This window comes from Methylocystis sp. L43 (assembly GCF_015709525.1).
Taxonomy (GTDB): Bacteria; Pseudomonadota; Alphaproteobacteria; order Rhizobiales; family Beijerinckiaceae; genus Methylocystis.
The window spans coordinates 1-57,671 of sequence record NZ_JADNRA010000012.1 but is presented as its reverse complement, the minus strand read 5'-3'; the positions used below and the strand labels follow the sequence as shown (position 1 = coordinate 57,671).

Annotated in this window: 47 protein-coding genes and 6 pseudogenes (1 of these 53 running past the window's edge); 24 read left to right on the top strand and 29 right to left on the bottom strand. The window is 60.5% G+C overall.

From position 1 onward, the window contains the following. Window positions 1-345, top strand: partial view of an invasion associated locus B family protein gene (locus IYX23_RS01295; protein ID WP_154453904.1) — the 3' portion only. 165 nt of this gene lie to the left of the window's left edge; 345 of the gene's 510 nt are visible here — the last part of the coding sequence; the start codon falls outside the window, past its left edge; the stop codon is at window positions 343-345. A gap of 253 nt (window positions 346-598) precedes the next feature. Here the strand turns inward: IYX23_RS01295 and IYX23_RS01290 are convergent, their stop codons facing one another. Further along, complete coding sequence (locus IYX23_RS01290) at window positions 599-1,024, bottom strand: universal stress protein (RefSeq protein ID WP_154453999.1); 426 nt, start codon at window positions 1,022-1,024, stop codon at window positions 599-601. Window positions 1,025-1,188: 164 nt separating this feature from the next. Here IYX23_RS01290 and smbP point away from each other — a divergent pair, with 164 nt between their 5' ends. Further along, on the top strand, window positions 1,189-1,527 hold the full coding sequence (gene smbP, locus IYX23_RS01285; protein WP_154453903.1) for a small metal-binding protein SmbP: 339 nt from the start codon (window positions 1,189-1,191) through the stop codon (window positions 1,525-1,527). A gap of 853 nt (window positions 1,528-2,380) precedes the next feature. Here the strand turns inward: smbP and IYX23_RS01280 are convergent. The 3 genes from IYX23_RS01280 to IYX23_RS01270 all read right to left on the bottom strand — a co-directional run bounded on the left by IYX23_RS01280 (window position 2,381) and on the right by IYX23_RS01270 (window position 4,012). Beyond that, window positions 2,381-2,989, bottom strand: coding sequence for a hypothetical protein (locus IYX23_RS01280; protein ID WP_154453902.1), 609 nt, complete (start codon window positions 2,987-2,989; stop codon window positions 2,381-2,383). After that, entirely contained in the window at window positions 2,986-3,654 is a 669-nt protein-coding gene (locus tag IYX23_RS01275; RefSeq protein ID WP_154453901.1) for a hypothetical protein, read from the bottom strand. The genes IYX23_RS01280 and IYX23_RS01275 overlap by 4 nt, the downstream gene beginning before the upstream one ends. 85 nt (window positions 3,655-3,739) lie before the next feature. Further along, window positions 3,740-4,012, bottom strand: coding sequence for a hypothetical protein (locus IYX23_RS01270; protein WP_154453900.1), 273 nt, complete (start codon window positions 4,010-4,012; stop codon window positions 3,740-3,742). A 156-nt stretch (window positions 4,013-4,168) separates the two neighbouring features. Here IYX23_RS01270 and IYX23_RS01265 point away from each other — a divergent pair, with 156 nt between their 5' ends. Beyond that, window positions 4,169-4,417, top strand: a complete 249-nt coding sequence (locus IYX23_RS01265; RefSeq protein WP_154453899.1) for a helix-turn-helix domain-containing protein — start codon at window positions 4,169-4,171, stop codon at window positions 4,415-4,417. A gap of 276 nt (window positions 4,418-4,693) precedes the next feature. On the opposite strand, the gene IYX23_RS01260 is transcribed toward IYX23_RS01265, so the two are convergent. After that, window positions 4,694-5,092, bottom strand: coding sequence for a hypothetical protein (locus IYX23_RS01260; protein WP_246695832.1), 399 nt, complete (start codon window positions 5,090-5,092; stop codon window positions 4,694-4,696). Between the two features lie 181 nt (window positions 5,093-5,273). Here IYX23_RS01260 and IYX23_RS01255 point away from each other — a divergent pair, with 181 nt between their 5' ends. The 3 genes from IYX23_RS01255 (at window position 5,274) to IYX23_RS01245 (ending at window position 7,016) form a co-directional block, all read left to right on the top strand. Next, window positions 5,274-5,585 (top strand): thermonuclease family protein, encoded by a 312-nt coding sequence (locus IYX23_RS01255; RefSeq protein ID WP_246695831.1) that lies wholly within the window; start codon window positions 5,274-5,276, stop codon window positions 5,583-5,585. Window positions 5,586-6,161: 576 nt separating this feature from the next. Continuing rightward, window positions 6,162-6,731, top strand: a complete 570-nt coding sequence (locus tag IYX23_RS01250; RefSeq protein ID WP_154453898.1) for a hypothetical protein — start codon at window positions 6,162-6,164, stop codon at window positions 6,729-6,731. A gap of 90 nt (window positions 6,732-6,821) precedes the next feature. Further along, the gene (locus tag IYX23_RS01245; protein ID WP_154453897.1) at window positions 6,822-7,016 is read left to right on the top strand and encodes a hypothetical protein; all 195 of its coding nucleotides are present in this window, start codon (window positions 6,822-6,824) and stop codon (window positions 7,014-7,016) included. A 302-nt stretch (window positions 7,017-7,318) separates the two neighbouring features. On the opposite strand, the gene IYX23_RS01240 is transcribed toward IYX23_RS01245, so the two are convergent. The 5 genes from IYX23_RS01240 to IYX23_RS01220 form a co-directional block, all read right to left on the bottom strand. Next, the gene (locus tag IYX23_RS01240; protein ID WP_154453896.1) at window positions 7,319-7,687 is read right to left on the bottom strand and encodes a CsbD family protein; all 369 of its coding nucleotides are present in this window, start codon (window positions 7,685-7,687) and stop codon (window positions 7,319-7,321) included. A gap of 572 nt (window positions 7,688-8,259) precedes the next feature. Continuing rightward, window positions 8,260-8,730, bottom strand: a complete 471-nt coding sequence (nikR, locus tag IYX23_RS01235) for a nickel-responsive transcriptional regulator NikR (protein WP_154453895.1) — start codon at window positions 8,728-8,730, stop codon at window positions 8,260-8,262. Between the two features lie 360 nt (window positions 8,731-9,090). Next, window positions 9,091-10,497 carry a TolC family outer membrane protein gene (locus IYX23_RS01230; protein WP_246695830.1) on the bottom strand — a complete coding sequence of 469 codons (1,407 nt, stop codon included), beginning with the start codon at window positions 10,495-10,497 and terminating at the stop codon, window positions 9,091-9,093. Beyond that, on the bottom strand, window positions 10,494-13,724 hold the full coding sequence (locus tag IYX23_RS01225; protein ID WP_154453894.1) for a CusA/CzcA family heavy metal efflux RND transporter: 3,231 nt from the start codon (window positions 13,722-13,724) through the stop codon (window positions 10,494-10,496). The genes IYX23_RS01230 and IYX23_RS01225 overlap by 4 nt, the downstream gene beginning before the upstream one ends. 12 nt (window positions 13,725-13,736) lie before the next feature. Then, on the bottom strand, window positions 13,737-15,038 hold the full coding sequence (locus tag IYX23_RS01220) for an efflux RND transporter periplasmic adaptor subunit (protein ID WP_154453893.1): 1,302 nt from the start codon (window positions 15,036-15,038) through the stop codon (window positions 13,737-13,739). A 193-nt stretch (window positions 15,039-15,231) separates the two neighbouring features. Here IYX23_RS01220 and IYX23_RS01215 point away from each other — a divergent pair, with 193 nt between their 5' ends. Genes IYX23_RS01215 through IYX23_RS01205 form a run of 3 tightly spaced genes read left to right on the top strand, consistent with a single transcriptional unit; the run spans window position 15,232 to window position 17,608 of the window. Continuing rightward, window positions 15,232-15,564, top strand: a complete 333-nt coding sequence (locus tag IYX23_RS01215) for a PepSY domain-containing protein (protein ID WP_154453892.1) — start codon at window positions 15,232-15,234, stop codon at window positions 15,562-15,564. Beyond that, entirely contained in the window at window positions 15,564-16,226 is a 663-nt protein-coding gene (locus tag IYX23_RS01210; protein ID WP_154453891.1) for a response regulator transcription factor, read from the top strand. Before IYX23_RS01215 ends, IYX23_RS01210 begins: the two co-directional genes overlap by 1 nt. Further along, the gene (locus IYX23_RS01205) at window positions 16,223-17,608 is read left to right on the top strand and encodes an ATP-binding protein (RefSeq protein ID WP_154453890.1); all 1,386 of its coding nucleotides are present in this window, start codon (window positions 16,223-16,225) and stop codon (window positions 17,606-17,608) included. The genes IYX23_RS01210 and IYX23_RS01205 overlap by 4 nt, the downstream gene beginning before the upstream one ends. Before the next feature lie 56 nt (window positions 17,609-17,664). On the opposite strand, the gene IYX23_RS01200 is transcribed toward IYX23_RS01205, so the two are convergent. After that, window positions 17,665-20,625: a heavy metal translocating P-type ATPase gene (locus tag IYX23_RS01200; protein WP_196391689.1), complete on the bottom strand. Its 2,961-nt coding sequence runs from the start codon at window positions 20,623-20,625 to the stop codon at window positions 17,665-17,667. Between the two features lie 410 nt (window positions 20,626-21,035). Here IYX23_RS01200 and IYX23_RS01195 point away from each other — a divergent pair. The 4 genes and pseudogenes from IYX23_RS01195 (at window position 21,036) to IYX23_RS01180 (ending at window position 25,366) form a co-directional block, all read left to right on the top strand. Next, a pseudogene (locus IYX23_RS01195) lies at window positions 21,036-22,190 on the top strand (IS630 family transposase). Between the two features lie 540 nt (window positions 22,191-22,730). Next, window positions 22,731-23,363 carry a ubiquinol-cytochrome c reductase iron-sulfur subunit gene (petA, locus tag IYX23_RS01190; RefSeq protein ID WP_154453889.1) on the top strand — a complete coding sequence of 211 codons (633 nt, stop codon included), beginning with the start codon at window positions 22,731-22,733 and terminating at the stop codon, window positions 23,361-23,363. Between the two features lie 776 nt (window positions 23,364-24,139). After that, on the top strand, window positions 24,140-24,292 hold the full coding sequence (locus IYX23_RS01185; RefSeq protein ID WP_154453888.1) for a hypothetical protein: 153 nt from the start codon (window positions 24,140-24,142) through the stop codon (window positions 24,290-24,292). 255 nt (window positions 24,293-24,547) lie between these two features. Next, complete coding sequence (locus IYX23_RS01180; protein ID WP_154453887.1) at window positions 24,548-25,366, top strand: ROK family protein; 819 nt, start codon at window positions 24,548-24,550, stop codon at window positions 25,364-25,366. 14 nt (window positions 25,367-25,380) lie between these two features. Here IYX23_RS01180 and IYX23_RS01175 read toward each other — a convergent pair whose 3' ends face one another. The 3 genes from IYX23_RS01175 to IYX23_RS01165 all read right to left on the bottom strand — a co-directional run bounded on the left by IYX23_RS01175 (window position 25,381) and on the right by IYX23_RS01165 (window position 27,577). Continuing rightward, window positions 25,381-26,847, bottom strand: a complete 1,467-nt coding sequence (locus tag IYX23_RS01175) for a glycoside hydrolase family 15 protein (RefSeq protein ID WP_154453886.1) — start codon at window positions 26,845-26,847, stop codon at window positions 25,381-25,383. Window positions 26,848-26,909: 62 nt separating this feature from the next. Continuing rightward, entirely contained in the window at window positions 26,910-27,104 is a 195-nt protein-coding gene (locus tag IYX23_RS01170) for a hypothetical protein (protein ID WP_154453885.1), read from the bottom strand. Then, the gene (locus IYX23_RS01165) at window positions 27,101-27,577 is read right to left on the bottom strand and encodes a hypothetical protein (RefSeq protein ID WP_154453884.1); all 477 of its coding nucleotides are present in this window, start codon (window positions 27,575-27,577) and stop codon (window positions 27,101-27,103) included. The genes IYX23_RS01170 and IYX23_RS01165 overlap by 4 nt, the downstream gene beginning before the upstream one ends. 235 nt (window positions 27,578-27,812) lie before the next feature. Between IYX23_RS01165 and IYX23_RS01160 the strand changes: the two genes are divergently transcribed. The 8 genes and pseudogenes from IYX23_RS01160 to IYX23_RS01130 all read left to right on the top strand — a co-directional run bounded on the left by IYX23_RS01160 (window position 27,813) and on the right by IYX23_RS01130 (window position 40,953). Continuing rightward, complete coding sequence (locus tag IYX23_RS01160; RefSeq protein WP_154453883.1) at window positions 27,813-29,933, top strand: glycoside hydrolase family 3 N-terminal domain-containing protein; 2,121 nt, start codon at window positions 27,813-27,815, stop codon at window positions 29,931-29,933. A 448-nt stretch (window positions 29,934-30,381) separates the two neighbouring features. After that, window positions 30,382-30,642, top strand: coding sequence for a hypothetical protein (locus tag IYX23_RS01155; protein ID WP_195838299.1), 261 nt, complete (start codon window positions 30,382-30,384; stop codon window positions 30,640-30,642). A 721-nt stretch (window positions 30,643-31,363) separates the two neighbouring features. After that, window positions 31,364-31,589 (top strand): annotated as a pseudogene (locus tag IYX23_RS20055) (GDCCVxC domain-containing (seleno)protein). A gap of 213 nt (window positions 31,590-31,802) precedes the next feature. After that, a complete protein-coding gene (gene nikR, locus IYX23_RS01150) occupies window positions 31,803-32,243 on the top strand; it encodes a nickel-responsive transcriptional regulator NikR (protein WP_154453882.1) in 441 nt (146 codons plus the stop codon). 238 nt (window positions 32,244-32,481) lie between these two features. Then, window positions 32,482-34,860 (top strand): TonB-dependent receptor, encoded by a 2,379-nt coding sequence (locus IYX23_RS01145; RefSeq protein WP_246716399.1) that lies wholly within the window; start codon window positions 32,482-32,484, stop codon window positions 34,858-34,860. A 218-nt stretch (window positions 34,861-35,078) separates the two neighbouring features. Further along, a complete protein-coding gene (locus IYX23_RS01140; protein WP_246695827.1) occupies window positions 35,079-36,419 on the top strand; it encodes a TolC family protein in 1,341 nt (446 codons plus the stop codon). Window positions 36,420-36,465: 46 nt separating this feature from the next. Further along, complete coding sequence (locus IYX23_RS01135; RefSeq protein ID WP_246695826.1) at window positions 36,466-37,758, top strand: efflux RND transporter periplasmic adaptor subunit; 1,293 nt, start codon at window positions 36,466-36,468, stop codon at window positions 37,756-37,758. 42 nt (window positions 37,759-37,800) lie between these two features. After that, window positions 37,801-40,953, top strand: a complete 3,153-nt coding sequence (locus tag IYX23_RS01130) for a CusA/CzcA family heavy metal efflux RND transporter (protein ID WP_196391687.1) — start codon at window positions 37,801-37,803, stop codon at window positions 40,951-40,953. A gap of 689 nt (window positions 40,954-41,642) precedes the next feature. Here the strand turns inward: IYX23_RS01130 and IYX23_RS01125 are convergent. The 11 genes from IYX23_RS01125 to IYX23_RS19895 all read right to left on the bottom strand — a co-directional run bounded on the left by IYX23_RS01125 (window position 41,643) and on the right by IYX23_RS19895 (window position 50,894). Beyond that, window positions 41,643-42,488, bottom strand: a complete 846-nt coding sequence (locus tag IYX23_RS01125) for a FoF1 ATP synthase subunit gamma (RefSeq protein ID WP_196391686.1) — start codon at window positions 42,486-42,488, stop codon at window positions 41,643-41,645. After that, entirely contained in the window at window positions 42,485-44,017 is a 1,533-nt protein-coding gene (locus tag IYX23_RS01120; RefSeq protein WP_196391685.1) for a F0F1 ATP synthase subunit alpha, read from the bottom strand. Before IYX23_RS01120 ends, IYX23_RS01125 begins: the two co-directional genes overlap by 4 nt. Next, a complete protein-coding gene (locus IYX23_RS01115; RefSeq protein WP_196391684.1) occupies window positions 44,017-44,757 on the bottom strand; it encodes a F0F1 ATP synthase subunit delta in 741 nt (246 codons plus the stop codon). Before IYX23_RS01115 ends, IYX23_RS01120 begins: the two co-directional genes overlap by 1 nt. A 2-nt stretch (window positions 44,758-44,759) precedes the next feature. Continuing rightward, window positions 44,760-45,002 carry a F0F1 ATP synthase subunit C gene (locus IYX23_RS01110; RefSeq protein ID WP_124740353.1) on the bottom strand — a complete coding sequence of 81 codons (243 nt, stop codon included), beginning with the start codon at window positions 45,000-45,002 and terminating at the stop codon, window positions 44,760-44,762. Between the two features lie 9 nt (window positions 45,003-45,011). Beyond that, window positions 45,012-46,532 (bottom strand): F0F1 ATP synthase subunit A, encoded by a 1,521-nt coding sequence (locus tag IYX23_RS20580; RefSeq protein WP_348643609.1) that lies wholly within the window; start codon window positions 46,530-46,532, stop codon window positions 45,012-45,014. A 153-nt stretch (window positions 46,533-46,685) separates the two neighbouring features. Next, window positions 46,686-46,964, bottom strand: a complete 279-nt coding sequence (locus tag IYX23_RS01095; RefSeq protein WP_124740355.1) for an ATP synthase subunit I — start codon at window positions 46,962-46,964, stop codon at window positions 46,686-46,688. Next, a complete protein-coding gene (locus IYX23_RS01090; RefSeq protein WP_196391683.1) occupies window positions 46,961-47,245 on the bottom strand; it encodes an AtpZ/AtpI family protein in 285 nt (94 codons plus the stop codon). The genes IYX23_RS01095 and IYX23_RS01090 overlap by 4 nt, the downstream gene beginning before the upstream one ends. Beyond that, window positions 47,242-47,694, bottom strand: a complete 453-nt coding sequence (locus tag IYX23_RS01085) for a F0F1 ATP synthase subunit epsilon (protein WP_196391682.1) — start codon at window positions 47,692-47,694, stop codon at window positions 47,242-47,244. Before IYX23_RS01085 ends, IYX23_RS01090 begins: the two co-directional genes overlap by 4 nt. Next, window positions 47,691-49,127 (bottom strand): F0F1 ATP synthase subunit beta, encoded by a 1,437-nt coding sequence (gene atpD / locus IYX23_RS01080; RefSeq protein ID WP_196391681.1) that lies wholly within the window; start codon window positions 49,125-49,127, stop codon window positions 47,691-47,693. The genes IYX23_RS01085 and atpD overlap by 4 nt, the downstream gene beginning before the upstream one ends. Before the next feature lie 922 nt (window positions 49,128-50,049). Beyond that, on the bottom strand, window positions 50,050-50,361 hold the full coding sequence (locus IYX23_RS01075) for a hypothetical protein (RefSeq protein ID WP_124740359.1): 312 nt from the start codon (window positions 50,359-50,361) through the stop codon (window positions 50,050-50,052). Between the two features lie 287 nt (window positions 50,362-50,648). Further along, window positions 50,649-50,894 carry a hypothetical protein gene (locus IYX23_RS19895; RefSeq protein ID WP_210332540.1) on the bottom strand — a complete coding sequence of 82 codons (246 nt, stop codon included), beginning with the start codon at window positions 50,892-50,894 and terminating at the stop codon, window positions 50,649-50,651. A gap of 892 nt (window positions 50,895-51,786) precedes the next feature. Here IYX23_RS19895 and IYX23_RS01070 point away from each other — a divergent pair. Together IYX23_RS01070 and IYX23_RS01065 are read left to right on the top strand one after the other, a co-directional pair. Further along, the gene (locus IYX23_RS01070; protein ID WP_124740360.1) at window positions 51,787-52,074 is read left to right on the top strand and encodes a hypothetical protein; all 288 of its coding nucleotides are present in this window, start codon (window positions 51,787-51,789) and stop codon (window positions 52,072-52,074) included. Further along, window positions 52,074-52,499: a hypothetical protein gene (locus IYX23_RS01065; protein ID WP_154453995.1), complete on the top strand. Its 426-nt coding sequence runs from the start codon at window positions 52,074-52,076 to the stop codon at window positions 52,497-52,499. Before IYX23_RS01070 ends, IYX23_RS01065 begins: the two co-directional genes overlap by 1 nt. 458 nt (window positions 52,500-52,957) lie before the next feature. On the opposite strand, the pseudogene IYX23_RS01060 reads toward IYX23_RS01065, so the two are convergent. The 4 pseudogenes from IYX23_RS01060 to IYX23_RS01045 form a co-directional block, all read right to left on the bottom strand. Beyond that, window positions 52,958-54,021: pseudogene (locus IYX23_RS01060) on the bottom strand (IS110 family transposase). Between the two features lie 138 nt (window positions 54,022-54,159). Next, window positions 54,160-54,294 (bottom strand): annotated as a pseudogene (locus IYX23_RS01055) (IS5/IS1182 family transposase); the annotation flags it as partial. Window positions 54,295-54,808: 514 nt separating this feature from the next. Further along, window positions 54,809-55,954 (bottom strand): annotated as a pseudogene (locus IYX23_RS01050) (recombinase family protein); the annotation flags it as partial. Window positions 55,955-56,343: 389 nt separating this feature from the next. Beyond that, window positions 56,344-57,042, bottom strand: a pseudogene (locus IYX23_RS01045) (IS5 family transposase); the annotation flags it as partial. 174 nt (window positions 57,043-57,216) lie between these two features. Between IYX23_RS01045 and IYX23_RS01040 the strand changes: the two are divergent. Next, the coding region (locus tag IYX23_RS01040; RefSeq protein ID WP_196398814.1) for a winged helix-turn-helix domain-containing protein at window positions 57,217-57,671 on the top strand (455 nt) is incomplete at its 3' end.

The following is a 57,671-nucleotide window of genomic DNA, read 5'->3' as shown; positions in this document are numbered from 1 at the left end:
CAAAAGGCGGCCTCGGAGGAACAGCAGAACGTCGGCATAATGGCGGCTGTCAGAAAAGCGCCAGGCATTGCCAACGGAGTGATCCAATTTTTCGCGCCGCCGAAAACTTTCTTGCTGGAGGGCGTGGGAATCAAAGTCGATGAGCATGAATTCGGAAGGCTGCCATTCTTCAGATGCACCGAAATCACCTGTGCGGCCGAAGGCCCAATAACCAATGATCTCATAAACAAGCTGCTCAACGGCAAAACTATGCTGATAACGATCTATGCTAATCCCGGCGAGGGACTTCGCCACATATTCACTCTTGATGGCTTCAAAGACGGCTACAATGCGCTGCGAGAGTGAAAGTCGAAGGCATGTGCGGCCGCTTCACACAGCATCTCTCCTGGGAAGAGCTCCAGCGCATCGCCGACCTAATCGGCCAGCCGCGCTACAACATCGCCCTACGACGCAGATTGAAGTCATCCGGCCAGCGGCTGGCGGCAATGAGCTTGTCCCGATGCGCTGGGGCCTTGTTGCCTCTTTAAGTGGAAGAGTCCGCTCAACGAGCTGCCGGCGACATTAAAACGCCCGCGCCAAGACGGTTGGGGCGAAGACGCTACTGCCGCACGACGAGCACTGAGCACTTTGCGTGGTGTACGATGGCGCCGGCGTTGGAGCCAATGAGAAACCGATCCATTCCTGGCCGGTGGGAGCCTACGACGATGACTTCGGCGCCCCACTCCTCGGCCTCCGCCAGAACCTTTTGATAGACGGGACCGAACAGCACAACGGTCGAGATTCGGCCGGTCGGATGATCGATGCTAGCCGCTAGGGCCGCGATCTCCTTCTCAAGGCCTTGCCGAATATCCTTGTCGAAATTTCCCTTGACGTAGTCGAGGAAGGCGATGGGAATAAGCGTCTGCACATTGACCAGCCTGAGTTCGCTATTGAAAGCCCTGGCGAGCGCCGCTGCTTTATCGATCGCCTGCTTGGTCATCTCCGATTCGGTGAGATCGATCGCGACAAGAATCTTTTTGAACATCATCGCCTCCCTGGCTGACCCTTTAAGGCAGCTAGATGCCGAGTTCTAATACTCCTTCGCGTATCTTGCCGCCGCGTCCATCGCCAGAATAGACTCCCGCAAATTGGGGATTATGATCCTGCTGACATTCCCTTCCGAGGAATGGCTAGTGGGAGGATATTTCAATGAACCGTAGAATTTTCGCACTCGCGCTGGGTCTTGGCGTCGCGGCCTTCGTAGCGCCCCGCGTCGCGCTTGCCGAGGATCATTTGGCCGAGGCGATCAGCCACACCAAGGAAGCGATCGACCACGGCAAACAAGGTCATGCGGATGTGTTGGTGACGCACGCCGAAGCCGCGCTCAAACACGCTGAAGCGGCGGAAAAAGCAAAGAAGAATGAGCACACCAAGGAAGGAATTACGCATCTGAAGGCGTCAATTGCGGAAGGCAAGAAAAAGGACGCCAAGGCCGCGACCGGACACGCCGAAGAGGCGTTGACACATTTGGAAGCGGCGCAGAAGTAGCCAAGCACGCAGAAAACGCCCCGCCGTTACATCCACGGCGGGGCGGCTTTCTTTAGGGCATTTCCTTCGCCCCCTTTGCGTAAACTACGGCGAAGACAGCGGCCGCCGCATCATTTGCTCAGTGTGTCAGCGACAAACCCACTCCCATCCCTCCGCAGGATTCCACTCCCAACAGACGTTATGCACGTGGCCACGTCCCTGAGTATCGCTCCAATCGCGATGCCCGTGTCGCGCGTGGCCGCCAATATGCTGCATTGCGCTATGTCTCTGGTGCTCTTCGCTTTGCGCGGCTGCAGGCAGTGTTGTGGCAACCAGCGTCGCGGCGATTACGAACAAGATTTTGCTCATTCGATTCTCCCTTAAGGCTTCCAAGCCCCCTTAGATTATCTCGATTGGGACTTTGAAGTGTCGTGAATTAAATTAGCGCCTCACGGAAAGTCGACAATTATCAAAACTAACGCGGGCTAACCCCAACAAAAACACCCCGCCGCCACATATGCGGCCGGGGCGTCTGTGTGCGCCCGGCGTCACGGTGCGCCGCGCTCGGCGGTGCGTCTCGCCGGCGCTTGTGCGGATTCTATCACATGCCGCTCCGCACATCTTCCGGCATTAGCCATTCGGCGATCCTTCGCCGCCGCCACGCCGTCGAGAGGCATTGCCCGAACGTCCAGCCGAGTCCGAGCCGCCGGCCGTCTCGGAATCGCTTATGAGCGTCGCGCATGATCGCGGCGCGGTCGTAAGTCACGGCCTCAGCCTTCTCCACAAATCGTCCGACTTGACGGCGCAGCGCTCGGCGCTCTCGACGATGCGCCGAGACATTCGCATGGCCGCGCCTTGACGTTGCTCAGGTCAGTCATCGGCCTGGTCTCCGCACCGTGCCATTGCCGCCTGGCAGGTGCGGCGAATTGAACCAAGAGTCCATATAGTCGCCGTCCAGCTCTCCTTTGTCGCTGTCGTCCTCTTCTTCGTCGCGCGGCCCTGTAGTCCTCTCCCGATCGTCGTCGTAGCCGCGCAACGCCATCTCGGGATGGCCGCTCCCATGACCCGTCCAGCCGAGCGAAGGCTCCGCCTCGTCGCTGCTATCCCAAAGCGACGCCCGCCAGCCATGAGCCTGGTTCATCGCCGTCGTGGCGCCGAGCGTCGGCTCTTCGTCGCCACCCGGCTCGCACCCGTCGTGCTCGTCTTCGCGATCGTCGCTCGCACCCTGAGCCCAGCCCGCTTGATTGAAATAGCCGCCCAGCGCAGTGCCGCCGAGGCCTCCCAGGCTTGGCTCATCGTCGCCCACGTCCTCGCATGGCGCGTCGTCTTCCGGCGGGTTGTCTTCCTCAAGATCGGCGTCGGCGTCGATCTGGTCCAACAGGTTCAAGAACGCCTCCACGGCGTCGGCGAGCGCCTTGCGCATGCCGGGGCGCAATTCGATAAAGAGCGGCGCCGCGGAGGCGTTGTCATTGGCTATGCTCATGACTGCGCTTCCCGCTCTAACACCGCGACGGCGTTGCGGACGGAGTCGCCGATCATGTCGCCGACAAGCATGTCATTGACCACGTCGTCTTCGTCGAGAAAGTCAGCGAGGTGACGGAGCAGCCGTAAGGCGCCCGCGAGCGTCGTCGGTGTGGATTCGAAGACCACCCGCTGCGCTTCGTTCGCATTATCTTGCGCCTTCTGTGCGGCCAACTCCGCATCTAATACCTCGCTCGTCTCGGTATTCTGCGCATATGCCCCGTGGGCTTCTAAAACGGCGCGCGCGTTCCGGTATTCTGGCTCAAGGCCAGCGGCTTCAGCGCGCATTGTGGCGTTGCCTTTGCGGAGGCGCGCAATCGTGTCGCCTATCTCTTCGTCTGTCATTCCCATGCTGCGTTCGCGCATGGTTTCGAGTTGGAGAATGCTGAAGACGCGATTGCCATTAGAGACAACTTCCGGGAGCCTATTGCTCGTGGGCGCGGCGTCCGCGACGGCTTCCCACGCGGCCCGTTCGATGGCGTGCAGGCGGTCGTATTCTGCGAAGGCCGCGAAGATCGGGTCGGCTTCCGCGACGACACCAGCGACAACGGGAAGCCCGGCGACGGGCGCAGCGGCAAGGCCGGCGAGCATGGCCCGCCGCGATGGTGTATGTGCATTCTCAGCCATGATGCGAACTCCTGTTTCGCGTTGTGGTTAGGCCGGGAGGGGGCGAGATCAACACCTCGCCCGGCCGCTTTTTCGGACGGACTGATCAGGCCGCGAATGATCCGGCGAGTCGGCCGGAATGCGTGGTGTAGAGGCGGCATAAAGGCATGCGAGGCGCGGGACGGTCCGCGAAGCAGGAGCGAACGGGAAGTCCGACGTTGCTTTCCTCGCGCAGACGAGACGCCTTGGCCTTCTTCCATTCCGACGCAAGCGCCTTGGCGAACCATTCCCGATAGGAGCCGCCAACGCTCTGAACCCGCCAGCGGGCCATGAAATGCGCGGCTTTCATGATGGCGGAGCGATCATAAGCAGCGGACATCGGCGCTTCTCCTTTGGACAAGCCGAGGTCGTTCGCCGAAACGGTGGTTTCGGCGTTGAATTCCCAACGGATTAGGTATAGGAACCGTTATGTTGGTTATGAACGCTAACCGCACATTTCTAGCTCTGCCAACCAGAAAAATGGGTATGAGAACCAATGTCGCTGATTACAGGCAATCAACTAAGGGCGGCGCGCGCGCTGGCGGAGGTCGACCAAAAATGGCTGGCGGAACAATCCAGTGTTAGCGTCAACACCATCCGCAATATGGAGGCGCGGGGTAGAGAGGCTATTACAAGCGGGGCAGTGACGGTTAGGAAAGTTCAAGCCGCGCTCGAAAAGGCCGGCGTCGAGTTCACGAATGGCGATGAGCCGGGCGTGAAGCTGAAAAAAGGCCCGCGGCTGTGAACCGCGGGCGAGGTCGCTAACACGTGCCGCTCTATCCCACACAGAGCGACAACGGCCAATTAGCTCTCAAGCCCGCCGCGGCAAGCGTGGCAGTCGGCCGATCGAAAAGGCGCGCGGACGGACTTGCAGCCTTCGGCAAATTTGCCGACCCCACAAATTTCGCAAACCCAAGCCGCTGAGATGACGAATGCGAGGCGCTGCACCCGGAGACGAAGAACGGAGAAAATCAGCACACGAGGGTTCGCCAAGTTGGCGAAGGCTCGCCTGCCGACCGCTTCACTTCCGACACTGCCGCGAAGACAGGACAGTCTGAGCGCGCCATACAACGCGACGCCGAGCGTTGTCGTAGAGCCGCCTTGTGCTCCTCATGAATGAACGCCCGAGAAGGCCAACGAGATAGCCACCGATCGTGATCGCGAAATAGACGACGATCACGAAGGCCCAGCGGTCGCTCGCAGAGGCCACCCTGCGGAATATCTCGGTCAGATAAGTGAGATCAATGAAACTGTTCGCGAAGAATCCGCTAGCGATGGCGAGCGCCGGGACTATCCACCAGGGAGCCCTGAAATAGCCGAGGAGCGCCGCGAGCAGAAAGACGATTAAACCGAAAATGTGCGAGAATTCTAGGAAAATCGCTTGGGAAAGCAAGCCGATGAATCGGATCAGCCAAAGCATCTGACGCCTCTCTGCGCAAGCTCAGACCATTGTCTTATCTGAGTTCGACCGCACCAGCCATATCAGTCTACCGGTTCCAAATCTGAACCGGTAGCTCCCACTCTCGCCGACGCGCTCTGGACTGAGGTGACGAAGCGGAAGCCTGGGAATCCTACGGGCGCAAATCAGCACACTAAGAAGGATGACGCGGCAGGAACCGTGGATAATATACACGATTGCTTACAAGAGCGCCCAACGGGCACATCAGTCGCCCGTGTCGTGCCGAGAGAAGGACGTTGATCGCTACGGCCGGATCGTCGCTACCTGCCAGGTCCGCGGCGAGGACATCGAGCTTTGGTTGGTCAGAAGCGGCAACGCCTTCGCGAACCGCCGCTATTCGTCGGACTACATCGGCGCCGAGCAGGAGGCCAAGAACAATCGTCGCGGCATGTGGGCAGGACATACTCAAGCACCTTGGGAATGGCGCAAAGAGCAACGCCATTTGGCTCGATAGCCTGTGCGAAATGCGCAGTAGCCGTCCGGTCAGTGCCCAAGCAACAGCATCATGCCGCCCAATATCTCGGCGACGACAATGGATGCGATCACGGCGTTCGCAATCGGGGCGCGGATCATGCGCGCAATTGTGGGCCGCAGGGATAGAATTTCAATTAGGCGCGTCGTCGCAGACCGACACTCGACGCTTAGTTAAGGCTTACCTTGTCGGGAAAGCTCTTGTGCGAGAGCCGCAGGAAGTAAGCCCAGGCCGCTTCAGCATCGCGCTGCCGCAGCGGCCCTCTGGATCGCGTCCAGGGGCTCCACAATGGGGTTATCGTGTAGGACGCTTTCGGTAAAGTCGAGCGCCAAACCACGCGATATTGCGCAGAACCCGTTGATACTAGTTACATAAAGATATCGTTATGCGTTGATGCGTGCCTGTCTTGTGGTGGCGCTTGGCCTTGTCGAAAGCTTCAAGCGGGGGCATGCTGATATTTGATACAACGGCCACACGGCGAATGCCCGCTTAGCTGGGGCAAGGGCGCACACAGAGGCCGGCTTCGATTCAAGAGTACTGAGCTTCGGGAGGAACTCCATGGAATCGAATGAAACGGCTGCGCTCGAACAGCACCGCGAATTTACCGAAGTCGTAGGCCTGTTCGACTCGCTTGATAAGCTGCAGTCCGCCATTGACTATTTGATGACTCACGGATTCGACAGATCCGAAATCAGCCTGCTCACCGAAGACGCGAAGACGCGCGAAAAGATTGGATCGAAACGCTCGGTCGAAATCGAGGACAGCGATGAAGCTCCTCGCATTTCCTACATCGAAGCCGAGTCGCTTAATGAAGGCAAAGCTGCGCTAATCGGCCTGCTCTTCTATGTTGGCGCCATTGCTGGCGCGATCGCCGTTTGGACCATCTACGGCAGTTTCGCAGAGGCGATCGTTGCGGGCATTGGCGCTGGTATGGCCGCCAGCCTGGTTGGCGTGGGCGTCGGCGCATTCATTCGACGTCGTCAACGCAATTGGGTGCAGGCGCAATTAGCGCGCGGCGGGCTGTTGCTGTGGGCGCGAACCCGGACCGAAGAACATGAACGCGCCGCCATGTCTGCCATGCAGAACAATGGAGGCCACGACGTGCATGTTCATAGGCTGGCGGCATAGGCCTGACGATCCAGACTGATCGCTGCTGACCCTGTTACACCTATGAAACTCAAATTCTCCGGCGGGTGAGGGGTATTTCTATCGACGCTCATGAACACATTAACGCCGACAAAGCTCGTCGAATGCCCTTTTGAAGTCCGCGTCGACGACGTCTTGCACGACCGGTTCTATGATGTCCGCGACGCTGTTGCGGTCGCCAAGCAGGTCAAAGCGACGAAACGAGCGGCAGACGTCGTGGTGATAGACACACGGACCAAGAAATTGGTGATCAAGGTTGATGGCTGAGCGAATTTTCCCGTTGTGCGGCTGCGATGCGTGAAAAAGCCCGGTCGTCGCCGGCCGGGCTATGAGGAACAAAGGATTTGCCGGCCCATGTGGCGCCAGCGCATGGGCCTCAGATAGGCGCCGATGCCGGGGATGCAAGCTGACCGTCCATGAAATTCGCAGTCAGGATTCGCGCTTAAGCCTCGCCTTGCTCACCTCCTAACGCGCGCTATCATCGCGTCGAAATCTGCGCCGGGCCCGCACCCTGGCGCGGCTAGGGCGGCGAGACTGAACTCAGCCGGTCTCGTCGCCCGACCGATTTGCTATTCTTTTTCATCGGCGTTTTTTGCTTCGCCTATAAACTTCTGCAAATCGCCTATGGCTTGCTGCACGATTCCGGCCACAGCAAGCTCCGGAGAGCGCGTAGAGAGAGCTATGGCCAGCTTCGTCTTGCCCATTGCCTCATTTGCGTAGCCTCGCAGTTGGTCCACTGAGCTGCACTGAGTAAGACAATCGAGGGCAACCGACACAGCGTCCTTCACTTGGTCAATTGCGTGCTGGATATTCTGCTGAACTTCAAGGCTTTCGGCCTCAAGCGGCGCTTTCGTCGAATCGGCCAGCGTGTCGATTCCCCGCTTGATCTCTCCGATCGATTGGCCAACGAGATCTTTCGTTGTCTCTGCATTTGACATCAGACTTATCCTCGTAGGGATGCTACAAGTTTTTTGGGGACGACGACCGCTCATCGCAAGCGGCTCGGCGTTGTGACATACACGTCAATTTACGCCTATCTCAGTGAGATGAAGCGCGAGCGCGAACGCAAAAACGCCCCGCCGTTACATCCACGGTCGGGGCGTCTCGGTGGCATAAGTTGCGAACCAGCCTAAAGGCTGGCTGGCCCAACATCACGCGGGCGGTCAGAGCCCATCCCGCCCGGCCGCGCCAGCCGGATTAATCCATCGTAGAGCTTCCCAGCACCGTGAATCGATCGTCTGCCTCCACTCGTCCCACCTCAATCTGCCCTCGAATGAAGTTGTCCTTGTCTTTGAAGGTGATTTTGCAGGCATAAGGATTATCGCCCCGGATGCCCGTCGCCTGATAGATACACATGCTCTTGGCATGTGACGCTCTCAGACTTTGAAGCGGGAAAAAGATCACCGCACCCGCTTTTTTCAAAATTGTCTTACGCGACGCCGGTGAGTCAATTGCCGGTAAACGATTTGTCGTAAGCGTTGCCATTTTGCAACAGAGGGTTAAGCGGCGGTTAATTCGAGCGATGCGCGTGGCCGCTCTCGTGATGATGGCCGTGCGGGAGCAGCTTTTCGCCTTGCGCGGCGTCGGCCGGAACGAAGACGAGCTGCCCATAGCGCACGCCGCGCTCGCCAATGACATGGCTGGCGAAATGCTCGACTTCCGACTTCAGGCCGCGCAGCAATGACACTTCGAGACAGGTCGCCTCGTCCATATGAATATGCAGCGTCGCGATCGACATGTCGGCATGGCTGTGATGATCGGTCATCAGCCGTTTCGACAATTGCCGCGTCTCGTGGTCATAGACATAGACCAGCGCAGCGACGCAGGAACGCGCGCTGTCGTCGACCTCCAGCTTTTTCATGAGGCCCGCGCGCACGAGATCGCGCACGGCTTCCGAACGGTTCTGATGCCCGCCCGCCTCCATATATTGGTCGAGCGCGCTCATCAGTTCGTCGTCGATCGTCACGGTTACGCGCTGCAATTCAATGCTCCGGCTGGCCGCGCTTCAGTCGGAGCGACTAACAGCGCAGAGCGTTACTTAATAACGCTGATGCGCACAAGTAACCAGTAGGCGCCTAAACCGGCGATCATCGCCGAACACGCATTGACAAGACGCGGACTACGTCTCCCTTGGTGAAGGTCTTGTCGACGACTATGAGCAAGGGCAGCACAACAAGCACGATGCCGATCTGTCCAACTTCGACGCCGATATCGAAGCTTGCCTACGCGGGAACGATCGCGCGCCGTGGCGCTCGAAGTTCAATAAGGCCACGCGCGAAGCCAAACCGCGGATGAAGCGTAAGCGTGGTCAGAAGCGGCGGGATCCGTTGGAGAGATTTGGTTATGGCGTCGCGGTCCCGCCCCAGAGGTCCTTGACCTGTTCAAAGTGTACGGCGGGATCATATCCAAAACCGTCGAGATCAAGCGACGCCGTGGACAGACGTCCGATCGCCGCGAGCACCGCGTATGAGGCGACGACGCGGTCGCGCTGAGCGAAGACGAGCGCGATGCGGGCGTAGAGCAGCTCTTGCTGCGCGATAAGAATTTCGAGCGTCGTCCGCTGACCGGCCTTGGCTTCTTCTCTTATGCCGTAAAGCGCGCGCTCGGCTGCGGCGATTTGCGTTTGCGCGGCTGAAATCTGAGTTTTCGCCGCTTGCAGCGCGCCCCAATAGGCGCGCACCAGCGAGAGAATTTCGGCGCGCGCGACGTCGGCGTCGAACCGTCGCTGCCCGGCGGTCTCCTTCGCCTGCCGCACCCGGGAGGACGTCAGCCCGCCCTCGTAGATCGGCACGTTGAGATGTCCGAGGACTTTTGCGCCGACGTTGCGGTTGCCGATGCCGGAAATATCAGTTTGCGTAAAAATGTCGCCGACGATCGACAGTTTGGGCATGAAGTCGGCTTCGAGCGCCTTGATGTCGAGATCGGCGACGTCGGCGTCGTGAAGGGCGGCGAGGATGAACGGATGTTCGTTTTGCGCGATGCGTTCCGCTTCTTCGCGCGACTTCGGCAGCAATCGGTCGATCGGCGCGCCCGGCGCGAGCTTCGTCGGCTCGACGCCGACCGTCTTGCGATAGACGCCGATGCTGGCGTCGAGCGTGGCGCGCGCGGCGCCGGCGAGAGACTTGCCGCCCGCGAGCCGCGCCTCGACCTGCGCGACATCCGTCAAGGTGATCTGTCCGTACTGATAGCGCTCCCGCGTCTGGCGCAATTGCTCCTTCAGGACCGCGACATTGCTTTCCTGAAGTTTGAGCGCCGCCGTGTCGCGCAAGACATTCATATAGGCGGTGACGGCGTCGAATAATATGCGCTGCTCGGTCAGGCGCAGCCGCTCGCGTCCGGCGAAGACCCCGGATTCCGCCGCGCGCGTTTCGTTCTGCGCTTTGAACCCGTCGAATATCGGCTGCTCGAACGTTAGATGGGCGGAGCGGGGAACGCTGCCGCCGTTCTGGATGTTTTTCGTGATGGCGGTATCGGTCGGGTCATTGATATTGACGTCGCGCTGCTTTGTGACGAGGCGATTGCGCTGCACGCCGAGATAGCCGTCGCCCGTCACGCGCGGCCTCATGCCGGCCTGCGCTTGCGGCACTCCTTCGTCGATCGCGCGAAGCTCGGCTCTGCTGGCGTTGAGCTGCGGATTGGCGTCATAGGCCCGCCGCATTGCGCCCATCAGCGTTTCAGCGCGCGCCGTCTGCGCGGCGACGGCGCCCACCGCGCATGCCGCGATGGCGAGCGCGCGCGCGCGATTCACGCGCCGACATCCTGCTTCGGCGCGCCCGAAACGGAACGCGCGCGATTTCCGTTTTCGCCGAAGTAGGAATAGAGCGCCGGCAGCACGATGAGCGTCAGCAGCGTGGCGCTGATGAGGCCGCCGATGACCACTGTCGCGATCGGCCGTTGCACTTCCGCGCCGGTACTGGTCGCGAGCGCCATGGGCAGGAAGCCGAGCGACGCGACGAGCGCCGTCATGATGACGGGACGCAGACGCGTCACCGCGCCTTCGAAGATCGCTTGACGCTCGGGCACGCCGCTCATGATGAGCTGATGTATATAGGTGCGCATGACGAGGCCGTTGAGCACGGCGACGCCCGACAAGGCGATGAAGCCGACCGCTGCGGAAATAGACATCGGCATGCCGCGCAACCACAGCGCGGCTACGCCACCGGAAAGCGCAAGAGGGACGGCGGTGGAAACGAGCAGCGCATCGCGCGCGGCGCCGAGGGCGGAATAGAGCAGCAGGAAAATCAGGAAGAAACAAACAGGCACGACGATCATCAGGCGTGCCCGCGCGGCTACAAGATTTTCGAACTGGCCGCCCCAGACGATCCAATAGCCCGGCGGAAGCGCGACCTTGGCGTCGATCTTCGCTCGGGCGTCCACGACTACGGAGGCGATGTCGCGGCCGCGCACATTGGCGCTAACCACGACACGACGTTTGCCATTTTCTCGTGAAACTTGGTTCTGCCCATCGACGATCGAGAAACTCGCAACCTGCTTCAACTGGACGGTCGCGACATTGCCGTTGCCGTCCGGCGGCAACGATACCGGAATGGTCTCCAGCGCCTGTTCATCCTCGCGCACGTTGTCACGCAACCGTACGATGATCGGAAAGCGCCGGTCACCCTCGAAAATGACGCCCGCCTGTTGGCCGCCGATCGCCGCCCCTATAACATCCTGAACCGAGACAAGGTTGAGGCCGTAACGGGCGATCGCCGCCTTGTCGACCTTTATGTCGAGGAGCGGCAGGCCAACGACTTGCTCGACCTTCACGTCCTCCGCGCCTGGCGTCGCGCGCAATATCGCGGCGATGTGATTGGCGGCCTTCAGCATGGCGTCGAAATCTTCGCCGAAGACCTTCACGGCGATGTCGCCGCGCACGCCCGCCAGCAATTCGTTAAAGCGCAGCTGGATGGGCTGCGAAAATTCGTAGAGGTTGCCCGGCAGCTGATCGACCAGTTGCTGAATCCGATTGACGAGCTCATCCTTCGGCAAGCTCGAATCAGGCCATTCCTCGTGCGGTTTGAGCATAATGAAGGTGTCGGTGGAATTGGGCGGCATCGGATCGGTCGCCACCTCCGCCGTGCCGGTTTTGGAAAACACATAGGCCACTTCCGGTAACGCGCGAAGGGCGTTTTCGATCTGCAGCTGCATCGCCTGCGACTGCGTGAGAGAAGTGCTTGGAATGCGGTTCGCCTGCATGGCGATGTTCTTCTCGTCGAGAGTCGGGATGAACTCCTGTCCGAGATTCATGTAAAGAACGATCGCGAAGCCCAAGGCGCCGAGCCCGATCGCCATCACTTTCAAGGGCGCCGCCATCGCCCAGGTCAGCAGCGGCCGGTAGACGCGCTTCAGCGCCAGAATGATGGCGTTCTCCGATTCCTCCACATGGCCGGAGACGAAGAGCGCGATCATCGCCGGAAAAAAGGTGAGGGAGAGCAGAAATTCCGAGACGAGCGCGATGATAACGGTCATCGCCATCGGATGAAACATCTTGCCCTCGACACCGGAGAAACTGAGAATCGGTAAATAGACGAGGATGATGATCGCTTGGCCGTAGACTGTCGGCCGCCGCATCTCGACGGCGGAATCGATCACCGTATCAAGCCTTTCGTCGACCATCAGTTGCCGCCCTAGCGAATGTTGGCGCTCTGCAAGGCGGCGCAAGCTGTTTTCCGCCACAATGATCGCGCCGTCGGCGATGAGGCCGAAGTCGAGCGCGCCAAGGCTCATTAGATTGGCGCTGATTTTTCCGACATACATGCCGATCGCCAGACAGAGCATTGTCAACGGGATGACCGTCGCGGTGACCAGCGCCGCGCGGAAGTTACTCAACATCACGAAGAGCACGAGGATAACAAGCGCTGCGCCTTCCGCGAGGTTTTTGGCGACGGTCTTGATCGTGGCGTCGACGAGCAGCGTGCGGTTGAGCACCGTGCGCGCTTCGATCCCCGGCGGCAGCGATTTGGCGATTTCCTTCATCTTATTGTCGACCGCGATCGACACGCTGCGACTGTTGCCGCCGATAAGCATCAGCGCTGTGCCGATGACGACCTCATTGCCGTTCATGCTGGCGCTGCCCATGCGCAATTCGCGCCCCACGGCGACGTTGGCGAGTTCGCCCACACGTACCGGCACGGCGTTTCGTGTCGTCGCGATGACATTTTGGATGTCATCGATCGTCGTGAGACGCCCGCCGCTCCTGACGACAATTCCGTCGCCGTTGCGCTCTACATAGCCGGCGCCGCGGCTCACATTATTGCGCTCGATGACGGTGGCGAGATCGCCGAAGGAAAGGCCCAGCGCCATGAGCTTCGCGGGATCGGGCTGCACATGGTACTGCTTCACATAGCCGCCAAGCGAATCGATGCCCGCGACACCCGGCACTGTGCGCAATTGCGGCCTGATGATCCAATCCTGGACCGTGCGCAGATAGGACGTCTTCTCCAAGTCCGTTTTGAGCAGCGCGCCCTCTGGCGTGAGGTACGAGCCGTCGCGCTGCCAGCCCGGCTTGCCGTCCTGCGGCGCGCCAGGATTCTCCTTGTAGCGCACCGTCCACATGTAGATTTCGGAAAGGCCGGTTGAGATCGGCCCCATCCGCGCCTCAACGTGCGGCGGAAAATCTTCGCGCGCCTGCGTCAGCCGCTCATTGACCTGCTGGCGCGCGAAATAGATGTCGACATGATCGGCAAAAACCGCCGTCACTTGCGCGAAGCCGTTGCGCGACAGCGAGCGGGTGTAATCAAGGCCAGGAATGCCCGCAAGCGCGTTCTCGATCGGATAGGTGACTTGCTTCTCCATCTCGAGAGGGGAGAGCGCCGGCGCGCGGGCGTTGATCTGCACCTGGACGTTGGTGATGTCGGGTACGGCGTCGATCGGCAGAAGCGTCAGCGACCATGCGCCAAACGCTCCCACGAGCGCAACCAGCAGAACGACCAGCCAGCGCTGATGGACGGAAAAGGCGATGATCCGCTTCATCATGGGATGGCGCCCTTATTCCTCTTCAATTCCGCTCTTGCCCGACTCGGCTTTCAGAACGAAAGTATTGGAGACGGCGATCGTCTCGCCCGGCGTTAAACCTGTCGTGACCTCCATCGACTCATCGTCGGACGCGCCGATCTTGATCTGGCGTTTGACGAATCCCTCCGCCGTGCGCACGAAGACAGTTGGCTCGTTGTCGATCATCTGCATCGCCACACGCGGAATCATCGCTTTTACCCGCGTCTGCTCCAATGCTATTTCGGCGTTGAGCAGCACGCCCGGCCGCAACGCGAAATCCGGATTGTCGAATCGGGCGATCACAAGGCCCGAGCGTGTTTCCGGGGTGATAGTGGCGCTGACGACAGCCACCTTCCCCGCGAAGGCACGCCCATCCGGTGTCGTTATCTGAACAGCTTGTCCCTCGCGCACATTGGCGAGATCGGCGATTGGCGCGGAAAGATCCGCCTGTACGACCGATAGATCGGCGAGGACATAAAGCTCCTTGGCCTGTCCCTCGCCGCCCACTGGCTGGCCGAGGCTGACCATGCGCTCGATAACTCGGCCGGCGAGCGGCGCTCTGATCTCCTTGCGGCGCAGGCTGGAGATCGGCTGACTCGACAGTGCGGCGATCTCCTGTTCGGAGAGATCGAGGGCGGCGAGCTTCTGGCGTGCGAGATCGAGGCGCAGCTTGGCTTCGGCGAATGCCGTCTTGGCCTTGAGGAACAGTTGTTCGGCAGTGATCTTCTTTTCGAACAGACCCTTCTCGCGCAGGAAAAGCTGGTTCTGTAAATCATACTGGACGGAGGCGGCGAGATAGTCGCTCTTGGCCTCGGCGACCTCTCGACTGTCGATGATGGCGATCACCTCGTTCAGAGCGACTTGGCCGCCCAGCTTTTTGCGCAACTCGGCGATTGTCCCGGCGACTTTGGCGGCGACCCGCCCGACGCGGTCAGGATCGGGTGTGACGGCGGCGGGAACGACGATGCGTTTCCTGAGCGTTCCGGGACCCACCGCGGCCATCTCGATCTTGGCCGCTTCGATCTGCCCGGGGGTCAGTTTGACGAGACCCTCGGCGGTCTTTTGCTCAACCTGCTCCTCAGCCGCTTGCCGCTCGCTTGTGAAGCGCGAGAACAGGGATCGCAGAGGCGCTGAAATCTGCGGGAACCGCCACGCCGCCAAGGCGCTCGCGGCGATCACGACAATGACGACAGGGAGAAGCCTACGGGAGAGGCGCGACGCTTCGTTTCCGGCCGCCCTGTCGGCTCGCGGTTCGGGCTGTGGCGTAGCGCGATCGCCGTTGTTTTCGTTTCTCATGCGCTGGCCTGAACCTGGTCCACGCCGGAAAGGTGATAAAATGGCTTTGCAGTGGTTGGACTTCTCATCGGAAGGTGCGCGCCTGATGACATCGAAGCTCGATCGAGATGACCGATCCTAACGGCCGGCGGCTGTCAATTTCCTAGCGGAGTTTGTTAGCGATTTGACAGCATTGCTCACGGATATTGCGCTTATGCGGAAACTGCTCTTACAACCCTGTGTCGGCGTCACGCTCGCGCTTTGGCTGGGCCTGAACGCCAGCGCGGCGTTCGGGGACAACGTCGGGAAGAGCCGCAATGACCACGACACCGCGCTCAGGGCGTTCGAGCACGGGGAGGTCCTCCCGCTCGAATCTGTGCTCTCCGAGGTCCGTAAGGCGGTTCGCGGCGAAGTGGTCGGCATTGCGCTGGAGCAAGAGCGCGGGAACTGGGTTTATCAAATCAAGGTCATCGCGCCAGGTAGCTCGATGGTCGAAATGCATGTCGACGCACGAACGGCCAGGATTTTCGAGATCAAAGGCAAATAATGCGCGTTCTGCTTGTCGAAGACGATGATCGGATCGCCCGCAATGTAAAGGCTGCGCTCACCGACGCAGGCTACATCGTCGACCACGAGTGTGACGGCGAGGAAGCTTGGTTCAAGGGCGACACCGAGGATTACGCGGCTGTCATTCTCGATCTCGGCTTACCCCGTATGGACGGGCTCTCGATCTTGAAGAAATGGCGAGCCAACGGTCGCGCGATGCCCATCCTCATCCTCACCTCGCGAGACACCTGGCTCGAGCGGGTCGAAGGCATCAACTCCGGCGCCGATGACTATTTGCCGAAGCCTTTCAAAATGGAGGAACTGCTGGCGCGTCTTCGAGCGATTGTGCGCCGATCGACAGGCCTGTCCACGCCGATTATCACCATCGGACCCTTGAGCCTCGATACTCGCCAAATGAGGGTGACGCGGGACGGCGTCGCCATTAATTTGACGCCGCAGGAATATCGGCTGCTCGGTTACCTGATGCACCACGCGGGCCGCGTGGTGCCCCATTCTGAATTGCTCGACCAGCTCTTTTCCCACGATTACGAAAAGGACAGCAACGCGGTCGAAGTGCTGATTGGGCGCGTGCGCAAGAAAATCGGCCTCGACTGTATCGAAACGCGCCGCGGTTTCGGTTACGTCATCGGCAGAGACGGATGAACGCCAAATCCCTTCGTTTGCGGCTCTCTATCGCAGCGGCCATATCTTTGACCATCGCCCTCGTGGTTGCGGGAGCAGCGCTCGTCCTGCTCTTCGAGCGCCAGGTTGTCCGCCGGATCGGGATCGAACTCGACACCTACATCCGACAGCTTGCCGCGAACGTCTCCGTCAATCCCGACGGATCGCTTCAACTCAATCGACCGCTGGCGGATCCACGCTTCGATCAACCCTTGAGCGGCCTTTATTGGCAGATCGTCGATGACACTACCCGCGTGAAGCTGCGGTCGCGATCGTTGTGGGACCATGTCATCGATCTCGCCGATCATCCCTTGGAGCCCGGCGTCGTGCACCATCACGACGTGACCGGACCGAGCGGCGAGACTCTATTCACGAGCGAGCGTCGGATAATCTACACCGTCGGCGATGGAACGCGGCGGTTGCGGATCACGGCAGGGCTCGATCGCAAGGAGATCGTCGAAGCTCGAAGCGAGTTCGCCGGCGACGTCGCTCTGTCCCTTGCAATACTGGCTGTGGCTCTACTGTTTGCGTCCTGGGGGCAGATTGCGATCGGGCTCAGGCCACTCGAAGGCCTCCGTCGGAGCGTCAACGCCGTGCGCGCCGGCGAACAAAAGACCGTCGCGGTCGACGAACCGGAAGAGATCATGCCGCTCGTCGCCGAGGTCAACTCGCTGCTCGACGCAAAAGCAAAGGCCATCGAAAGCGCAAAGGCGCGCGCCGCCAATCTGGCGCATGGTCTCAAGACGCCGCTCACAGTTTTAGCGACAGACGCAGAACGGTTGCGGCAAAAAGGCGAGACAGAGATCGCCGACGAACTGCAAGACTTGGCGTTCGGGATGCGTCGCCTCATCAACCATGAGCTTTCCAAGGCCCGCCTGCAATCTGCCCCACGCATAACCACGGAAGGAATTGTAATCCGGGATGTCATCGAGGGTTTGATCAGGACGCTCTCGCGCAGCCCCAAGGGATCGAGAGTCTCTTGGCGCAACGAGGTCTCAACTGAGACAATCGCTAACATTTCCTCAGAGGATGCGACCGAGCTGTTTGGCGTTCTCCTGGAGAACGCCATCAAATGGGCGGAAACAGAAGTGCGCATCGCTGCACAAGGCGAAACGGGCTTGCGTATTGTCATCGAAGACGATGGTCCCGGAGTTTCGGCGGACAAGATCGCCAAACTCGGCCAGCGCGGGGTCAGGCTCGATGAGACAACCGAAGGTTCGGGGCTCGGTCTCTCGATCGCCGCTGATATCGTCGAAGCCTATGGAGGCCGCATGAGTTTTGGAACTCGCGCTCCGCATGGCTTTCAAGTGACGGTCACTCTATCCGGAAACACAGGAGAATCCCGGAACGCCCCGAAGCATTGAGGCGACAGTCAGCGCCACCGTCGCGATTTTCTCGCGAGCAGTCCTTTCCTGAGCCGTCATTTTCGGACAACGCCCAAAGAAATGCGGTTGTTTTTCGCCCGCCCTTCTTCGGTAGCGTTGGTTGCGACAGGCTGGCTTCCGCCATAGCCCTTCGCCTGAAGTCGCGAAGCGCCGACGCCCACTTGGCTCAGTTCGCGCCGGACGAACATGGCGCGCGCATGTGACAGTCTGCGTTTCACGCCCACATTGCCGAGATTATCGGTGTGGCCGCCGATGATCGCTTTTACCTTCGGATAGGCGACGAGTATTTTGGCGACGTTCCGCAGCTGCTCTTTCGAAGAGGGCAGCGGTTTTGTCTTGCCCTTCTCGAACTTCAGGCGATCGAGATCGAACCAGACGATCTTTGTGGGCTTCGCTTTATGCTCGATGAATTCAAGCAGTCTGGCTTCGACGCCGGACTTCGGAATCTTCAGCTCCAGACCATTCGGTAGATTTTTTATGACGTAGTCGTCAAGAGTCGCCGCCCGACGTTCCGTCGTCTCCTTCTGTGGGGCGGGAACGACAGACGGCGCCGGCGCAACTTGTTGCGGCGGCGCTGGTTCGATTTTAGCTGATGGCCTTGGCTCCGGTGTAAGGAAATCCGGCGCGTAACTGACGAGGATCGCGCCGATCGAGATCGCCGCCAAAGCCACTGACACGGTCCAGGCAGCGCTTTTTCGACTTTGAACGATCGGATAGGGCCGCTCGGCGACCGTTTTTGCTTTTGTCTTCACATCGCGCGGCCGCAGGAGGCGCAGCGCGTTTGTGACCACCACGAGTGAGGCACCGGCGTCGGCGGCGATCGCGCCCCATAAGGTGGCGAAGCCGGCAAAGGTGAGCGCCATGAAGATCGCCTTGACCCCGAGCGCGAACACGATGTTCTGCCGGATGATCGCGAGCGTTCGTTTGGAGTGGCGCACCAGCCAAGGCAATTTCGAAATGTCGTCGGTCATCAGCGCGACATCGGCCGTTTCGATCGCGGCGTCAGAGCCGATTGCGCCCATGGCGATTCCCAGGTTTGCGCGAGCCAAGGCCGGCGCGTCGTTCACGCCATCGCCCACCATGGCGACCGCGCCGTAACGAGCGACGAGCTCTTCGACTTTCGCGACCTTGTCCTCGGGCGACAGTTCGGCGTACACCTCGTCCATGCCAACCGCGCGCGCGATAGCTTCGGCGGTGATCCGATTGTCGCCCGTCAGCATGACCATGTGCGCAATCCCGACGGCGCGCAGCTGTTGCACAATATCGCGCGCTTCGGGCCGTATCGTGTCGGCGACGGCGATGAGGCCGCAGACATGCCGAGGGTTGCCGACGACGATGACCGTCTTGCCATCCGCCTCCAATGCTTGTGCCTGTTCCGCGGACTGAGCGGTGTTCTGGCCGCGCTCGACGACGTAGCGATGAGAGCCGAGCCAGAATTGTTCGCCGTTGAAGGTTCCGGTAAGCCCCTTTCCTTTGAGAACTTGCACATCCGTAGCTGGCGCCGGGGCGATTCCCTGCGCTTCGGCATGGCGCAGAATGGCGCGCGCGAGGGGGTGTGTGGACCTCGCTTCGAGCGCCGCGGCGCGCGCCAGGAGTTCGGCCTCCGTGTGAGCGCCGAATGGCAGGACGCGCACAACCTCTGGTTCGCCGCGCGTGACGGTGCCCGTCTTGTCCATGGCGATTGCTTTGAGACGGCCCGGAAGTTCGATATAAGCGCCGCCCTTGACCAGCACGCCTTCACGGGCGGCGGACGCCAGCGCCGCGACGATCGAGACAGGTGTCGAAATGACCAGCGCGCAGGGACAGGCGATCACCAGGAGCACGAGCGCGCGATAGAACCAGTCATGCCATGCTCCGCCGAGCGCCAGCGGCGGTCCCAGGAAAACGAGGATGGCGAGACCCATTACGGCAGGCGTATAGACGCGCGCGAAACGCTCCACCCATTGCTCCGAAGGTGCGCGCCCCGCATGCGCTTCTTCCACGAGGCGAATGATGCGGGCGAGCATCGTGTTCTCGGCCGTCTTGACGGCCTCCACAGTCAGCGCGCCATCGCCGTTGACTGTGCCCGCGAAGACCTCGGCGCCGGGCGCCTTTTCGACCGGGACGCTCTCGCCGGTGATCGGCGCCTGGTTGACGGAGCTGCTGCCTGCCATAACGACTCCGTCCAGCGCGATGCGCTCGCCGGCGCGAACGATGTAGCGCTCGCCGGGTTTGACTTCCGCCGCCGCAACGTCCGCCTCCGATCCGTCTGCGCGGATAAGCCTGACGGTCGGCGGCGCGAGATCGAGAAGGGCGGCGATTGCGCGGCGCGCTCGCGCCACGCTCCAACTTTCCAGCGTCAGCGAGAGTGCGAAGAGGAAAGTTACGGTTGCGGCCTCGAACCACTGGCCGATCGCGATGGCGCCAGCGACGGCGACCACCATCAGGAGGTTCATGTCGGCCCGCAGCCCGCGCACCGCGGACCAAGCCTTGACGATGACGAAGCGGATGCCGAAGGCGACCGCGAGAGCGTAGGCGACCGCCTCTGGCGGCGGAGTCGCCTCTCCTTCGTGACCTGCGAGAAGCCGCAGGCCTTCGCCGAGACCGCCGGCGAGCCAGACATGAATGGCGAATCCCGCTGCCACTGACAGACCACTGAGGCTCGTGAACAAAACTTGCTGTCGACGCCGCCGATCGCTGGCTTCGGACGACTCCTTCTCCTCGCGACGCCACTCGACGGCAGTCATGCCGGTACGGCGGACGGCGTCGATAATTTCGTCTGCCGAGACGGACGGGGCGCTGTCGAGCACCGTCATGCGGCCGCTCAAGACGTCGAAGGCGAGATTGTCCTCGCCGCCGACGAGCGGGCCGACCTCGCCGCGCAAGACCGCCACTTCCTCGGCGCAATCCAGGCCTTGGACTTCGAAGCTGTAGCGCCCGCCGCCTCTAGCGGACGGCCGCTTGCCTGTCAGCGCCGTCAGCGTCGCTCGGTGGTTAGAGGCATTCTCTTGATTCATAATCCTCCCCCGCGAAACTGTTCTTGGATCGGCGCTTCTTGCCGAATGGCTACAACTACTGTCGCAGTTTTCCTGGTCAATTTTCTTGCAAAGATTCGCTTTCCGACGTGAAAAGTCGGTGCCCCTGCGGTCAGCCAGGCGCCGCCACGATCCGTTCCCGGCTGGCTGTTTCTGAGGTTCTTCGCCCAAGGCGGAACGAAAAACCGTGAAATGCGTTGTCTTGACTGCGATGCGGCGAAGGCTTGGGTTCGATGTGAAAGCCCTGTGGGCGGGCCGCCCAGTTTAGTCCCGAAGCCTAGTGGGTCGCTTCAGCGAATTTGAATAGGACGCTTCCCCCGGCTGAAGATTCCTGATTCGCTCCGCCATTGATTCGACCTCGGGAGGCGAAGATGGCGCGGGAAGCGATCGGCGTGAAGCGGTATGCGGTGCGCTTGAGCGGCGAGGAGCGGGCGCATCTGGAAGCCATGCTGCGCAAGGGCAAGCATGGGGCGAAGACGCTGGTAAAGGCTCATATTTTGCTGAAGGCGGACGTTTCCGAGGCGGGCGAAGGCTTGAGCGACGGCGAGATCATCGAACAATTGGAGACGAGCGCGTCGATGGTCTATCGGGTGCGCAAGCAGCTCGTAGAGGAAGGCTTCGCCGCGGTCTTGACGCGCAAGCCGCACACGCGTCCCTCCGTGCCGCGGATTTTTGACGCGAGAAGGAAGCCAGGCTGATAGCCTTGTCCTGCTCGACGCCGCCGAAAGGCTATGCGCGCTGGACGTTGCGGCTGCTGGAAAAGAAAGTCGTCGAGCTCGAAATCGTCGAGACGGCGAGCGACAGCACGATCGGTCGTGTCTTAAAAAAACATTCTCAAACCCCATCGCAAGCAGCAGTGGGTGATTCCCCCGCAGGCCGACGCCAGCTTCGTCGCGGCGATGGAGGACGTGCTCGACGTTTATCAGCGTCCGCATGATCCCGCGCGGCCGGTGGTCTGTCTCGACGAAACCTCGAAGCAGCTGTTGAAGGAGACACGCGCGCCCATTGCAATGCGGAAAGGCCAGCCGCGGCGTGTCGATTATGAATATGAGCGCAACGGAACCGCCAGCATCTTCATGATCTTCGCGCCGCTCGAGGGACGGCGGGATGCCATCGTAACCGAGCGTCACACGGCGATTGATTACGCCCATGCGCTCAAGCATGTGGCGGACGAGATGTTTCCACGCGCCGAAAAGATCGTACTCGTCCAGGACAATCTGAACACGCACAAGCCTGCGTCGCTTTACCAGGCATTTGCGCCGCAGGAAGCGCGCCGCCTGACCGAGCGCTTCGAATGGCATTACACGCCGAAGCACGGAAGCTGGCTCGACATGGCAGAGAGCGAGCTCAGCGTTCTCTCCTCGCAATGTCTCGACCGGCGTATCGGCGATTTGGCCACCCTGCGCGACGAGGTCGCGGCCTGGGTCGCCGCCCGCAACAAGCATCAAGCCAAGGCCGACTGGCAGTTCACAGCCGACGACGCCCGCGTCAAACTCAAATCCCTCTACCCAATCTTCCCGTTCAAAATCGTTGAATCGGCCCACTAGCCCGCCCGGCGGCCATCTTGCCGGCGATCATGGCCCGCGCCGACGAGAAACGGCTGGCAGAATACGGGAAGGAGCAGATTTATGTTTCGGAAACTTTCAATGGTTGCCGCCTTTGCGGCAACTTTGGCCTTTCCGACGGTCGCGCTCGCCCAGCATCATGACGATCACTGGGATGAGCATGATTTTGTGTCCTGCCGACAGATCTTGAGGCCTGCTCGTATGACCATGACGACCACCACACGGGAGTATTTTGCTGATATTGCTTTAAAGCATACTGATCGAAGTGCCCCCCGAACGAGATTTCATCAGCATCGCAAGAGTCCGTGTGAGCGCGAACCACCGAGGCATTGGACGAGACTGCCAGAACGAGGCTGAGATGACAAGATAGGGCGGACGCGGAAAGCTGCCACCTCGCCGTTTTCCCGAGCGGGTCGCCCCTATTTCGAAGACAATCTGAATTTGCGGGACCCTGCACTTGAACATTGGGCCACGCGCAACATTCTTCCCTGACGCGAGCGTACTTTTTGACCGGAGCGCCGGATGACGACTCTCGATTTAGCCGACCCTCTCCGCCGGGACGTTCTTTACGTCGCGACCGGCGCATGCGCCGTCGTGGCGACGGCGGCCGCGATCTGGCCTTTGATCGATGCGTTGAACCCTGACGCCTCCAGCGTTGCCGCGGGCGCGCCGATCGACGTCGATCTTGGCGGGCTCGAGCCGGGCGGGAAAGTGGTCGTGCGCTGGCGCGGGCTGCCGGTGGTGATCTTCAGCAGGCCAGATGCGGCGCTGGAGAAATTGAAGGACCCCGCGTTGCTCTCCGAGCTTGCCGATCCCGACTCGGAAGTCTTGCAACAGCCGCGCTACGCTCGGAACTGGCATCGCTCGATCGACCCCGCCTACGCCGTTCTCGTCGGCGTCTGCACGCATCTCGGCGGCATTCCGCTCTATTATCCGACCCCGAGCGATGCCGAGCCGACCGCGGACTGGCCCGGAGGGTTTTTCTGCCCTTGCCACGGCTCGAAATTCGATTTGGCCGGCCGCGTCTACAAGGGCGTGCCGGCGCCATATAATCTCCCCACGCCACCGTATCGGATGATCAGCGACAGAATCCTGAGGATTGGTGAGAATCCTTCAGGCGAGAAATTCGAGATCACGTCCGTCGTCCAAATATGAGCCGATGCTCCAGCGCAGGTGAAAAGAGGCCTCGATCTTTTGCAGAGCGCAAGGCGATCGCGGCGAAGCGCGAAATTCCGCATTATTTCCTTACCGAAACAGCTGATCTCCACGATTCGTTATTGCGGCGCCGCGTGAAAGCCCGCGCTAAAGGCCATGCCTCCGATAAACCTCAACTACTCTAGTGGTGAAAAAACCCGCGGCCGTGAGGCTGCGGGCAAGGACAGAGTGTGCCTGTCGCTAGAGGTTAAGCGCCGACGACAAGCCCGGACAAGAATATGGATGGCGCCCTAAAGAGCAAGCGTGGCAGGCTCGTGAAGCGAAGCTTGGCCGATGCTTCCCGCCGCCTCCTTCAGGGGTCACTGCTTGCGCCGCAAATCCTCGGCAGGACTCCATTCGGCGAGATCGTCGAACACGCGCCCCGCATCCCCAGCGCGCTAGTCGGATCCGCTGGATGCGGACGAAGAGCGCGGATGGTGGAGTCGGTGGGAGCGATCATTCGGCCTATTGCACGCCGAAGCCATACTGCTCCGTCGCTCCATAAAGCCGCGCTGCTCGCAGCCTTCTCAATTGGCCGCACGTCAAGCTTGCCAAGCTCTCAGACCGTGGCGAAAGCACGATAAAGAACTTCGAGCCAGGTCGATCTGTCCCAACGATAAACGCATCATGATCGACTCGACGCATCTGAAGCGCGTCGCACGGCGGTAAGCCTTCTAAAAAAGGGGTTCTTTCCCGCTGTATTGGGCGCGCGATAGGCGGGCTGAACCGAAGGCCAGATGAGCGACCACAAGGGCGCCGGCCTTATGTTCCGCGCCCTGCCCAAGGCCAAAACGCTGATCGCCGACAAGGGCTATGACAGCGACGCCTTCCGCGCCGCGCTTAAAGCGCGCGAAACAGCGGCGTCCCGTCGCGCACAGTATCCGCCATGAAAATAGGGCGCGTCAGAATAGGTCAAAAAGCTCGTCGCTGCTTTATGCTTATTGGCGCACGTTCTTGCCAATCAAATTGAAGTCGCGATAATCTATTTTCCATACGGCGGGGCGCGCCAGCGGCATTTTCAACGGATCAACTCTCCGAAAAAACGCCACGCTATATTCATCCGCCGTGGGCGCTGCAACGCCTTACGCGACCTCGAAGGCCTGCGTGGAGGTTAGGCGGTAGCGGTTCTGGACTTGGACGGTGACATGTTCATCGTGGTGGATATTGGCGGCACCAAGACGCGGGTTGCGCGATCCCGCGACCTTGAAACCTTGGACCAAACCGTCATCGTCGCTACGCCCAACGATTATCGATCCGGACGCGACCGACTCATCGCCCTTGCACAGGAACTCAGCGGCGGCGAGCGCGTGGAAGCGCTCGCGGTCGGGGCGCCGGGGGTCATTTCACGCGACAGACGCACGCTCATGCATGCGCCGAATCTTGCCGGCTGGGACGGCGCGTCGCTGGTAGACGATCTGCAACACGTCCTTGGCGCGCCCGTAATACTCGAAAACGACACCGCCATGGTTGGGCTCGGTGAGGCGACATTCGGCGCCGGCAGAGGCGCTACGATCCTCGCTTATGTGACGGTGTCGACCGGAGTCAATGGCGCGCGCATCGTCGATGGCGTCATTGACCGCGCAATATTCAATTTCGTGATCGGCGAGCAGATTCTCGGAACCGTTCTCGATGCGCCTACTCTCGAAGACCTCGTGTCCGGACATGCGATCGGCGAGCGCTTCGGCGCGCCGCCGGAGAGTTTGGCGAAGGATCATCCCGTTTGGGACGAGCTCGCGCGGATCGTCGCCATCGGACTGCACAATACGGTGGCCTATTGGTCGCCTGACCGCTTCGTTATCGGCGGCTCAATGATGAAGGAGGTTGGCGTTTCGATTGACCGAACTCGAAGCGCGCTGCTTCTATTGCGGCGGAAAAATCCAACGAGTCCCGATATTGTTCACGCGTCGCTCGGCGATCTCGGGGGCCTGTGGGGCGGCCTCGCGCGGCTACGAAACAAGAGATGAAGAGCGTCATTACGCTAACAGCAATTGCCGATGGCGCGCGACGCGGCATTTCGACCGGCATGAGCCGTGATGAATGCCGCGTAGCTCCAGGCGAGGTTTTTCGCTGATGTCTGCACGCCGTCGTCGCGACTAAATTGTTCCGCCAACTCGCCGGTCGGCGGCGTATATATTCTGACGGTGGCCATAAACATGTCGCCGCGCTTCAACGCCGCTTCCGCGAGTTTTCGCCGACCTCCCGGCGTGTTGAACGCTTGCCCCGGCATCGCGTCAAACATGCCGGTGAACATCTCGCGCTGCTCCAGAGAAATCTCGATCGCCGCGAGCCGCACCAGGCTTTCGGCGAGCAGGTAGTAGAACTGCGCGACGCCGAGCGTCGAAAAGTAATAGGCGCCGCCACTGAAATAGACGTCGCCGCAATAGCGGCCCATTGCCGGCCCCCAATCGGCGGCGCGATCCTGATTGATCTTGTATTCCGACGTGAAGAGGCTCTCGAGTCGAAGAAGCGTCGAGAGCACCTTGGGGTCGAGCACGCCATGCCGGTCGCCGGAACGCGCGGCATGAATCACGCCGAGTACGACGGCGATGTCGAGACGGCGCGCGTCAGGAATTGTCGAGGGCTGGACGAAATCGGGAAGAAAAGCGCGATAATAGCTCGCATCCTTATCCAAATGCGCGTCAAGGCATCGCGAAATGTCATCTGCGGCGGCTCTGAAGGCGCGCGACCTAGCGGCGTCTCCCTTCTGTTCAAGCCATTCCGCGCCCTCAACGAGCGCCGCAAGCTGAAGCAGACGCGTATAATAATGATGGCCGCGAATTTCCTCCCAGAGATCGAAACAGGCGTCGCGCCAATGATTGAAGGTATAGTCGAGGTCCGCTTCGAGAAGTTGTTCGGCGATGCCTAAATCCGCTCGTTGACGAAACGCTTCCAGACGCCACACCCGCAGCGCCGTCAACGCGCGCAGCGCCGGGCCGTCATTCTGGGGACGCGCCCACCCTAATATGTCGAGCGTTCCGTCAGGATTGTAACGTGCTTCGCCAAGCACGCGGTCGCCGGTCACCTGACGAAGTTCCTTTTCGGAACGAACATGACGCAGGAAATCGGCGCTCACATTTCGGCGAAAATCGCCTCTCTCCGCTACGACGCGGCCATCCAGCCGACAAAGGTCGAGGCTGAATTGCATGAAGTCGGAAATATGATCGAGTGCGTCCGGGCCGAGCGTTCTGTCCTCATAGAGAACGCGTAACGCGTCGATGACGATCGCCGAATCTCGCAGCCAGTGAAAAAAATAATCTGGATCGGGATCGTAGGCCGCGATTTGGGGAGACGCGAGGACCGAGCCGTGCGCAGGACGGATTTGTTGGCCAAGATGCGCGCGAATCTTGACGAGTTGCGTTGCGGAAATCGCGCGAAGCATCGCCTTCGCTGAGAAGGCGCATTGATGCGTCATCCAGTCAAGGAGACTATCGGCGCTCGAACTCATGCCACGCCACTCCGAGAAGAGATCGCTCTACTGCGACCCTTGATTGGTTTACCGCGTCGCCGCTAGCAGATAGGCCGGGCAAGCCGCTGACCAGACACATCCAGCTTGAGGTTCACGACACGCCGGAAAAAGTCGCCCAGCGCAGAAACGCCACTGATCGAGATCAATGCCGAATCCGGCAGTTCCTGTTGGAAATTGGAGATAAATGTTCGCCTCGCTTCGGGCGCGAGCGTTTCGAGAGCGGCGTCGATGATCACCCCCGCGGCTTGTGAAGAAAGAGCCTTGCGAAGGCGAGCGCCTGTTGCTCGGGCGCCGTCAACTCATGATCCCAGCGCGCCACCACGTCGAGAGAGGGAACGAGCCGCGTCAAACCAAGCTGCTCTAGCGCCGAAATGAACTCCTGATTCGAATATTTCGACCATGGATCGGGGTAGCCGAGCGCCAGAGCGCCAGCGATGATGCCGTAGACGCCCAGCTGCCGCCCGACCCCGGAAAGGTCCTTGCGGTTGATCGCGTCGTAAAATGGCTGGCTCCAGGCGTTTAGTTCGATCTGCGCATAGGCTGTTGCGCCGACGATGACCACCAATCCGAGAGCCAGCCAGACAATTGGGTTTCGCTGAGGCGAGACAAGCAGCACATGCGCCATCGCACGGAATTGTGAAAAGAGTCCTGGCTCCAAGATCGTCGCGTCGTCGACTTTCTGTTTCTCTCGTTCTTTTGGTTCATTCATTGGCAGCGTCCTCGTGGAAATCAATAAATCGCCGAGTCATGAAGTGTGTTTGACCAAACATGCGCGGCGACGGCGCTGGCGACAACAATAAACTCGACTGTACCACCGGAAAGTACGGCCGGTTGCCGCTGGAATGCGACGCTTGGCAGCGTTTGGTTCGCAGCGCCAAAAATCGGGTATGCTTTTGATGTTGAGCCATTAGGTCCGAATGGGAGAGTGCTGCGATTGGGTCGCGATGGATAGAATCGAAGCGCTTCTTGCGCGAATGACCCTTGATGAAAAGGTCGGCCAGATCAATCTGGTGACGGCGGGGCAGACCGTGACCGGAGCTCAAGGCTCCGGTGACGTGACGGCGAGCATCCGCGCGGGAAACGTCGGCGGAGTGTTCAATGTCTGGGGTCGCGCGGCGATCGCCGAAATGCAGAAATGCGCGGTCGAGGAAACGCGACTTGGCGTTCCGCTTTTTTTCGCCCTCGACGTGCTTCATGGGCACAAGACGATTTTTCCCATTCCGCTCGCCGAGGCCTGCGCGTTCGACCCGTCTCTGTGGGAGAGAACGGCGCGCGCGGCGGCGCGGGAGGCCTCGGGCGACGGGATTGATCTTACCTTCGCGCCCATGCTCGACGTGACGCGAGATCCCCGTTGGGGACGGATTGCCGAAGGTCCTGGCGAAGACCCCTTCGTCGCAACGAAATTCGCGGAAGCGAAAGTCCGGGGCTTTCAGGGCGCCGATCTCGGGAACGCCATGGCGATAGCCGCCACTGCCAAACACTTCTGCGGCGGTGGGGCGGCCACGGCCGGCCGCGACTATGCGCCAGTCGATATTTCCGAACGGACTTTGCGTGAAGTTTATCTGCCGCCTTTTAAGGCGGCCGTGGCCGCAGGATGCGCCGCGATCATGCCGGCGTTCAACAGCGTCGCCGGAATTCCGATGACGGCCGCGACAAAGCTGCTGCGCGACTATGTCAGGGGTGAACTCGGTTTCGAAGGAGTGGTTGTCAGCGACTACACCGCCATCCCGGAGTTGATCGAACATGGCGTCGCGGCCGATGTCGTCGAGGCGGCGGCGCTCGCTCTTAGAGCCGGCGTCGACATGGATATGGTGAGCGGCGCCTTTCTTCGTCTGCCGGAGGCGCTGGCGCGCGGACTGGTGTCGATTGCCGATATCGACGCCTCTGCGCGTCGCGTTCTCGCACTCAAACAGAAGCTTGGCCTATTGGACGATCCCTATCGACGTGTGTCTATATCAGCTGTCCCACAATTCGATACAAAGAATTTGGCGCTGGAAGCGGCGCGGCGCGCAATCGTGCTTCTTACCAATGACGGGACTTTACCTCTTTCGCCAAAAGCGAAGCGGATCGCAGTCATCGGGCCACTCGCAGAGACGCGCTCTGAAATGCTGGGGCCATGGGCGGCGACAGGCGACCCTGACAAGGGCATTACAATTCTTGACGGCCTTCGCGCATTGCTTCGCGATTGCGACATCATGCATGAATCGGGGGGCGGAATTGACCGTGCCGATTCTGGCGCAATCCACGCGGCTTGCGCGTTATGCGAACAGGCGGAGTTGATCGTCCTTTGTGTTGGAGAAGCGTCCTGGATGAGCGGCGAGGCTGCGAGTCGCGCGTCACTCGATCTACCGGGTCGACAGCGAGAGCTCGCGGAACGCGTTCTCTCGATTGGGAAGCCCGTCGTCGTCATTCTTTGTTCTGGACGTCCATTGACCGCGCCATGGCTGGTTGAGCGTGCGCAAGCCGTGTTGGCGACATGGTTTCTCGGTCACATGGCGGGCGCCGCCATCGCAGACGTTCTGACCGGGCGGTTCAATCCCACCGGGCGTCTCGCCGTGACGTGGCCTCGGGACGTTGGCCAAATCCCGATATCATACAGTGAACGCTCGTCGGGCCGGCCTTTCGATTCTTCCAATCCCTTCACGTGCAGATATCTCGATCTTTCAAGCGAACCACTCTTTCCTTTTGGTCACGGCCTTTCTTATGCGCATGTCGTTTTGAGCAATCTGCGCGTGGAGCCCAGAACCTTCAGGCTGGAAGATGCAGTTCGGATTTGCGTGGACGCGCGCAACGAGGGCGACGTCGCCGCTGAAAGCACGATTTTTCTCTTCGTGCGCGACCGGGTCGCCACAGTCGCGCGGCCTGCGCTCGAACTGAAGAACTGGAGCAAAGTTTTGCTCGACGCAAAAGAGACCAAGACGGTCGCGCTTACCCTGTCGACGAGCGAACTCCGCTACCTTTCCGAGAACTTCACTTGGGTGGCTGAAGCAGGTGAATTCGAGATCTGCGTTGGCCTTGATGCACAACGAAGCTCAATCTTGACCCAGAGAGTGGTTCTTTTGTGAACCTTGCGCCGCCTATAGCACGATCGAAGGTCATACACGCAGTGTCGCGGGATTTATCGCCGGTAAACTGCGACGCTTAGGCAAAAGCGTGGATGTCGTCGATTGGATCGGGTCGCTTGCGCCCGAGGCGCGCAAAAAAACTTTTTCACATCCTCGAAAAAGAATTGGCGACGACGACCCTCGTTTGTATCTGCGTACCGCAGGCGCAGGACAAGTTCTACGCGCGTGTTCTGCACTCAGCGTCTCACGGTCCCTTGCCCGCCTCGTGCTTCGACCCCGAAAAAGGAGGAAGTCGTTTCTGCGAGCCCACGCTAAAACATATCCTGGCGAAGCAAGCAGCTTCGCCGTCTGAAAATGTTACAGAATGAGAATTTCGCATCCGTTCGCGCGCCACGGCTGATTCCAGTTTGGCATGACGAGCACCCAAGACCTGCAGGATCCGTCGACGATGACAGCCAATCAGATACGCCGCGTCATCCCCAGCCAAAAACGGGCGCTGTCGGACGCGGAGCTGATCGATCTCGTGCAGCGGCAGACAGTCCTTTATTTTTTGGGACGGGTGCATCCATCGAGCGGCCTTGCGCGCGATAGCAGAGGGCTCCATTCGGATCCAAAGGATGATGCAGTCGCGGTCGGCGGTTCAGGCTTTGGCGTCATGGCCATCATCGTCGCAAGGAAAGAGGATGGATTACGCGGGAGGACGCCGTAGCGCGTCTTGCGCTCATGCTCGATCTCCTCGAGCGCGCGACTTGCCACCAAGGACATTTTCCGCACTTTATGAATGGTCGCAATGGCGCCACTGTGTCGTTCAGCCGAAAGGACGATGACGGGCTGATATCGTCGAGACCTCGTTTCTTTTTCAGGGACTGCTGCGAGGCCGCGGCGGCTTCTTCGATCACATCGGATCTATCGAATCCCCGCGAAGCGATCTACTCCGTCACGACAACTTGCTTTTATGTCGGCTACGCGCGCGCAACCATTGATCCTCCGTCTCCCTGAGCCAAGTAACGCCTGTGCCAGAACAGCCATGCAGCCGGATAAGACAACAATCGAAAGAGCGTTTGACCTTGCTCGCTCCGGAGCGAGTCGCACGATCACTGAGCTCATCGCGCGCCTTGATCGCGAAGGCTGTGACGGGCATCAGATCCAAGGGCGCTTTCTCCGAAAGCAATTCACGGCTTTGATGGAGGCGGAAGCTAATGCGCCTGATGGGAATTGCTCATATGAGACGCGAGCCATGGCTGTGAAAACTGACCAGAATTCCGCATTACCGCAAGCGGCGGGAGCGCCGGGCGAACCTCAGCGCTGGTGTTCGTGCCACCACTTCAGAGCAATGCTAGCGTTGCTTGTTACGCTTGTGCCATGGCAGCTAGCTGCAACGACCTGGCATTATATCGATCCTCTCCTCACATTTATTTCAGCGAGGGTGAATGCAGTTCGTTTCGACCATCATCTGTCCGTTGCGGCCTTCGATCGGCTGAGGCGATGCCGCCTGACGCCTGCCAAATCATTGGTGAATGCAAAGGATGTGGCGCGCTGCTGAGGCCGAAGGCGGGAGATTGCTGTGTCTTCTGCTCATATGGCAACGTGCCATGCCCGCCGATTCAGGAAGCAAAGGAGCGCGGGCGCGCCGGCGGATGCTGTTCTCAGGCTTAGAGGCCTGCCGATTGCCATCACAGTCTGGTAAGCGCCAACGACGCGATGGTGGCGCCGACTTCGGCTCCGGCGGAGGGATTGTACTGCGATTTGGACAATCGCGCTTGGTGGAGATCAGCGCTTTCGCGCGTATCAACCGCTTGCCCAGCTCGGCATCTTGCCCGCATTGAAGACTGGCGCTTGGATTTGCTGAGTCTCCTCAGAACGACTTGAGTGAAAAAGGCTGGAGAAATGAGCTCCGAAAGATCCGGTCACTTGAATCATCGCCTGACAATTTCGGTCGACGACCAATTCATCCGAGCTCTGAAAGCTTACATGAAAGCGAGACGATACGCAGGCGTTTCTGAGGCAATTAGAGATCTCGCTTGGGGCGCCTTTATGGAGGTCGAGATTGCGGTCTCAGAAGATGAAAAGTGCATGGCTGCTCTGGCGTATGCCTATGATTTCAAAACACGAAACCTAGCCAGCAGACTTGGCGGCCTTTATGCCGAATCTGAACTTGTCGTTTCCGTTTCAAAAAGCCAATCCTCGGCCAGAAAATTTGTGGAAGTGGCCATCTTAAAGGGCCAAAGAAAAGATGTAGAGCAATTCGCAAAAAAAATACTCGCAGAGCGAGGCGTTACCGACGGTCAATTGAGTCTTTTTCGTATTTGAACCGCTACTACTGCGGAAAAGTCATGTGTGACCCATTTGCCACAGATGGCGCACAATCGCGATGCCGTCGAAAAATCACCCTTCAACTTTGGCGGTTAACGTCTGAGAATAAGCTGAATTACATAATTCCTCATACGTGAGCCGCCCCGTGAACCGCCGTCTTCTGACCTCTACCTCTCGTTTCGTCCTTATAGTCAGTTTGGCGTCGTTCGCGGGCGATGCCCTTGCTCAGACGGCATTGCCGACAATCAATGTTGGCGGACACGCGGCGAAGCGGACGACGCATAGGCAGGCGGCGCGTCCGCAAGGCCCTGCGCGGCCAACCACGCTTGTCGAAGTCGCGCCGGGGCCTTCGTCAGAGCAGGATACCGCGCTCGGGCCGAAGATCGATTATCCGACGGGTCCGAAGGAAATGAATTCGTCGAGCGAAAGGTTTTTTACTGGCGGACAGGTCAACGCCATCCCCTTCTATCGTCCTGGAGAGGCGCTCGAAGTCGTGCCGGGTCTGGCCGTGACCCAGCACAGCGGCGAGGGCAAGGCCAACCAATATTTTCTACGCGGCTTTGATCTCGATCACGGTACCGATCTCGCGCTTTATCTCGACGGCATGCCCATCAACATGCGCACCCATGGCCATGGCCAAGGCTGGGCCGATGCGAATTTCATTATGCCCGAATTGCTCGCGTCGGTGGATGCCCGGAAGGGTCCCTATAACGTCGAGGATGGCGACTTTTCGAACGCCGGCACAATCCGCATGCAGTATTTGAATAGGGCGCCTCAAGGCGTTTTCACGACGAGCGCCGGCGAATTCGGTTTCGCGCGCCAGTTCGGCATGAAGTCATGGGCTTTCATGGGCGGCGACATTCTCGGAGCCGCAGAGGCGTCCGTTTATGATGGCCCCTGGGTCGTTCCAAACAGAGCGCGCAAGGTCAACGCGGTGTTGCGCTGGATTCGCGGCGCCGAGGCCGACGGCGTCGGCATTACCGGCATGGCCTATGCCAATCGGTGGAACTCGACCGACCAGATTCCCTTGCGCGCCGTTGAGCAAGGACTGATGTCTCGTTGGGGGACGATGAACCCGACGGATGGCGGCGACGCGACGCGGTTCAGCATATCCGGCCACTGGAGCCAGCTCAGCGAAACGAACTATTCTCGAATCGAGGGTTACGCTGTTCATTCGACGTTGGATTTGTTCAGCGACTTCTCCTATTTTCTGAGTCATCCCGTTCTTGGCGACCAATTCCGTCAGTTCGATCGAAGAACGATCCTGGGTTCGAACGGCATTCACGGCATTAAGTTCAACGTGGCGGAAACGCCCTTCGAATTGCGCTTCGGCTACCAGACGCGCTGGGACGACATCCGGGTAGGATTACAGGACACTTACATCCGTAGGCCTTACGATACCGTGCGCAACGATCGCGTGGGCGAGGCGAATTTTAGCTTATTCAGCGACATAAAAACCAAATGGACTCCCTGGCTGACGACCGTCGTCGGCACGCGCTGGGATTATTATTGGGCGAGCGTCGGCGGCATTCAGACCTACTTAGCGTCACCCATCGTTGGTTTCGTCGGTGACAATCCGGCTCAACCGGTCCGCCTATGGACCGCCCCGTTTAACAACGGGGCGAGCACTGGACAACTGCTCAGCCCCAAGGCGTCGGTGATCATCAATCCGTTCGACGACAAGACTGATTTCTATCTCAACTTTGGGCGCGGCTTCCATTCGACGGACGCGCGCGGCACGACGCAGACGTTTTCAACAACCGAAGCGTCGGACGATCTCGGCTATGTGTTCGCGCAACGTCGACCCCTGCTTTCGCCGTCAACGGGCGCTGAAGTCGGCATGAAGACCAGAGCGATCGATAATCTGGAGTCAGCGCTGACGCTCTTCTGGATCCAGCTTCAGTCGGAAAACGTCTTTGCTGGCGACGAAGGCAATACAGTATTTGGCCCTCCGAGTCGCCGCATCGGGTTTGAATTCACGAACCATTATCGGCCGGTTTCTTGGTTGAGTTTCGAAGGCGACCTGACCATGACAGATGCGCGTTTCCTTGGTTTCGATAAGGATCAGGCAGACCTCTACCTTCAGCTGCTACAGCCTGACGCGCTGCCCTGGGGAACGTTTCTTGGAAACAAGCCCGGGAATTTTCTGATCAACGCCGCGCCTATTATTGCGACCGCGGTTCTGGAACTGGGCGAACCGACAGGCTGGTTTGGCGCGCTGAAATATCGGTATATCGGCCCGCGGGCTTTGACCCAGGACGGCTTCTTCAAAAGCCCCGCGATCGGCACGGTGAATGCGCGCATAGGTTATCGCTGGAAGGAGGGTTGGAAATTCCAGCTCGACGTCTTCAACATGCTCAACTCGCGTTCGATGTCGATCGCTTATGGATATGGCTCATTGATTGGAACGGACCTGCTCTACCAAGCCTGCAACGGCCTCATAGCCGTGCCGGTGACGGGCGCCAACTGCGGCGTTGGCCGGATGGATATTCACGCGCATCCGATTGAGCCGCCGGCCTGGCGCCTCACTTTCGGCGGACCGATTGAATTTGATCCGTCCGTCAAGGGCCCCGACCTGATGGAGCCTTTCAATCTCGTAAAATTCTGGGAATGAGTGTCGTTGCCTCATCGCGCGCTATCGGAGCCTGCGCGTGCCGATCGCGCGGACCTTTGAAGGGCGTTCCGAGGCGACGCGCTGACTGGGAACAGGTTGATTTGATAACTCCAGCGCTTATTGTGTTGTCTCCGCAGGACCTGCAGCCATCTCCCAGGACCGAATGTTTGATGCTCAGCAAACGACCGCGCGACCTCATCCTGAGGGCATGCTTGAGCATGGCGACAGCCTTGGGGCTTAGCGGCTGTGCTCTCACGCCCCCTGGCACGACGGACGAGCAAGCCAAGCTGAGCGAAGTTTCCGAGCACTTCGAGCCGCCGATTGAGGCTCGGGAGTTGCCGGCTTTGCCTGCGGTTGCCAACTGGCGCGACGTCCTGCACAGGGCGTTCCTGGCCAACGGCGAATTGGAATCGGCCTATTTCGAGTGGAAGGCGGCTTTGGCCCGGGTCGACCGGGACGCGACCTGGCCCAACACCAATTTGATGTTCGGCTACCGCTATCTGTTTTCGCGTGACCAGATGAAGACATGGGACCGCATGACGCTCAGCGGCTCCTTCATGCCGTCCACGACCCTGCAGTTGCCGATCAAAACGTGGACCGCTGGAAAAGTAGCGCTGGAGGCGGCCAGAGCGGCCAGCGAGAGATTTCGAACCGTCAAGTTCGAGCTTCAGCGGAAGGTTCTCACCGCTTATTTGGATTTGGCGCTGGCCAGGGAAAAAGTCCGCATCGAGCGCGACAACGTAAATCTTCTCAAGCTCTTGACGAGCTCGGCCGCCGCTCGGAGCCAAGCTGGCGCTCCCCTGCAAGACATGCTGAAGGCCCAGACCAACTGGGAGCTGGCGAAGAACAACCTGCTGAACCTGGAAGCCGAGGTCCGCTCGGCGCGCAGCAAGCTCAACGGTCTTCTTGCTCGCGACGCCGAGGAGCCGCTGAACCTTCCGCCGACTTTGCCCGCCGCGCGTCCCGTGATCGGTAATGATGCTCGCCTCATAGAGGTCGCCGTCGACCAAAACCCGGAATTGGCCGCTCTCGCCCGCCAAGTGGCCGGACGCAAGGACGCCATAGATCTCGCCAGGCTGGAATTTCTGCCGGATTTCGTGCCATCCGGGAGCATCACCGGCAACATTGAAAGAACTGCCGAAATGTTTGTGATGGTGCCGACGAGGATCCCGGCGATTCTCGCGATGATCCGGGACACGGAGGCGATGGCGCGGTCATCGGAAGCAGTCCTGCGGCAAACTGAGAGGGACCGCGCTGCGACCTTCGTCGCCAACCTTTACTTCATGCGCAACGCAGAGCGACAAACGAGTTTTTACCGGCGGCGGCTGGTCCCTGTCGTCGAGCAACTGATCAACAGTTCGCGCGAAGCTTACGCAGCGGGAAGCGTGCAGTTCGCGGATCTCATCGACAGCCAGCGGACTTATATTTCAGTGCGAGTCTTGGTCGCCGAAGCCAGGATCGAGCGAGAAAAGCGGCTGGCGGAACTCGAAGCTCTTGCGGGCGTGGACATAGAAACGCTCGGTCGGCCAGAGATGGCGCCGCCGGAGCCGCCAGAATAAGCCTCTCGGCAATAACCTGGACTGCAATAGGCCGGAGCGGCGACACATGACCACAATGGGGATACGCATGCCGGCAAAGCGACGCGGAAGTTTGAGCGGGCTGGCGCTCGCGACGCTGTTGGCTTCCAGCGTCGCTTACAGAGTTAGCGGGCAAGAAACTGGGGCGCCGGACAACACCATGTCCCAGATGAAAATGCCGACATCGAAGGATGCGTCCAAGGTTGGCGCGCTGCCGCCGGGCTATGCGGAAGTCAGCATTGCTGCAGATGTTCAGCAGCGCATCGGGGTCACGCTGGGAACCGTGCGCCGGACGCCGTTGACAATGACGATACGCACTGTCGGGATCGTGCGCCCGGATGAAACCAAACTCGCGCACATTCACCTGAAAACGGAAGGATGGGTCGAGAAGTTGTTTATTACCTTCACCGGACAGAAAGTGAAAGCTGGCGAACCGATGCTCTCGATTTACAGCCCCGCCTTCTACGCGGCGCAACGGGAGTTCTTGGTGGCGCTGCAGTATAGCAGGTCCGCGCCCTCGTCGGGTCAGCAAAACGTGGTCGACACTGCCCGCCAACGGTTGGCGCTATGGGACGTTCCAAAGAATACGATCCAGGCGCTGGAGAAGACCGGGAAGCCGAGCAAATCACTTATCATGCGCAGCCCGATTTCGGGGACGATTTTGGAAAAGAAGACGTTCGAAGGCCAATACGTCGCACCCCAAGGCGAATTATATGTGGTCGGCGACCTTTCGACAGTGTGGGTGCAGGGCAAGGTCTTCGCGTATGAATTGCCGCATATTGCGCTCGGAATGCCGGCGACGGTCACATTTCCGTCGTTGGCGACGCGAAATTTCATCGGCAAAATTGTGTTTATCGATCCGGTCGTCGACGAGATGACCCGATCGGTGCAAGTTCGCGTGGAAGTGCCCAATCCCAATGGACTGATCAAGCCCGGCATGTTTGCTCATGTCTTGATCAGCCACGTCATGGGTAGTGGTTTGACCGTTCCAACATCCGCCGTCATCCGCACCGGCGAGCGCAACATAGCCTTTCGCGCCGTCTCCGCCGATCGCTTCGTGCCGGTGCAGGTCGAGATCAGCCCCTTGCGGTTCGACGATCGATTTCAGATTCTCGGGGGGCTCAAAGCCGGGGACGAAGTGGTCACTTCCGCCAACTTCCTCATCGACTCGGAAAGCCGATTGCGCGCCGGCGGCGGCGGCATGGTCGGTATGCCCGGGATGGGTGTTGACGAAAAAGGCGCCGGCGAAAAGCCCCCGAAGCAAAAGGACACGAAGGGCGCGCCGGAAGAGGACGCCGATCACTCCAAGATGCGGCACTGACGTGGCCTCCCGATTCCACCGACGCGCCTCAAAGGCTAGGCCATGATCGCCCGCATCATCGAATTCAGCGCTCGCAACGCTTTCCTTGTCCTCTTGCTGGTCGTCGCCATCCTTGGGGGCGGGTTATGGGCTGTCCTCAAAACGCCCCTTGATGCGCTTCCGGATCTGTCGGACGTGCAGGTGATCGTTTCCACCCAATGGGAAGACCGCAGCCCCAATATCATTGAAGACCAAATCACCTATCCGATCGTCACGCAGCTTCTCTCCACTTCCCATGTCAAAGCGGTTCGGGCCAGCAGCTTCTATGGCGAGTCCCTGGTTTATGTGATCTTCGAAGATGGTACGGATCTCTATTGGGCGCGCACCAGGGTTTTGGAATATCTCAGCGGCATGGCCGGCAAGCTGCCGCCGGGCGTTTCACCCAAGCTCGGACCGGACGCGACCGGCGTTGGATGGGCGTTTGAATACGCCCTGATCGATAAGACAGGCAAACACTCGTTGGCCGATCTTCGGACGTTGCAGGATTGGCAGGTCCAATACCAAATTCGAGCCGTTCCGGGTGTAGCGGAAGTGGCCGCCGTCGGCGGCCTCGTGAAGCAATATCAGGTCACGATCGATCCGGACAAGCTGCTGGCGTACAGGATACCGATCAATAAGGTGGTCGAACAAGTTCGCCGAAGCAATCAAGAGGTCGGCGGGCGGGTATTGGAGTTCACGGGCAAAGAATACATGGTGCGCGGCAGAGGCTATATTCAGAAGCCCGCCGACATTGAGAACGTGGCGGTGGGGGCGCAGTCTGACGGGACGCCCATTCTCGTGCGGGACGTAGGGTTCGTCCAGATCGGCCCGGACATCCGCCGGGGAGTGGCGGACCTCAATGGCATGGGCGATGTCGCTGGCGGCATTGTCGTGGTCCGCTATGGCGTTAGCGTCTATGACGTGTTGAACCGCGTCAAAGAAGTGATCAAGGACACGGTCCAACCATCCTTGCCTGAAGGCGTGGAGCTGGTCGTCACCTATGACCGCTCCGAGCTTATCAAGCACTCGGTGGAGACGCTGCGCGAGAAGCTCATCGAGGAGGGCATCATCGTCAGCCTGGTCTGCCTGGTGTTCTTGTTCCACCTCCGCAGCGCCCTTGTCGCGATCATTACGCTCCCCCTGGCGGTCCTGATGGCGTTGGTGGCGATGCAATGGATCGGGCTCACGAGCAACATCATGAGCTTGGGCGGCATCGCCATCGCCATCGGGGCGATGGTGGATGCTGCCATCGTAATGATCGAGAACGCCCACAAACACATCGAGCGTGAGCAGGCAAAGCCTCCCGAAGAGCGTCGCCCGCGGCTCGAAGTCGTGATCGAAGCCGGCAGGGAGGTGGGGCCGTCGCTATTCTTCTCGCTTTTGATTATCACCGTAAGTTTCCTGCCGGTTTTTGCCCTTCAGGACCAGGAGGGGCGGTTATTCAAGCCGCTCGCCTACACCAAGTCGTTCAGCATGTTCTTTGCGGCGATCCTGTCGATCACCGTCACGCCGTTCCTTATGGTGCTGCTGATCCGCGGCAAGCTTCCACCTGAAGAAGCAAATCCGATCAACCGCTTCTTGATTTGGATCTATCAGCCGGTCGCCAAGCTAGCGTTGAAATTCCGTTACGCGATGGTCATCGTGGCGCTACTCGCTATTGCCGCGATCGTGCCGATCTACGCCAGTCTGGGCAGCGAATTCATGCCGCCGCTGTGGGAGGAATCGATCCTTTTCATGCCTGCGACGCTGCCGGGGTCGTCGATCCAGACGATGAAGCAGACCATCCAGGAGCAGGATAAGATTTTGATGGACTTCCCAGAAGTCGCCACCGTCTTCGCCAAGGCCGGGCGGGCCAATAGCGCCACCGACCCCGCGCCGCTCGAAATGGTCGAGACAGTTATCTCCCTCAAGCCCGAGGACCAGTGGCGCAAGGGCATGACCTCCGAGAAGCTCATCGGCGAAATGAACCAGGCGCTGAAAACGAATATCCCGGGCTTCTCCAACAGTTGGACCATGCCGATCAAAGCGCGCATCGACATGCTCTCCACCGGCATTCGGACTCCCATCGGGGTGAAAGTGTTTGGGCCGGACCTTGCGGAAATAGGGCGGATACTCACGCAAGTTGAAGCCGCCGTGAGCTCGGTCCCGGGCACGCGAAGCGCCTTCGCCGAACGCGTGAGCCAAGGCTATTACCTGGACTTCGACATCGATCGTGCGGCCATCGCCCGCTATGGGCTATCGGTGATGGACGTGCAGGACGTCATCGTGGCGGCGGTGGGCGGCGCCAATCTCACGCAAACGATCGAGGGCCGCCAGCGCTTCCCAGTGAACGTCCGCTATGGGCGCGAATTACGCGACGATCTTGGCAAGTTGCGACGGGTGCTGGTCGCCACGCCGACGGGGACTCAAGTGCCCTTAGAAGAATTGGCTGAACTGCGTTTCGTGGATGGCCCGACCTTGATTAAGAGCGAAGCGGCGCAGCTTGTCGGCTACGTCTATGTGGATGTGGCGGGTCGGGACACCGGCGGCTACATGGATGACGCCCGAAAGGCGGTCGCCGAGATGGTTAAGCTGCCTCCGGGCTACAGGCTGGAATGGAGCGGCTCGTTCGAAGGAATGCAGCGGGCGGGGCGGATGCTGAAATATGTCATCCCGATTACGCTGGCCCTCATCGCCGTGCTGCTCTACCTGAACGCTCGGTCGCTGCCTAAAGTGCTCATCGTGCTGACTGCTGTCCCTTTTTCCTTAGTCGGCGCGTTTCTGCTGTTGTGGCTGTTGGGCTATCATCTCAGCGTGGCGGTTTGGGTGGGGATCATCGCCCTGGCCGGTGTGGACGCCGAAACCGGCATGGTGATGCTTCTGTATTTGGATGTGGCCTTTGAACGCTGGAAGCGGGAGGGCCGAATGAACAGCATCGGCGAACTGGAAGGCGCTGTGATGGAAGGCGCCGTTCAGCGCGTTCGGCCGAAAATGATGACGGTTCTCGCGATCCTGATGGGGCTCCTGCCCATCATGTGGGGCAGCGGGACGGGGTCTGACGTGATGAAGCGGATCGCCGCCCCGATGGTGGGCGGGGTCGTCACGAGTTTTATCCTAGAGCTGTTGATCTATCCGGCCATCTATGTCCTTTGGAAATGGTGGAGCGACGTGCGGCACGCGCATGCAGCCGTTAAGTGAAAAATGAACTCGGCTCTGGTTCACATTCAGTCGTAATACTCGTGATAAATGTTCATTTCGGCCTGACTTCAGCAGCGGCGACTGATAGCTAAGCAATGCGCCTACCAAACAGGCTTGTTCGCTAGCTTCGCTGTATTAGGCTCAAGCAAGCATAACGACTAAAATTCGCCCTAGGCGCAGTAGGCGAGGAGTATGGGATGAAGGCTTTTATTCTAGCTGCCGGTATTCTTGCGGCGGGTGTAGGGACCGCTTATGCCGACTGTCGTTCGGAAATCGAGAAAACGAAGAGCGATTGGGCAGCTCTACGACTTGAGCCTGGAAGCAAGCCAAGCTCGCTCTCCAAGGGCGTCGGCCGCCATGAGCACATTCAGGCGGCTGTCACATCTATGCGCGTCCACCTGCACGAGGCCGACCGTCTCTGCGCAGAGGGCGAGGAGCACAAGGCTCTTCTCCACTTGAACGTAATTCGCGCCTTCCTCGAGTTGCCAGAGATTCAGCATCCCACGAGCCATCGTTATCTATATAGAGGGCGGAGGTAACCGAAGGTAACATATTTGAGACACGACGAGCGGGGTCCCATCGAAATTACGCGCTTCCGTCGCAGGCAGAGGGTTTCGTTGGGAAAGGCTCACCGTCAATCGCGCAAGGTCGTGAGACCGTCTGGAGAGACGACGCGATGGCGCGCGAACTCATCCGTTGTTCAGCGCTTCGGCGCCGGTAATGAGGTCGATGAGCTCGGTAGTGATCTCCGATTGGCGGGCCTGATTAGCCTCTTGGCGCAACTCCTCGAGCTTCTTCGACACATTGTCATAGGCGGATTCCATGGCGGCGAAGCGCGCGGCGTTCTCGCTTGCGATCGATTCAACCGCCGCCTCGGTCAGGAGCGCGAAGACATATTCCGCCATCAACTTTTCATGAAGGGGTATCGGCTGCAGGTTATGAAGTGGCGGCTGGCGTGGTTGTTTGGCCGAAAGCATGGCGAGATCGAGCGGCAGCAGCAAGCGCCGCTCGATCGTGGGCGAGCCGCCCTGACGGTAACGGTAGAACATCACCTCGACGCGGCCGACGCCGCCATGGGCAATCCCGTGATAGAGCGCGTCCATGAGCCGACGGATCGTTTCCGGCGCCCCGGCGCCTCGGCTCGCCATTGGATGCGTCCAGACAGGCGGCTGCAAGCGTTCGAGCGCCAGCGCCGCGCCCCGGCTGCCGATTACGAACAAGGCGTCACCCGGATCGAGATTTGCCTTGGCGTCCCCGATCAGACGTTCATTGAAGCCGCCAACGAAGCCATGTTCGGCAGTGCAAAGTACGAGCGCGCGCCTGCCCTCCGCAGCCTTCGCCGGCTCCGGCTCGGCCATGAGGAGCAGCGTGCTGGCGAGCCCAGCCGCGACCGCCTCCGTATAGCGACGAACCCCGGGGAGCGCGCGCTGCGCCTCCTGCAGGCGCAAGCCAGCAAGTGAGCGCATGGCGCCGACGATGTCGCGAAGCTCGCCCATGCCGCCGATATGCGACTGGATCTCGACAAGCCGCGTCATAGCGGATCGCCTGTTGCTCCGAGCGAACCGGCCAGCGCTTCAAGCGACGCTTTGAGGCGTGTGCGGAGTTCGTCCCGCAGCGCCTCTGTTCGATCGTCAAGCGCGGCGATCTCGGGGCAACGTTCCATCAACCAACGTCCAAGCTTCGCTCGGAACACTGCCACTCGATCGAGCGACACGCCATCGAGCACGCCTTCGCTCAGCGCCAACAGTAACGCCACCTGCTCGCCGAGCGGCAGCGGCGCAAATTGTTGTTGGCTGAGTACGGCGCGGATGCGCCTGCCGTGCTCGATTACTTTGCGCGTGCGTTCATCGAGCATGCCGCCGAAACGGGTGAACATTTCGAGTTCGAGAAATTGGGCGTATTCCAGCCGCAAACTCTCGGAAAGCGTTTTGAGTGTCGCGGCCTGCGTTTTGCCGCCAACGCGCGATACGCTCTTGCCGACGTCGACCGCTGGCTTTTGATCTTCGTGAAAGAGGCGCGGGTCGAGATAGATTTGGCCGTCGGTTATCGAAATCAGATTGGTCGGAATATAGGCGCTTATGTTGCCGGCCTGAGTCTCGGCTATCGGCAGCGCCGTCAGCGATCCGCCGCCGAGCTCGGGCGCAAGTTTCGCGGCTCGCTCGAGCAAGCGCGAATGGATGTAGAAAATGTCTCCCGGATAGGCCTCGCGTCCTGGCGGCCGGCGCAGCAGCAGAGAGACCTGACGATAGACCGCCGCATGTTTGGTGAGATCGTCGATCACCAACAGCACGTCGCGGCCGCGCGACATGAAATATTCGGCCATGGCGCAGGCCGCATAGGGGGTCAACCATTGCAGGCCCGGCGCCGCGTCGGCTGCTCCGATAACGAAAAGACAATGTTCCGGCGCGCCGTACCGGCGCACCGATTCGATCACCTGCGCGACCGACGAGGCCTTTTGGCCGACCGCGGCGTAAACGCATATCACGTCGCTGGAACGCTGATTGATGATCGTGTCGACGGCGATGGCGGTCTTCCCCGTCGCTCGGTCGCCGATAATCAGTTCGCGCTGCCCGCGACCGAGCGGGATCATCGCGTCCACCCCCAGAAGCCCCGTCGCCAGCGGTCGCGTGACGAGCGCGCGATCGACGATCGCAGGCGCGGGCTGGTCCATCGGCGCGAAGGCATCGGCTGCGACCGGACCGCCGCCGTCCAGTGGCGCGCCGAGCGCGTCGACGACGCGGCCGAGCAGCGCTTCGCCGACGGGGACGCGCGCCACCTCGCCCGTCCCGCGCACGACGCTTCCAGCGGAAATTCCGCTGGCGTCGCCCAGCAGCATGCATCCGATCATGTGCTCGCCGAGATCGACCGCTAGGCCGCGAACGCCGCCTTCGAACACGAGCAGCTCGTCGAGCCTCGCTTCGGGTAGTCCAGAGACCATCGCCACACCATCGCCGACTTGCGCGACCCGACCAATCCATTCGATTTGCGGTTCGAGCGCTAATTCGCCGATGGAGCCACGGGCTCGATCAATCGAATTGCGCAGATCTTCAGCAAGCGTCGCCATTAAGCCCTGATCTCCGACCGCGCGGTCGCGAGCGCGCTCCGCCACGAAAAGCTCAAATTGGCGTTCGGCAAGCGCAGCTCCGCCCCAGCAACGAGGTTGGGGTCGACGATGAAGGTGATATCCACCGCATCGCCGAACCGTCGACGGAGACGGGCGCGCCACGTTTCGGCCGTTTCCGACTCGAGCGCCGAAGCCGTGGCCACGGTGAGGCCCGCGCTATCCCCGAACTGACGAACGAGGCCTTCCATCTCGGCTTTCGAAAGCCCTTCGAGATATTCGTCGATCTGTTCGAGCCATGCCTCCGACTGCAACTTCGTCGGCGCATCGGCGAGGAGCCGAAGCGCGATATCGGCGCCGAGATCGAGCGCCAAGTTTCGCGCCTCGGCGAGGGCCGTGGCTCGCTCCGTGGCGAGCGTCTTGCGCGCCGCATCTAGGAGCGTGGCGACTTCGACTTCGGCCTGAGCGCGCCGCGCTTGCGCCTCCTCCTCCGCTTGCGCCGCGGCAGTCCGGAGCGTGGCCTCGCGCTCTTTGGCGATGTCCTTGAATTCGGCCTCGATGGAGGCGAGTTGGTCTTTCGCCTTGTCTTCGGCCGCGCGGGCCTCGGCGTATTGCTTTTCGATCTCTGCGTGGCGCGCATCAAGCATGCGTAGCACCGGTTCGTATAGGAAACGGCGCATGAGCCAGACGAGGATGCCGAAATTGACCGTCTGGAGCCCGAGCGTCCACCAATCGAATTGCATTGTCAGCCCGTATATGGGTTGGCGAATAGCAACAGAAGCGCCACCACCAAGCAATAGATCGCCATGGTTTCGATCATGGCGAGCCCAACAAAAAGCGTGCGCGAAATGGCGCCGGCCGCCTCTGGCTGACGGGCGATCGCGTCCATGGCGGCGGCTACCGAGCGTCCTTCTGCAATCGCCGGCCCGATGGAGCCAAAGGAGACGGCGATGACTGCGCCGATGATGCTGATCAGCTTCAAGTCCATGGAACCCCCTTAGCCCGCTTCGACAGTGCCGATGGCGGCGCCTATGAAAACGGTTGCAAGCACGGTGAAGATGTAAGCCTGGACGATACCGACTAGAATCTCAAGGGCCATGAGCGGAATCGGGACGAAGAGCCCGGAGAGCGCCACAACGAGAGCGATGACGAACTCGCCGCTCATGACATTGCCGAAGAGGCGGATCATGAGCGAAAAGGTCCGTGTCAGTTGCGACACGATGTTGAGCGGCAGCATGATCAGCCGCGGCTTGGCGAAACTGGCGAGGTAGCCGAGAAGACCCTGCGCGCGCACGCCGAAATAATGCACCGATGCGAACACAACGAGTGCCAGCGCCGCGGGAGTCTCGAGCTTACTGGTCGGCGCTTCGGTGCCCGGCAGCACGCCGGAGAGATTGGCCGCGACGAGAAAGGTGAAAAGCGTGCCGAGCAATGGCAGATAAGGCCGCGGGTCGGTACGGATGACTTCCTCGATCTGCTCCATGACGCCGGTCACGAGAACCTCGACAATTGTTCCCGATCGATCCCTCCGCTGTCGCAGTCGGCGCGTCATCAGCCAGGCGCAGATCGTCAAGGCGAGCATGATCGCCCAGGTGGTCACGACGGCCCGCGTGATAGTGGCGGGACCGATCCGGAACAACACGGCGCTCGCCAGGGGCGAAGGCCGCTCCAAGCGGTCCGGGGGCGCTTTCGCTGCAGGCGCAGCCGGGGCCGCCGGAGCCGCAGGGGGCGGAGCAGGGGCGTTCTCCGCGATGGCCCTGTTCACTTCATCGAGCGCTTCTCGCGCCGAGGCGAGCTGGGGGTCGAGTTTCAACGCCGCTTCGAGATCTTGTCTCGCGCGATCGAGATCCTGTTTACTTTGAAAAACCTTGGCCCGATCAAGGAAAGCGACGGCGAACTTGGGATCAAGGGTTATGGCCTCGCTGAAATCGGCAAGCGCCTTGTCGAGATCGCCCTTGGCGGAAAAGGTCAGGCCGCGACCGTCGTAGGCGCTCGCTAGCCCGGGATCGCGTTTGATCGCCTGGTCGTAATCCGCGATCGCGTGATCGAGATCGCCCTTGGCGAGATACGCTCTGGCGCGGCCGCTGTATGCCGTCGTCAAATTCTTGTCGAGCTGCAGCGCTCTGGCGTAATCTGCAATGGCAGGGTCGAGATCGCCTTTCGCGAGATGGATCGACGCGCGCTCCGCAAAGATGAAAGCCGACTTCGGGTCGAGTTGCGCCGCCTTGTCGAGATCGGCGATGGCGCGCGCGAAGTCGCCTTTCGCTCGATAAGCGCCGCTCCGATTGACATAGGCGATGATCTGATTGCGCTTCGCTTCTCGATTCCCGCGAGCGATGATTTCGGCGCAGCCGGCGATCCGCGCATCGGTGTCGGCGCCGCGACATCTGGTCCAAGGGCCGCTCGCGGCCAACGTTGTCGCGCCCGTCGCGACGCACAGGGACGCCGCGAGCGCCAGGCGAACGAAAGGCGATTTCACGGATTTGACGAGAGAGGAAATGATCGAACGGCGCGCCATGCGTATGACCCAGCTCCTAACGGCGTCGTATATTGGCGTGTCGCGCCGCTCGCCGACTCGACCGCGTAACCCGCTTTCACCCTCAACGCTTGGCGGTTCATCACTTCCTCCATGGTCGGCGCACACAAGGCCGATGCGCTGGCGTCACTCGTCCTACTTCGCCGAATGCAGGGCGACCCCACGCGCCGCGAGGAAACCAAGAAACATGCTCAACAGTGGAATCGCGCCGAGCTGCGCGGAAAGCCCCAAGAGGATTATCGCCGCCCCGTAGCGACCTAATGTGAAGGCCAAGAGAAACATCCAACGGTTCCCCGCGGCTATCCCCACTGCGGTTCGACGCAAGGCGGCAAAATAGACGCGCCCAAAGACGAATCCGGCGCACGCCATCGCCAAAGCGAGCCCGGCGATCGAAGGGAAGGCGTCATGAGTCATTCGCGGTAAATTCTCTTCCAGGCAAGGGTGCAGCCGAGCGCCAGGCCGGCCACGAGCAGTCCCAAGGTCCAGAATATTCCCGAGGCGAACCGGTGGTCGAGCCAGCGCCCGGCGAAAACGCCGAGCAGAGTCGGCGCAACGATCGTCCAACCGAGCACGCCGATCATCGCCAAGTTCAGGCCAAGCGGCCGTTCACCCTCCTGCCGCCAGCGCGCGCGCCGTTCGCGCCGCCTCTTGACGGCTTCATGGAGGCGCTCGTGGTTTTCTGGCTGCTGGATCATTGGCCGAGACCATCGAACCGCGGAGCGCTTGTCCCGCCGGGAGAGCCCGGAACACGTTCGGATTTGAGAAAGTGGCAAATCTGCCGTATCGCCGCAAGATGGAGCCGCTCGCTGTCCGTCCGTGCAGCCCGCTCTTCCTCGATTCCCCGGCGGAAAGCAACGAGCACCTCGGTTTCGAGGCGGTGCAGGTCGTCTCCAAAAACCGCCTCCCGCGTTGCGAGGACGACGGCGTCGCCGCCACGCGCTTCAAGCATTCCGCCATATACGGCGACGTGATGCTCGGCTCCGTGCTGATCACGCCATGTCACCACGGAGACCGCGAGCGCAGTCAGAAAGTCAGCATGCCCGGGCAGGAGCCCGAATGCTCCCGTTTCATCTTCGGCTCGCAGATGCAAAACGTTGTCGGCTTCCAAGACGATCGCGAGCGGCGTGGCGACGGTGAGCTTCATGAAGCCGCTCCCGTTGTCTGGGCTTCTTTGCGCCGGGCCTCATCCAAGTCGCCTACCATATAGAGAGAGCTCTCGGCCCAATCATCGGTCTCGCCGTTCAGAATGGCGCGGCAACCGGCAAGCGTCGCCTCGAGTTCCACCGAGCGGCCGGACTTACCGGTGAAGGCGACAGTCACCATGAAGGGTTGGGTCAAAAATCGCATCAGGCGACGCGCGCGCTTGACCGTATCCCGGTCTGCGGCGCTCAACTCCTCGATGCCGAGCAGTGCGATAATCTCCCGGAGCTCACGGTAATGGGCGATCGCTTTGCGAACGTCCTGGGCAATCCGGTAATGAGTTTCTCCGACGAGGCGAGGATCGAGAAGGCTCGATGTCGAGGCGAGCGGGTCGACTGCCGGATACATGCCTTCGCTCGCCATGTCGCGCGACAGCACGATCGATGAGTCAAGGTGACTGAAAATCTCCGCCACCGCCGGATCCGTGAAGTCGTCCGCTGGCACATAGACCGCTTGAATCGATGTTATGGCCGCGCCCGCGACGGAAGCGATGCGTTCCTCGAGTTCGGCGATCTCGCTGGCGAGCGTCGGTTGGTAGCCGACGCGCGAAGGCAATCGGCCGAGTAGACCCGATACCTCGCTGCCGGCCTGAACCAGGCGGTAGACGTTATCAATGAGCAACAGCACATTCTCGCGAGCCGTGTCTCGAAAATATTCGGCCATGGTGAGCGCCGTCAGCCCCGCCCGCCAGCGGGCGCCGGGCGGCTCATTCATCTGTCCGAATACGAGCGCGGTGCGCTCGAGCACGCCGGACTGCCGGAGTTCGAGCAAAAGCTCATGTCCCTCGCGGGAGCGTTCGCCGATCCCGGCGAAGACCGAAATTCCAGCGTGTCGCTCAACGGTCGTGCGGATCAATTCCATGATGAGCACGGTCTTGCCAACGCCGGCGCCGCCGAACATGGCCGCCTTGCCGCCCTTCACGAGCGGCGCGAGGAGGTCGATGACCTTAATGCCGGTTGCGAACGACTCGAGAGTTCCCACAAGCTTGTGGATTTCAGGCGCCGCCGCGTGAATCGGACGGCGCTCTATGTCGGCAGGAAGCGCCGGCCCTCGGTCTGCGGGGTCGCCGATCGAATTGAGCAGCCGCCCCAATACGGCTTCTCCCACGGGCACGCTGATCGCGACCCCCATGGCGCGCGCGGGGACGCCGCGGTTCAGGCCGGCCGTGTTCGAGAGCGCAACGGCGCGCACTGTATGGGCGTCGAGATGTTTCTGCACCTCGGCGATAATTGGGTCTCCACGATCCCATTCGATCGCCACGGCTTCGTTGATCGCCGGCAAGGCGCCGGACGCGAACCGCACGTCGATCACCGAGCCGTGAACAGCTGTGACCCGTCCGAGAAGAGCTCCGCGCCTGTCCTCTTGTTCCACGATCATCACCGCCGCCGAAGCGCTCGATTGGCCGATCGCCTGAGCTGGTACAGAATGCTTTTATAAATGATTCGGTTCAAGCGATTGACTGAGACAATCGAAGGAAGCAGTTCTTGACAAGGGGTCAAGCAGGGCTTTGGCGAGCAAATTGCAACCTCGAGCGAGGGGGTCCTCAGTTGATTGTCGAAATCGTAACGCAAGCGGACAGCCGGTTGTGGCCGCAGCGATCAGTTTGATGAATTGTATTTGCGGCCGACTGCGCCGTCGTGACGCTGCGATCGGCGCCGGGCAAGCGTCAGAGGAGTGCGTGGCTTCGGGATCCTGTGGATGAAATTGTATCGCGCGACCTGATAGCTTGGATCGAAGCCGTAGAAGTTGAGCCGCATGCGAGCAAGCTCTTCAGCGCGATAGGCCGCGAGCGGCTTTCCGCTTCTTCGGCTTCGCACCGCCGGCGCTTGTCGGCAAACCGCGCGTCGAATCCCTTATCCCTCGAGAGCGCGTGGGCGAGCGACGCGATCGCGGCCGGATCCGCGCGCGCCGAAGACAGCAGGATGCGAGCGATCAGCAATGCGAGCGATCAGCCGAGTCGGCGGGCGTCCACGACGCGCAGCGGCAGTCGCGCCTGCGTGATCCGGCGCGCGTCCCTCTCCACTCTCGAATGAACTCAAATAAGTTGCGTGAATCTTGCGCTCTAGCCGTTCAGGAAATTCAGGCCCGCAGCTTCGCCGAGCGCGAAGCCATCGCAGGGTAGCGCGCCTACACTGAGACCATGCGCTCGCCGAACGATGCCGTGAAGGCGAATATCGCCGCCGAAAACGAGCGCGAGAGAGACCGCGGCCGAAGGATAACGGCCAATGACGTCGCGCGCGCGAGGGCGGGCCGGTGCCTATGACCGGGCGGCGATCATGCGCGATGCGCACAGACAACGCTAAAAGGTCGGGGCCCCCAGCCCCACACCGCCCTCGCCCTGTTCGCCAACATAGCCATAATAGGCTGGCGGGCGGCCATAGGCTGCGGCGCCCATGGTCCCGCCATAACCGCCATAGGCGTACGTCGCCGGCCGCGCGCAACCGTATCGCGCCCATCCGCGATGCCTATGCCAGTCCTTGGGCCAGCCGGAATGCCAGCCGTAGTTCCGGGCGCCCCGGTAATGTGCGTCCGCCATGCTAGGGAGACCGACCCCCGCGCAAGTCGCGATCGCGGTCGCCAGGGCCAGACTTTTGATGCGGTTCGAGGACATATGCTCTTCCTGCCAAACGAAATCCCGTCGCTCCGGGATCACCACCGCGGCGTTGAGATCGCACCGAGATTGCGGGGTAAATTGGATTGAACGGCGCTTTGTCAAGCGCGGCAGCAGGAGGTCTTGAGCCCCGCGTGCGCCTGCGGCGGGCGGACTAGCTTCTAGGTGCGCAGAAGAGACCGTCGGGCTCAACACCGGGGCCATGGGCACTAAACTTGTGGCGCAAGATTGCGGCTGGTCGATCAGGTCGGTAAGGCGGATGTAGCTCAGCCCATGAGAGTTGTTGTTTAAAGCGTCTGCGTCCACGAGACCGCGAGGAGGTCTGTGGCATCCTCGTCGCCGACCGAGAGGGCGACCGCACACACACCGAGGTCCAGGCTTGGCTCAAGGATCTCGGGCGGGAGCTTGATCACGAGGTTTGGGTAGCCGCCAACGATCGCGGCCCACAACGGAGGACAGCTGGGCGCGGAATGCTTGGACTCGCTTCCTGTTTCAATAGAAAACGCCCCGAGCGTGGACTCGATCCGTCTCATTGACATCCAGTGGATCGATAGGGACCGCACTCGCGTGATGGCGGCGTTCGAAGTAGGGCATATAACGTCAATCTACTCCGGCATCGTCTGCATGCTCGATCTTGCTTTGAGCAGCGATCTGCATGCGGCAGACGGGCTCTTTCTCGTTGCGCCCGATGCGCGTGAAGGAGAGGTTCGTGCGCAGCTCCGGCGGCCTGCGTCAGTCGCGTCGCCGATTTGCAGGTGCGCTACTTACCATATGACGATCTGGAAAAGCACCGCGACGCTATCGCTTGCTTCGGAACGGGAATTAAGGGCATCCAGGCCATTTCACGAGCACTGTCACACTAAAGGTTAAGGGTTCGGTTACGCTCGCGTCTCGACCGTGGGGCAGACCCTCGAAGGGTAGCTCGAACAGCTGAGGACCGCCGGCTTCGCGATAATCCATCGGGAAGGTTCGGGCGCGAAGGCGGACTGCAAGGATTTGGGGAGGCTTCTCAAGTTCCGTGCTTCCGGCGACGCTATGCGATAACCAGGATCGAGTGCCTCGCCGGCCGACTTTCGAGTCGTTCGCGATCGTCAAACGCATCGTGGGCGTGGGCGGACAGTTCCGGGAGCTTTGCCGAACCATGGCCGGACACCTCCATAAGCACGGACGGCTGATGGTCGGCGTGATAGACGGCCTGGCCGATGTGGGCGCCTGACTTGATCCGCACATGTACCAGCGAAGGGCGGGCTGGGCAAGGGAGCGCGGCCAGCACGTGGGCGAGACCGGCGAAGATGACCCTCGCGCAGAAACAGGAGGCCGGCCGACGGCGAGCAGACGGGGAATCCGTGGCCGATCTTGCCCGCTTCTGGCGGTAGTAGCGCCGACGCCATCTACAAGGCCGCCGCGAATGGCTGAGGCCATGCGGTGGCGAACAAGCGCAACACCGGCCTGACCGAGTTCGTGCGCCGCGAGGCCTTCGAGTCGACCGAAGCCGAAGTGCTCAGCCGGCCCGACCCCGCAGCAGTCAGGCTTCTCGGCCGGCTCGCTTTCGAGAAGGATTATCTGGGAAAGGGGACGCCGCATCCCAGCGCACCCGATGAAACGCGAGAACAGAGAACAATTTGTCCGATTCTGGGCTCTCTCACGAACTCACGCACCTTATTCGCCAGAGGGCAAGGTCGCGTCGGAGACGAAGGTCATTGGGTGCACTGATGATCGCCACGTATTCGGAAGCTCATCGACGACTGAATCACCTTCTTGGATTCTTCTTCGTTAGCTGCGCGGTAGAGATTCTCCTTGGCGTCATCCATCGCAATTGGTGGCTTGCAGCTGTTTGGTTGGTGGCGGGATCCATAGGCGGTGTAATTAGAGTCGCGGTGAGCCAGTGCGCCGTCACTCCCAGCACCCCCGAAAACAATGAATTTGCCAATGAGCTTGCCGACCAGCGTGCGTTCACCGGCAAATTTCTGAAGTTCACCAGTCTACTCGCGGCGACTGTGCTGGCAGCTGGGTTCGCACTTGGGAATCCGTGGTGGGGCAACCTGCTCGCCGCCGTTATTACATGGTTCGCAAGCATGTTCGGTATAGCGCTCCTATGCGCCCCTCGAAAAAATGGAGAGAGGGACGTAGTCGAATAGCAATCTTTGCAGCTGACCGAAAATATTGATTGATTTCAGTCAGTTGTTATTCCTTTGCATTTACGAGATTTGAGGGGATCACGATGGCCTGGACAAAAATCACCGGCGGAAAGATCAGCGTGACGGACTGCGTTACACAAGTCCCCAGTGAGTCAGGAATCATAGTCTTTGATGTAAGAGTCTTCTCTGATTGGGGTCGTCAGAGTCAAGCTGCTCCTGTTCTTACATCCGCGATCGGTGGCTTTTCGTTCCCGTAGGTTACTCGCTTCTCTTCGCGGTCGGCGCGAAGGCCGCCGCATGATGGGGTCAGAAGAGCAAAACGTCTCAATCTGTTTTACGACCTTGCCGGCTTACGCCGGCAGGCTCAGGACTCTAAACGAGATCGCTTTGCCCATCGTCCCCACGGGAACGACGCCTTCCGCTCGCGCGGATTCGAATTCCAGCTGGTTCACTCTCTTTTATGCGGTTGCGGCGATCATCCTTGAGGCGCCAGCGGCAGAGGCCTTTTCACACCCGAACCGGAACTCAGCGCCGTCGATCCACATCCGATGGAGGATGGTCGCAAGCTTGCGGGCGACCGCGACCCGGGCTCTCGCCATGCCGCGACGCTTGGCGACCGCCATGCCCCAGGCGCGCAAGCTCGACCATTTCTTGCTGCTTACCAGAAGCGAATGCGCCGCCTCATAAAGAGCCGTGCGCGCCAGTTCGTCGCCGCATCGGCTGACACGCCCTTGGACGTCAGTTTCGCCAGATTGATAGCGTCGCGGAGTTAGCCCTAGGTGAGCGCCGACATCCCGGGATTTTCCGAACCGTTCCGGCTGATCGATCGTCGCTCGGAAAGCCAGAGCCGTCAGGGGACCAACGCCCGGAGCGCTCATCAAGCGCCGGCAGATGGGCTCATCCCGCACGACGTCGAGAATCAGTTTGGTCAGTCTCGCGAACTCGCGCAGCATCACGCCGAGAATTTCGAGCAGAGGGTCGATCATGCGCGCCAGAGCATCATCGCCCCCGATCAGCTCTCGGGCGCGGACGATAAAGTCCTTACGCGCCGGCGTTCCAAGTTTGAGGCCGGTTTCGCGCAAGATCGCCCGAACCACGTTCTCAATCGACCGCATCTCGTTGAGAACAGTTCGGCGCGCGATCAGCGGCGAACACCAGGAACGACATGTCGATGTCTTTACGTGTACCGCACGGAACCATCCGGTCCGCATGATTTGCGCGATAGCGCGCGCATCGTTGCGGTCGGTCTTGTTCGGCATGGCGCCCATGGCCGCCTTAGCTCGTCGCGACTCGATGCAGATCGCTGGCCACCCGGCGGCTTTCAACTCGCCATGCAGCCACGCCGTCAATGAACAAGCCTCCAACCTAAACGCTCAAGCGGCAGGCCGAGGGTCGAGAAAAGAGCGTCGAGCGCTTCCGGTTCGCTGGCGGCGCGCGCCTCCTTGAGGATTTGTCCAGTCTCTTCGACCACGCAAATCGCCGTCTCTTCCAATGACACGTCCAGTCCGGCAAAATACTTCATGGCTGCCCCTTCCTGATGCTCGTGGCGATTCGACACCGACCACGTTCTCACATCTCGATAGGAGCAGCCGCCTTCAACATCCCTCGGCCGAGACCCCAATCACCCCATCTGACTGACTCGAAATGATCCTGTTTGCTGTCAAGTCCTTGCGATGCGCCGCGTGAGCGTGCGGATGTTGGCGACGAACACCCAAGCGACGGCGCTGGCGATTGTGGCTTCGAAGTCCTTGGCGAGGCGGCGGCAGCGTCCAAGCCAAGCGAAGGTCCTCTCGACGAACCGCTGTACATTGTTGCCAAGCGGGTCGGGTTTTGGCGGGTGCGGTTGGCCTGACCGGCGCATTTGGCGGTGGTACTCGGAATATGATCTCGATTCCATCGTTGCCCACTTCAATGCGCTTGACGAGGGCGCGGATAATGTCGCGCTGCCCGGCACGGTCGAGCTTGTCGAGCCCGTCAGACACCTTCGCGGCAAAGTCCTCCAAGCGACTGATGACGAGGCAGAGATCTCGCTCACTCTCCGCGGCTCGGAAAGCCGCTTCATGGCGCTCCTCGAGCTGCGACAAGCGCTGCTTCATACCCGTAATCCTTGGCTCAAATTCGCATTTGTCGACAAACCCCTCGGCGTAGCTGTCGATCAGGCGGTTTATGCCGCGCCGCAAGGCAGTCATCTGCTTATCCAAGCGGGCGACCTGTTCTTGCTCGGCGGCGCCGTCAGCAGCTTGGGCGAGTCGGCGTCGATATTCATCGGCGACGCGCTCCGGTTCCTGCAAGACAGTTTTGACTCGATCCCAAACGACTTGCTCCAGTTGATCGGCGCGCACGGGCAGATTGCAGCATAAGGCGTTGCCTTCAAACCTATAGCCGTCGGCTCCAGTGCAACGGTAATAGCGCAAGACGTTCGTCCTGTCGTAGCCGCGCGTGCGCGGAGCGATTTTTCCGTAATAGGCGTAACCGCAATGTCGACAAACCGTCAGACCTTGCAGCAGCCAGACGTAGCCGCTTTCGCGATCGCGCTTACGCTTCTTGTTTTCGCAAAGCTGGGCGTGAGCCGCCTCAAAAGTTGCCTTGTCGACGATTGGCGCGACAGGGATATCAATCCACTCTTCAGTAGGCGCGGCAACGCGAGAGACCGGGTGGGGCGAGGGCTTTGTGCGGCCTCGCAGAGGTCGCAGCTGAGGCCGCGGCGGCAAATAGTGGAAACGCCCGAAGGCCGCGCGCCCAATGTAGGCAGGATTGTCCAGCATGCCGCGAATGGTCGATGCGTACCAATGCGTTGATCCCCGTCGGGTCTGACAACCCATTTTCTGCAAGCGCCGACAAACTTCGCGCAGGCTCAGGCGATCGAGGCCGATCCACGCGAAAATGAACCGAACGATACGCGCTTCTTCCTCGACCACTTCGAAGCGTGCTACGCCGCCGCCGTCGCTGCGGTTGACGTAGCGATATCCAAAAGGCGCCCCAGTAAGTGCGCTGACAGAACCGGAGCGCGCAGCGTGGCGACGACCGCGACGACCGCGCTCCAAAATCTTGGCGCGTTCATATTCGGCAATCACGCCCTGAACCTGGAGCAAGAGATCATCCTCCGGCGTATCCCCGATCGGCCGGTTCAAAAACACGATGTCCACGCCGGCGCGCCGAAGCTCGTCGATGAGCAGCGCTTGATGGGCGTAGCGCCGAGCCAGGCGATCAGGGGCATGGACATACAAGCGCTCGACCTGGCCGCCAGCGGCCGCATCACGAAGTCGCTCGAGCGCCGGGCGTATAAGGATAGAGCCGCTGAAGCCTTCGTCGACATAACAATCATCTGGTTCGAGCATAACGCTATCGGCTGCGACACGCTCGCGCAATGAGGCCAATTGACTGGCGATGGTGTTCTCACGCGCCTGAGCTTCGCTGGAAACACGCGCGTAAATTGCGGTCCGTCCTGCGATCATGGCCTACCCCCGGACCCCATCGCCGTCTTCAGAGTCTTCGATGGTGGCGCGTCCTCCCGCGTCAAACGCAAGCTGCGGCGCGAGGTCGGCGCGAGACGAGCGTAAACCTCGATCAGATGTTGTTGGCTGAACCTCGTCGTCTCGAACGATACGCGCACTTTTAACCGAGGACGATCCGTGCGCCGGACCATGCGCGCCTCCATCGGCTTCCGGCGTGGCGACACGCCGCCGAACGCGCATCAAACTCCCGTTTGGCTCGGATTCGTCTGCGACAAATCGACTCGCTCTGGCTGACTCCTCTGGCGCTAACCGACAGGGACGCGCACGCCCAAATGCCCGCGCGATGGATGACGACCACTCGAAGGCGTAAATGTTGGCAATATTGTACGGCGGTTCACGACCCATCGGCGCGGTAGAACCTCAAAGCCTTTGGTGGCGTCCGAACGCTTGATGATTTCCAGCATCCACGATCCTTTGCCCTTGAGCGCGGCGCGTAGCTTGTCGCCGGCATAGCCGCCGTCGGCGAAGACATGACGCAACCAAGGATAAAGCGCGCGGATCGAAGAGAGAACGCGCGGCGCGCCGTCGCGGTCCTGGATGTCGGCTTCATGCACCACGAGACCAACGAGGTTTCCTTGCGTGTCGGTGACGATATGGCGCTTGCGTCCCTTGATCTTTTTGCCCGCGTCGAACCCGTGAGGCCCGCCGCTTTCCGTGGTCTTTGCCGACTGGCTGTCGATGACGCCGGCGGTCGGGCTCGCCTCGCGTCCCTCTTTCTCGCGCGCCGCCATGACCAAGGCGTGATTGATGCTCGCAAACACGCCCGCGCGCGACCACGCGTAGAAATAGCCCTGCACGGTCGAGTAAGGCGGAAACTCTTTCGGCAATTGCCGCCACTGGCAGCCCGTAGAGGCCATATAGAGGATCGCGTTCACGACGGATCGCAAGTTGGTGTCGCGCGGACGGCCGAGCGGCGACGCCGGCGGCAAAAGCGGCTCGATCAGCGCCCATTCAGCGTCCATCAAATGACTTGCGTAACGCAGTCCGTCACGCCGATACTTGCGCCGGGTGATTTCAGTCCAGGCCATCGTGCTTCCCTCGAATCTCGCAAATCCGAAGGAATCACAACCTGCTGAAATCACTCAATAACATTTTCGGTCAGCCTCTGAGCAGGCGCAGAATACCTTTACAAATTACTCATCAGTCGTTAATTAAGGCGACATTTTCGTTGAGTATCATCTCGCACGATGATTCAATGAGTCATGAAGCGAGACGGACGTACCATCGATCACCAAACGTTGGAAACCATCCGGTTGATGGCGGTCGAGCGCGTGCGCGAAGGCGAGGCGCCATCTGCGGTCATCGCATCTTACGGGTTCAGCCGCACGACGATCTACAAATGGCTGGCGGCGATCTCGAAACCAGGGGTTGGGGTCCGTGCGCTTGCGTCGCGGCCGGCGCCCGGACGGCCGCGTAGTCTCACTGCGCGTCAGGAACAGCAGGTATTTCGCTGGATCAACGGCAATGATCCCCGTCAATATGGTCTGGATTTCGGGCTATGGACCCGAAGGGTGGTGGTTGACCTGATCGAGCGCAAATTCGGCATTCGGCTTGGTTTGACAGCGGTTGGGGAGTTGCTCGCCAAACTCAATCTGACGCCGCAAAAGCCACTGCAACGCGCGTATCAACGCGATCCCGAGGCAATCGAGAAGTGGCG

Excerpts from the sequence above, each read along its gene's own strand:
- IYX23_RS01290 (WP_154453999.1), bottom strand. The coding sequence starts at position 1,024 with ATGTTCAAAAAGATTCTTGTCGCGATCGATCTCACCGAATCGGAGATG.
- smbP (WP_154453903.1), top strand. The coding sequence starts at position 1,189 with ATGAACCGTAGAATTTTCGCACTCGCGCTGGGTCTTGGCGTCGCGGCC.
- IYX23_RS01280 (WP_154453902.1), bottom strand. The coding sequence starts at position 2,989 with ATGAGCATAGCCAATGACAACGCCTCCGCGGCGCCGCTCTTTATCGAA.
- IYX23_RS01275 (WP_154453901.1), bottom strand. The coding sequence starts at position 3,654 with ATGGCTGAGAATGCACATACACCATCGCGGCGGGCCATGCTCGCCGGC.
- IYX23_RS01270 (WP_154453900.1), bottom strand. The coding sequence starts at position 4,012 with ATGTCCGCTGCTTATGATCGCTCCGCCATCATGAAAGCCGCGCATTTC.
- IYX23_RS01265 (WP_154453899.1), top strand. The coding sequence starts at position 4,169 with ATGTCGCTGATTACAGGCAATCAACTAAGGGCGGCGCGCGCGCTGGCG.
- IYX23_RS01260 (WP_246695832.1), bottom strand. The coding sequence starts at position 5,092 with ATGCTTTGGCTGATCCGATTCATCGGCTTGCTTTCCCAAGCGATTTTC.
- IYX23_RS01255 (WP_246695831.1), top strand. The coding sequence starts at position 5,274 with ATGACGCGGCAGGAACCGTGGATAATATACACGATTGCTTACAAGAGC.
- IYX23_RS01250 (WP_154453898.1), top strand. The coding sequence starts at position 6,162 with ATGGAATCGAATGAAACGGCTGCGCTCGAACAGCACCGCGAATTTACC.
- IYX23_RS01245 (WP_154453897.1), top strand. The coding sequence starts at position 6,822 with ATGAACACATTAACGCCGACAAAGCTCGTCGAATGCCCTTTTGAAGTC.
- IYX23_RS01240 (WP_154453896.1), bottom strand. The coding sequence starts at position 7,687 with ATGTCAAATGCAGAGACAACGAAAGATCTCGTTGGCCAATCGATCGGA.
- IYX23_RS01225 (WP_154453894.1), bottom strand. The coding sequence starts at position 13,724 with ATGATGAAGCGGATCATCGCCTTTTCCGTCCATCAGCGCTGGCTGGTC.
- IYX23_RS01220 (WP_154453893.1), bottom strand. The coding sequence starts at position 15,038 with ATGAGAAACGAAAACAACGGCGATCGCGCTACGCCACAGCCCGAACCG.
- IYX23_RS01215 (WP_154453892.1), top strand. The coding sequence starts at position 15,232 with ATGCGGAAACTGCTCTTACAACCCTGTGTCGGCGTCACGCTCGCGCTT.
- IYX23_RS01210 (WP_154453891.1), top strand. The coding sequence starts at position 15,564 with ATGCGCGTTCTGCTTGTCGAAGACGATGATCGGATCGCCCGCAATGTA.
- IYX23_RS01205 (WP_154453890.1), top strand. The coding sequence starts at position 16,223 with ATGAACGCCAAATCCCTTCGTTTGCGGCTCTCTATCGCAGCGGCCATA.
- IYX23_RS01200 (WP_196391689.1), bottom strand. The coding sequence starts at position 20,625 with ATGAATCAAGAGAATGCCTCTAACCACCGAGCGACGCTGACGGCGCTG.
- petA (WP_154453889.1), top strand. The coding sequence starts at position 22,731 with ATGACGACTCTCGATTTAGCCGACCCTCTCCGCCGGGACGTTCTTTAC.
- IYX23_RS01185 (WP_154453888.1), top strand. The coding sequence starts at position 24,140 with ATGAGCGACCACAAGGGCGCCGGCCTTATGTTCCGCGCCCTGCCCAAG.
- IYX23_RS01180 (WP_154453887.1), top strand. The coding sequence starts at position 24,548 with ATGTTCATCGTGGTGGATATTGGCGGCACCAAGACGCGGGTTGCGCGA.
- IYX23_RS01175 (WP_154453886.1), bottom strand. The coding sequence starts at position 26,847 with ATGAGTTCGAGCGCCGATAGTCTCCTTGACTGGATGACGCATCAATGC.
- IYX23_RS01165 (WP_154453884.1), bottom strand. The coding sequence starts at position 27,577 with ATGAATGAACCAAAAGAACGAGAGAAACAGAAAGTCGACGACGCGACG.
- IYX23_RS01160 (WP_154453883.1), top strand. The coding sequence starts at position 27,813 with ATGGATAGAATCGAAGCGCTTCTTGCGCGAATGACCCTTGATGAAAAG.
- IYX23_RS01155 (WP_195838299.1), top strand. The coding sequence starts at position 30,382 with ATGACAGCCAATCAGATACGCCGCGTCATCCCCAGCCAAAAACGGGCG.
- IYX23_RS01140 (WP_246695827.1), top strand. The coding sequence starts at position 35,079 with ATGGCGACAGCCTTGGGGCTTAGCGGCTGTGCTCTCACGCCCCCTGGC.
- IYX23_RS01135 (WP_246695826.1), top strand. The coding sequence starts at position 36,466 with ATGACCACAATGGGGATACGCATGCCGGCAAAGCGACGCGGAAGTTTG.
- IYX23_RS01130 (WP_196391687.1), top strand. The coding sequence starts at position 37,801 with ATGATCGCCCGCATCATCGAATTCAGCGCTCGCAACGCTTTCCTTGTC.
- IYX23_RS01125 (WP_196391686.1), bottom strand. The coding sequence starts at position 42,488 with ATGACGCGGCTTGTCGAGATCCAGTCGCATATCGGCGGCATGGGCGAG.
- IYX23_RS01120 (WP_196391685.1), bottom strand. The coding sequence starts at position 44,017 with ATGGCGACGCTTGCTGAAGATCTGCGCAATTCGATTGATCGAGCCCGT.
- IYX23_RS01115 (WP_196391684.1), bottom strand. The coding sequence starts at position 44,757 with ATGCAATTCGATTGGTGGACGCTCGGGCTCCAGACGGTCAATTTCGGC.
- IYX23_RS01110 (WP_124740353.1), bottom strand. The coding sequence starts at position 45,002 with ATGGACTTGAAGCTGATCAGCATCATCGGCGCAGTCATCGCCGTCTCC.
- IYX23_RS20580 (WP_348643609.1), bottom strand. The coding sequence starts at position 46,532 with ATGGCGCGCCGTTCGATCATTTCCTCTCTCGTCAAATCCGTGAAATCG.
- IYX23_RS01095 (WP_124740355.1), bottom strand. The coding sequence starts at position 46,964 with ATGACTCATGACGCCTTCCCTTCGATCGCCGGGCTCGCTTTGGCGATG.
- IYX23_RS01090 (WP_196391683.1), bottom strand. The coding sequence starts at position 47,245 with ATGATCCAGCAGCCAGAAAACCACGAGCGCCTCCATGAAGCCGTCAAG.
- IYX23_RS01085 (WP_196391682.1), bottom strand. The coding sequence starts at position 47,694 with ATGAAGCTCACCGTCGCCACGCCGCTCGCGATCGTCTTGGAAGCCGAC.
- atpD (WP_196391681.1), bottom strand. The coding sequence starts at position 49,127 with ATGATCGTGGAACAAGAGGACAGGCGCGGAGCTCTTCTCGGACGGGTC.
- IYX23_RS01075 (WP_124740359.1), bottom strand. The coding sequence starts at position 50,361 with ATGTCCTCGAACCGCATCAAAAGTCTGGCCCTGGCGACCGCGATCGCG.
- IYX23_RS19895 (WP_210332540.1), bottom strand. The coding sequence starts at position 50,894 with ATGAGACGGATCGAGTCCACGCTCGGGGCGTTTTCTATTGAAACAGGA.
- IYX23_RS01065 (WP_154453995.1), top strand. The coding sequence starts at position 52,074 with ATGATCGCCACGTATTCGGAAGCTCATCGACGACTGAATCACCTTCTT.